Origin of the sequence: Algoriphagus hitonicola (assembly GCF_900113375.1) — a bacterium.
In the GTDB taxonomy this organism is placed as follows: Bacteria; Bacteroidota; Bacteroidia; order Cytophagales; family Cyclobacteriaceae; genus Algoriphagus; species Algoriphagus hitonicola.
On record NZ_FOPC01000004.1, the window covers coordinates 57,672 to 115,342 of the forward strand.

The following is a 57,671-nucleotide window of genomic DNA, read 5'->3' on the forward strand; positions in this document are numbered from 1 at the left end:
CTTGCTGAATAAGTTCATCATACACCGAAATTCGGTTTCCCGCTAGGGAGGAAAATGGACTCGTGGAGCGGAAATAACTGTTTTTGGAATTCAGAAAATATTTGGCGTAAAGAATAGGGATCAGCTTATTTTTTTCTTGATCCAACCATTTATTTACCGTTCCCAGCAGTTTGGGAGAATTGTCCCGCAGTGCCCAAGAAACATCCTCCGACTCGGTGACCTTCCAAGAGATATTCAACCCATCATAATAGGTGGCATTAGCCTGAGCAATATTTTGATCGGCGATCGTCCATTTGATTTCACCATCCACCACTTGATCGATCAGAGTTTCTTCATGCAAAGGGGATTCAATCACAGTAAAATTAACCTGCAAAGAATCTTTGATTTTGCAAAGTTGGGACTTATAAATCGCTCCCTTTCGGACATAAACCGTATCTGACTCAAGGTCCTGCCAAGATTGGATTTTTGGACTTTGGAGTGAGCCGACTAAAACGGTGCTAATATCTCCTAAAGGCCGAGAAAAGGTGGCCATTTCATCCCGTTCAGGGCTATATTCCAAATTCATGGCGATTAGATCGACCGTCCCATCATTCAAAAAATCAAAGGCCTTGTCAATATCAGAAACCAACACCAAATTAAGCTGAACGCCCAGCTCCTTGGTGAGATCTTGTAAAAGTTCATATTCGTAGCCCATTCTCCGGCCGCGATAGATATAATATCCGGTCGAATTATTGTCCACGGCGGCTCTTAGAATACCGCGCTTTTTAATCCCCTCCAGATCCAAAATGTAGGGATCTTCTTTTCTGACCTTATTCAGTTGCTGCTCCAGAAAGGTGCATTGTACCCCGAACAAAATCAAAATCAAGGTAGAAAATAAAATAACGACTGACTTTCGCATGCACTTGGACAAAGTCCGATGGTTCGAAAGCCTTGATAGTCAAATGGTATGCCAAAGACTAAAATAGCCTCACCTTAAAAAATGCTAAAGAAAAAGGGTTCCCGAAAGAACCCCTTTTTCCTTATTGATTACCGGGGAGATTCAGCTCCTCAAAAGAACTATCGAAGTATAATTTGCCGGAAAGCCGCATCAATTCAATTTCTTGTTCTTTGATGTTGTAAATAGAGGTAATCAGTCTGTTTTCAGCAGTTAGAAGATTCACCTGAGCATCTCTGAATTCGAGGTAGGAAGCAATACCCAATCTAAAACGTTCCAAGGCGATTTCACTACTCTCTTTGGCAACTGCATAATTATCTTTTTCGATTTCTAGCAGCTTTTGATTGTTTTGATAGGTGTTGTAGGCACGGTGAATATCGGATTTTAGCTGGATTTCATACTGATCCACAGCATAGCCTTGGATTCGCTGCTGAACCCGAGCGTTCTGGATTCGACGGTTTAGCGTGAAACCGGAAAACAAATTGATCGAAATATTCCCTCCATAATTCAATCCTTGGCGTTGATTTTGGATCAGGAAACCAGCATCAGAATTGGAGGTATTTTCCACATAATTGGCATTCAGACTTAAGCCCGGAAGTCGTTGTGCCTGCAATTCTTTCAGCTGAAGAAAGGCGACATTTTCCTGACGCTGAGTGACCAGCCACTGCTTGTTTTCGAGGAAAGCATTTTCCTCTAAATCCAATAAGCGAAGCTCCTGTCCCACCGTGATCGTATCATTGACTTCAAAATCCGCCGATGGCTCCAAAGCCATCAATTCATTTAAATTGATCCGTGCAGCCTGAATGATCTGCTCTTGATTTTGAAGCTGACTTAAATCCGTATTGTAATCTACCTCAGCAGTCAAAAAATCACGTTTCCCTGCTCCACCGAGTTCATATTGAGCTTGGGCGATGTCCAACCTGGCTTGACTTAGTTCCAAGGTGTTTTGAAGTACCCGATAGCGCTGAAGCTCCAGTACCAAGCGATAATAGGCTGTCGAAATTGCGGCGACGGTGTTCTCCACCGTAACTTTTGCCTCCAATTGCGAAATTTCCGTCAATTGTCCGAGTCGCTTTAATACTACGACGGCCTCTGGCCGAAAGCCATATATTGCAGCCACTGTAAAGTTTTCCGAGCGGGATCTCGCATCGTCAATCTGTCTGGGCTCAGGGTCATTGACAAATCGCTGCGTAACATCTTCCCTCGAAAAATTTCTAGTATAGGTCGCGTCCAAAATGGGCATCACTGCACCAAGCCCAACTTCTTTTTCTCCTTCACGAAGTTTGACGTTTTCTACTGCGATTTTTACATCAAAATTATTTTCCAAGCCAACCTGAATCGCTCTTTCCAAATTAAGCGACTCGGTTTCTTGGGCAAATAAATTTATACTCAAGCAGCTCAAAAAGAGCAAAATAGCTATTTTCTTCATTATATTCTGGCTAATCTACCTTCTTTGGAAGTGAGATACGTATAAATGGCAGGGATAATAAATAAAGTCAACACCGTTGCGAAAGTCAATCCGCCAATTACCGCAGCCCCCATCGGAACGCGGCTTTCGGCTCCTGCTCCTAGTCCAAGTGCAATCGGCAAAATACCCAAAATCGTAGAAAGGGAAGTCATCAAAATCGGTCGGAAACGAGCCACTGCCGCACCAAAGATCGCCTCATCAATGGACATGCCCTGGGCTTTTCGCTGATTGGCAAATTCGACAATCAGAATCCCGTTTTTAGTCACCAAACCTATCAGCATGATAATACCAATCTGGGAGAAAATATTTAAGGTAAAGTCAAAGATCCATAGTGTAAACAAAGATCCAAACAAGGCCAAAGGTACAGTAAACATAATCGTCAACGGATCCAAGAAGCTCTCAAACTGAGCAGATAGAACCAAATAGATTAAAACCAAAGCAAAGATGAAGGCGAAAATCAAACTGTTGGAAGATTCTCTGAATTCTTTGGAAGGTCCTGACACGTCTGTGGTAAATGACTCATCCAATACTTCGGATGAAATTCGGTCCATTTCTTCCAAGCCATCACCAATAGTGTATCCATCTGCAAGGTTTGCCGAGACGGTAGCCGAGACAAAACGATTAAACCGATACAACTGGGGAGGAGTGGATTTTTCTACCACGGTGACCAAATTATCCAATTGGACAAGTTCACCATTTTCCGCCCGCACGTAAAGCATTCTCAAATTAATCGGCTCATTTCGATCTTCGATCTGCATTTCTCCTACTACCTGATATTGCTTACCATTCATAATGAAATAGGCAAATCGCTGACCGGAATAGGAAAGCTGCAAGGTCCGTGCGATTTCCTGGACAGATACTCCAATATTTCTGGCTTTGTCCCGGTCGATTTCAATCTCCAACTCAGGCTTGGTAAACTTCAAGTTGATATCAGCAAAAATGAATTTATCGCTGGAATTGACCGCTTCCATAAATTCAGGAATCTTCTCTTTGAGCTTTTCCAGAGTTGGCGCCTGAAGGACATATTGGACGGGAAGTCCCCCTCTTCGATCTCCAATAGATTGGGCTTGGGAAGCAAATGCCCGGACAGAGGTGTAGTTTTTTAGTTTTTCATTGACCAAGGAGAAAATTTCCTGCTGGGAGCGAGAACGCTGATCGGCATCCGTCAGGATAAGTCGGTTAAACCCAGAGTTGGTGCTGGCGGTGCCAAAACCTGGGGAAGTCACAGAAATCTGTCCCTCCAATTCTTCCTCGGGAAGTGTTTCCTGAAAATCTTTCACCATTTCGTCAATCACTCGATCCATGTAGCCAAAAGTAGCCCCTTCGGGTCCGGATAGATTAATTCGGATTTCACCGCGATCTTCTACCGGAGCGAGTTCGGTCGGGATCTGATTGAAAAGGAAATAAATTCCAAATCCCATCAAAACCACCAGACCAAAGGCTGTCCATCTTATTTTCATAAAACGACTCAACACCTCGTCGTACTTATCGTTTAGCCAAACAAATACGGGTTCTGACTTTTCGTAAAACCAGTTATGCTTTTCTCTTCGTTTCAAGAATTTTGCGCTGAGCATCGGTGTCATCGTCAAGGCGACGAATGAGGAAATAATCACAGATCCTGCCACCACGATTCCAAACTCTCTAAATAGTCTACCCGTCGTGCCGGTCAAAAATATGACTGGCAAGAATACCGCTGCCAATGCCACCGTAGTAGCAATTACAGCAAAGAAAATCTCTTCAGATCCTTTTTGAGCAGCTTCGAGAGGTTTTTCCCCTTTTTCTATTCGGGCATAAATATTCTCCAAGACGACAATGGCATCATCTACCACCAGTCCGATGGACAGTACGATTCCGAGCAGGGTCAGTACATTGATCGAAAAGTCCATCAAGTACATAATGAAAAACACCCCGATCAGAGAAATCGGAATAGTCAAAACTGGAATAAAGGTCGTTCGCCAGTCTCTCAAAAACAGGAAGATAATCGCTACCACCAGGATGAAGGCCGTTATGATCGTTTCCTGCACTTCAGAAATCGAGCTCCTGATGTATTTGGTAGAGTCAAAACCGATCTCAGTTTCTACATCCGCGGGGAGATCTTTTTTGATGAACTCCAATCGCCGATAAAACTCATCGACAATTTCAATACTATTCGAACCTGGAAGTGGAACCAAAACCACACCAACCATCGGCACACCATCCCGTTTGAGTACGGTGCGCTCGTTTAGCGCAGCGAGTTCGGCCTGTCCAATATCCTGAAATTTGACAATGTTGTTTTGATCCTCTTTAATAATCAGATCATTAAATTCCTGAGGGGAACTCAAGCGGCTTTTAGTTCGCACAGAAAGCTCAATGGTAGCTCCTTCGATTCTTCCCGAAGGCAACTCTACATTTTCAGATTGTACCCGGGATAAGACATCCAAAGGTGTCACTCCATAGGACGCCATTTTGAGCGGGTCCATTCGAAGCCGAATGGCATATTCTTTTTCTCCCCAGATCTGAACTCGGCTGACACCGGGAATTGTCTGCAAACGCTCCTTGAATATATTATTGGCCAAATCAGAGAGGTCTAGCAGGCTTCGCTCATCACTCTTGACATTGAGAAAAACAATAGGCTGAGAATCCGCATCGGCTTTGGATACTTCAGGAGGATCCGCATCGGGAGGAAGATTATTCTGAGCACCGGAAACTTTGTCCCGCACATCATTGGCCGCTGTCTCCAGATTAGCTCCTACGTCAAATTCCACCGTGATACTACTAGCGCCATCATTACTGGTAGAGGTTAATGATTTGATCCCTTGGATCCCATTAATCGCCTCTTCAAGCGGTTCGGTAATTTGCGCTTCGATGACATCGGCATTGGCGCCGACATAGTTTGTCCTTACGTTAATCACTGGAGGATCTACACTTGGAAACTCCCGAACTCCCAAAAGTGAAATCCCAATGGCCCCAAACAGGACGATAACTAGGGACATCACGATGGCCAATACTGGCCTATTAATACTTAAACTTGATAAACTCGCCATCTTAATTGATTTGCGTGTATGATACGGCCATTCCCGGCCTAGCTTGTAAAACCCCTGTGGTCAATACCAAATCCCCCTCCTTTAATCCATCAACGATTTGAACTTGGGTATCTGTACGAGTGCCTATTTCTACTTTTCGCTCCTGCACTTTGTCATCTTCTCCTACGATGTACACTTTATAGCCTTCCAATTCTGGAATAATTGATTCAGAAGGAACCAATAACGCATCTTCTTTTTCTTCCAATACAAAACGGATTCTCACGAACATTCCCGGAAGAAATTTTCCGTCTTTATTAGGACTCAAGGCCCGTAATTTTAGCGTCCGGGTAGCCGCGTCGATTTGCGGTTCGAAAGCATATACCTCTCCCTCCACCTCTTCAGGAGTAGCGTCATTGGAGAAGTAAATTTTTGATCCCACTTCGGCAACGGTTGCGTATCGTTCTGGGATAGAAAACTCGATTTTTATCGGGTCAAGATTTACGATGCTCGCGATAATATCCGTTGGTGCGATAACGCTCCCCTCCGACACTTGTCGCAGACCGAGCACTCCATTAAACGGTGCTCTGATGATTCGCTTGGAAAGCTGCGCCTCGACTAATTTAATATCTGCAAGTGTAGTATTGAATTCATTGAGCACAATGTCATATTCCTCCTGACTGATCGCCTCCCGCTCCAACAATTGTTTTTGACGATTTTCTTGAGATTCAAAAAGCTTTTGGGTGTATTCCAGCCGCTGGAATTGCGCCTGAAGCTCATCGTCGTCAAGGTATAAAATTGGAGTTCCTTTGGTCACATACTGACCTTCTCTGAATGCTATTCTTCGGATCAGGCCTGAAACTTCCGTACGGATATTCACTGACTCATTGGGAATTATGGTTCCGGTCACCGAAAGTTGGTTTCGGAGTGTTTCCTTTTGAAGTTTGACCACATTTACGGGCAAATCTTCTGTTGTCCCTTCGCCTTGACTGCTTTCAGCCTGGCTTGAAGCTTCATTGGATTTTCGCGTATCCAGTCTTGGGTAAAAGAATGCGCCTGCCACCAAGATGGCAATGATGACCAATAGAATGATTTTAGTTTGTTTTTTCATAAAAGAAAAGTGCTGAGACTCAGGATTTACTATGGATAAAAGCCACAGAAAGCTGATTAAACTCCTGGGGCTTTTCGACATTGACTACATGACCACAGCGATCCAGGATTTCAAGGATAGCGTGTCTATGATTCTTTACTATATTTCTTACGGGTTCCAAAAACATCACATCCTGATCACCCATCACATAAAGGGTAGGGATCCCAAGATCTGACTCCTTGAAATACCGCAATAGCGGATTGATATCTTTTGTGAGCTTAAACCAGCGGATAAATTCCTTTTGGCAAAGCTTTTTCGCCTCTCGTACAAAGACGTTTCTGGACTCTGCATGTTGTTTTCTTGGCATGATTACAAAAGCAAACAGCCGATATAACCACATGTAGGGAATCACCTTTTTGAAAGAATTTCCCAAAAATACCAAGACTCTGGACTTGACATTGAGTCGAGTCACAGCTCCGGCCATGACGAGAGATTTGACGCGCTGCGGCTCGAGTTCTGCCAACTGTCTGGCAAGAATAGTCCCTAAGGACACACCCATAAAGTGGGCTGGAGGCATCTTCAAATGATCCAGTACCTCTATGATATCCTGGGTCACGGATTTGAAAGTATATTCCTTTTTATAAATAGCCTGCGGCAAATCCGCTGACTTGCCATGCCCTCTCAAATCAATCAACAGGAGGTTGAAATGCTGCATGAAATCCTTCAGCTGCTTGAACCAAACAGCCGAACTCCCTCCTGCACCATGAATAAACACCACCCACTCTGTGCTTTGCGGATGTTTCAATTCTTTGTAATACAACATGAAGGCTTAACTCCAAGATTGATTTAAAGGTTCTTCGGTACAAACATAAAAAGGTAAAGCCTAAGATTGTCCTAGAAAAGATACTGGAGGCAAATGTAATCGATCAATGGAAAATTAGCGGGATTGTTAATGTATCTTTTTGACAAAATAGAGTGGGCTGACCCCTATAAAAAAAGCTGCCCCGGAAATTCCGGGGCAGTTTTGAAGTTGATTTTTTTGATTGATCTAAGATGGATTAATCAAAGATGTATCGAATACCGATTTGGCCTCTCCATCTAGAAAGGAAGTCAGATACGAAGTAAGGATTTCCGTCATTCAGACCTCTTCCAGTGTATTCATAAACTGGTGTGCGAGTAGATCCATTTACTTGTACTTCGTCCAAGTCTATGACTTGGAAAGCGTTGTTGCTAATACCGTATTGTCTTCCCCACTCTGGGCTGATCAAGTTTCCGATGTTGAACATATCGAAAGTCAATTGCAATCTGTGCTGAACATCATCATTGGTAGTATTCAACAAAAACTCATGCATCAATCTCAAATCTAGCTGGTTGGTCCAAGGAAGTCTAGCTCCGTTTCTTTCAGCGTAATTTCCACGATTTTTGCTCAAATAATCATCGTTTTCGATGTATTCGTTCAAGGCATTCCACTGAGCTTCCTGCTCCGCTGGAGTACCGACAAATTCGATCTCGTTTCTTGAAGCAGGAATGTAGAATAAGTCGTTACCGAATGTTCTATCATTGTTCAAGTCACCATTAACTACATAAGAGAAAGGAATACCAGACTGACCGTTGTAGAAACCGGAGATGCTGGTGGATGATCCATTTTCGTAGTTGAATGTGTAACCGAAGCTGGCGATCAATCGAGATCTCACATCAAAGTCAGCAAATCCAAGTTCGGTGTTATTTGCTCCGTTTACGTTTTCCACAAATCTCCAGTTAGAGAATGCCTGGCTGGAAGTTCCACCGTTTACATCTTTTGACTGACCATAAGTATAAGCTACTGAGACATTAAGTCCACTCTCAAAATTCTTTCTTAACTGAGCAGTCAAGTTGTAGGAACTACCTTTGTTTGTGTTTGTCAAGAAGATGACGTCATTGTAATTCTCGTTAGCAAAATTTCTATTGAAGAATACACGATCATCAGCACCTGATAAGTTTCCGTCCTCTAGTTTGTTTAGGTTACGGTAGTCAATATTATTGAGGTTTTTGGTATAGATAGCCTCAAAAGTACCGATTACACCACCTGGTAAAACTTTATCAATTGCCGCATTGGCTCTAAATACCTGTGGGAAGTTGAAATCAGGATCAGTTACGTTGATTTCAGAAATACCCAAAGGCTTGTTTACATCAGCTGCATCAGGCTGACCTGCTGGATCTGGAGTAAACGTAAATCCATCAGGGTAGTCACCTGCTGATTCAGGATTGCTTCTGAAAAGTGATACTCGACCAAACTCATTACCAGTGTTTGTGTATTGATTAGAAATCCAAACGAAAGGAACTCGGCCGGTAAATACACCAACTCCACCTCTAAGCTGCATAGTCTGGTCACCTTTGGCATCCCAGTTAAATCCAACTCTTGGAGAAATCAATGGTCTTGCACCAGGAACTCGGTCAGTAGCTACACCAAATTCTGCAAAGTCATTGTTGAATTCAGTATTTGCCGTTGGCTGATCATTGAAAGAAGGAATATCCAATCTCAAACCACCGGTTATTTTCAAGTTTTGATTCGCCTGATATTCATCCTGAATATAGAATCCAAGCTGGAAAGCATTGAATTCAGCACCTTGCTGTGGATTTGAAGTTCTAGAATAGGAGTAATCATAGCTTCTTGGAAGTACCTCAGCGTCAGTTCCGACAGATTCAAAATCCTCTAAGCTATAGTAAGAATAGGCTCCGAAGTTTTGACGGATAAAAAGGTTGTACGTAGAGTAAAACTCATTGTGCGTACCAAAAGTATAGGTATGCTTTCCTTTGAAGATAGTCAAGTTGTTGGTAATAGTCAACACATCCTGATCAAGCTGATTCGCTACCGAGAAAGGCTCAGATCCCAAATTGATAGATCGTCCACCAGAAAGTCTAACAGTGACAGCAGGGAAAGGACTTCCCAAAGGATCTCTGTCATCTCTTACAGAAGTATATCCAATTCGAAGTTCATTGGACATATTGTTGTTTAGTCTTGATGTCCACTCCAATACACTGGAATTGGTTTCTGAAGGGAAGAAGATTCCTCTATTGAAGAAGTTCACACTGTTTGGACTTCTAGAAATACTGATTTGCTCAGCATTTACATAAGAATGACGAAGAGTTACTTTGTTCTTATCGTTCACATTCCAGTCCAATCTTGCAAAAATCTTTTCTGAACTTAAGCTTCTGCTGAAAGCTCCAAACTCCCCAGGATCGTATCCAAGACGATTTGCTACGCTTTCTACTCTCTCCAATTCATCTACAGTGATATTTGATCCACCTGCAGGGCTGGTTGGGTCAAACAATACGGGCTGGGAGTTTCTAGTCACTTCGCCATTGGCAAAGAAGAACAATTTGTTCTTAATGATTGGACCACCCAATCTAAAACCTGTCTGATAATCCAAGTAGTCGTCCAACTTGGTTCGAGATTCATTCGGGCTTTTACCTACTAGATCTTGATCATTTCTGAAGTAAAAAACAGATCCTTCAAAGCTGTTTGTACCTGAGCGAGTTACAGCATTGATACCCCCTCCTGTAAAACCTCCAAGTCGGACGTCATAAGGAGCAAGTACGACTTGTACTTCTTCAATCGCATCGAGTGAAATAGGGTTTACACCCGTTTGACCACCGTTTGTTCCGCTGGAAGCAAGACCAAACACGTCATTGTTTACTGTTCCGTCGATAGCAAATTGATTGTATCGGTTATTTTGTCCTGCGAAGGAAATCCCGCTACCGGCAGTAGATGCCTGAGGAGTCAATCGCGTAAAGTCATTCAAACTTCTAGAAATAGAAGGAAGGTTAGAAAGCTCCTTATCTCCGATGTTCGTAGCTGCGCCAGTACGATCAGGATTAAAGGTTGCATTCTCAGCAGCAGTAACGACGATTTCTTCCAAAGTTGAATCAGAATCTCTCATCGCAAAATTGACTGTAGAAGTATTTCCTAAGCTCAACACGATGCCTTCAGAGGTCTGAGATTCATATCCAATAAATGAAGCCACTACTGTGTAAGGACCACCGATTCTCATTCCAGGAATAGAATATCTTCCATCCAAGTTTGTCACCGCGCCATAGCGAGTACCTGACGGCGTATGCGTCGCAACTACGTTTGCTCCCGGAAGGGCAGCACCAGTTTCATCCACTACCGTCCCGTTCATACTGGACGTAGTTACACCCTGTGACATGGCCCAGCCCGTGCTAAGCACGACGAGCATCATTGTCAACAAGTTTCTGAGTAAATTTTGCCTCATAATTTTTGTTTTTGTAAAGTTGGTTTTGAAATAAATTCGATGGCAAAGGTAAGCCACAACAAAGGTTTTTTGGGGTACTCTAGGTTAATTTTCAAGCCGCTAATTTCACAATTTTTAACAGAAACTTAACATTAACCACCCAATAAAATTTCATTCCCCAGCAAAAATCATCTTTCAGGAATAGTTTTAATTTGGTTAAATTTCACTTTTCATAGATTTAATTCCAAAATCATTGAAAAATAGAATTGTGTAAATCTCCGAAAAACAAAATTGTTTTTTGTCGTTTTACATTTAAAAAATCATTGTCTATATAATTATCCCTCCACCCAAATAATCTACGTTTTGAAAAAAAAGAATATTCTCTGGCTTTATTTGTTTCTGTTGGTGACTATGTTGGACATGACTTTTTTAATCGAAGGCTTAAATTCCTATCGATTTTTCTCTAAACCGCTGATCTTATTGAGTTTGATTGGGTATTTTTATCAGATCACTCGGCCGATTTCTTGGACTCTGCTTTCCAAGTCTGTCATGGGGGCTTTGATTTTTTCCTTGATCGGAGATATTCTATTACTTTGGGATCATCTTTTCATTTATGGATTAGGAGCCTTTTTCCTTGCCCATGCCTGCTATATCATCGCTTTTAAAATCGCACAAAAAACTCCCGGTAGAGTTTTGGGAGTCAATTTTGTAAGACTTTTCTTTTTCAATATGCCGATTTATATCTCTGCCGCCTTCGTTTTTTATCTGATCAACCCCAATTTAGGTGTCATGAAATTTCCGGTGATTGCCTATATTATTGTAATCGTAAGTATGGTCACTACCGCAAGAGAGCGCTTCAAAAGATGCAATTCAGAATCCTTTTGGCAGGTATTTATCGGAGCATTGCTCTTTTTTATTTCCGATGGAATCATAGCGATTAGCCGATTTTATCAGGATTTCCCTGAGTCCGGAGTGTTGATCATGGGAACCTATGCTACAGCTCAGCTTTTGATTGTGATGGGAATCCGATCTCATTTAATTAGGCCCCAATAAAAAAGGGGTTGTCTCATAAATCGCTCTAATGTCAGCCTGAGACTGAAATATTCATCCAACATACAAAAAGGAAATGACGGTAATTTTCATTTGAAGTATGATCGTGGTCACACTGAGCGAAGTCGAAGTGCAATGTTTCAAAATACAAGAAGATAGGGCTTCGACTACGCTCAGCCTGACTGCAACCAAAATCCGACATTGGTAGCAGAGTCGAAACTTATTTCTATCGTTTTGGACCACATTTCGATGTCGATACTCTCGTCTCAAGTGCTGAATGCGACAAACTTCACTTTTGAGATAGCCTCTTCTTTTGATTTACTTTTTCAATTGCACTCGAATGGAGAGTTCCTCCAACTGATCATCGGCGATGCTGCTGGGAGAATCAATCATCACATCGCGACCCGAATTATTTTTTGGGAAGGCGATGTAATCCCGAATGGAATCGGAACCGCCAAAAATGGCACATAGACGGTCAAAACCAAAGGCAATCCCTCCGTGCGGTGGCGCTCCGTATTCGAAGGCTTCCATCAAAAACCCGAATTGCTTCTGCGCTTCCTCTTCCGTAAATCCAAGATGCTTAAACATCAACTGCTGCGTAGGCCGATCATGAATTCGAATAGAACCACCACCAATCTCCACTCCGTTGATGACCAAATCGTAAGCATTGGCCCGAACAGCTCCTGGTTTGGTTTCCAAAAGTGGAATATCCTCCCGCTTTGGAGAAGTAAAAGGATGGTGCATGGCATGGAATCGCTCGGTCTCCTCATCCCATTCCAACAATGGGAAATCTACCACCCAAAGTGGCTTAAATACATTCCGATCCCGCAATCCGAGCTCCTCGCCCATCTTCAGGCGGAGTTCAGATAGCTGCTTGCGTACTTTATTTTCTTCTCCACTTAATACCAACATCAAATCTCCCGGGGCTGCGTGAAATGCCTCTGCCCATTGGCTGAGATCTTCCGAAGAATAAAATTTGTCTACGGTAGATTTCAAACTGCCATCGGAATTGTATTTGACATACACGAGTCCTTTGGCACCGATTTGTGGTCGCTTCACCCACTCGGTCAAGGCATCCAGTTGCTTACGGGTATATTCAGCTGCACCTTTGGCGCAGATGCCCACGACCAACTCTGCCGAATCAAAAATTCCAAATCCTTTTCCTTTTGCCAAATCATTCAGCTCGACAAATTTCATATCAAACCGAAGGTCCGGCTTATCATTGCCATAAAACTTCATGGCATCGGCATAGGTCATTCGCTTGACCTCCTCAAGTTCCACTCCTTTGACGGTTTTAAATAGGTGCTTAGTTAGCCCTTCGAAGGTGGATAAAATATCTTCCTGATCCACAAATGACATTTCGCAGTCTATCTGAGTAAATTCCGGCTGACGATCCGCTCGGAGATCTTCATCTCTGAAGCATTTGACAATCTGAAAATACCGGTCAAACCCAGACACCATCAGCAATTGCTTAAAGGTCTGTGGGGATTGAGGAAGGGCATAAAACTCTCCGGGATTTACTCGACTTGGAACGACAAAATCCCGCGCTCCTTCAGGGGTAGATTTGATCAAAACCGGAGTTTCCACTTCGATAAATTGCTCTGCATCCATATATCGGCGCGTCTCCTGCATCATGCGGTGACGGAGTTGGAGCTTTTCGCGAACGACATTTCTCCTCAAGTCCAAGTATCGATATTTCATGCGGAGTTCATCTCCACCGTCCGTTTCATCTTCGATGATAAAAGGAGGAACTTTGGCTGCATTCAAAACTTCAATGGATTCGGCCTTGATTTCAATATGACCAGTCGGGATTTTATCATTTTTCGAGGTTCGTTCGATGACTTTTCCCGAGGCTTGCACGACAAATTCACGACCCAGTTGAGAAGCCTTTTCCAAAAGCTCCTTGTCGGTCGATCCTTCTTCAAAAATCAATTGAGTCACGCCATACCGATCACGCAAATCGACCCAGATCAGGCCTCCTTTATTTCTGACTCGCTGTACCCAGCCGGCCAAGGTTACGTGTTGATTGATATGGTCTAGGCGCAATTCGCCACAAGTATGCGTTCTCAGCATGATTTAATTTGATTTTTTGGGAGGTCAAAGATAAATAAATGGGAGGGAGTTCTCCATGATTCTTTGAAAGATTCATGGAAAATGTCCAGAATCAATGCAAGATTTTGGATCTATTGGCGTTTATTTTACTAAGTCAATAAAAAATTATACAACTCGACCCTATTTTCATTAATCCTGTTAAATCGGTATAAAAATTGAAACAAAGTGGAGTCAATCCGTCTGAAAACTTGCATAAAAGTGAGTTTTTGACTTGATTTAAGGCTTAACAGTAATCACCCTACAAAAACTTAACCCAAGAATGAAAAAGAAATGGATTGGCATGCTTGCTTTAGTTGGAGTAGCTGCCGCAATTTTTCTGTTTCAAAACCGCCCATTTTCTTCAGATAATTCCAAGTTAGAAGCGCTTTCCGAATCGGATAGTATCCCGGAAACCGCCTCCACCGACGCCTTTTTATACGGAATAAATGTCACCGGACTCAATATCGTAGAGGGAACTGTCAATAAAAACCAAACGCTAGCCTCCATTTTAAGCCCCTTCAATGTTCCTTATCAGATTATTGATGCCATTGCCAAAAAATCAAAGGAGGTGTTTGATGTACGGGGGATTGCCACCAATAAAAAATTTACGGTTTTGACCTCAGGTGACAGTGTGCCTGCACGATTTTTTATCTACGAGCCCAATCCTGCCGAATACGTGGTATTTGATTTGGACAGTCTGGAAATCTACAAAGCAGAAAAGCCCGCGGAATACCGAACTCGGGAAGCTGGAGGAGTTATCGAAACATCACTTTATGTAGATATGGTTAAGCAGGGAATCGGCCCGGACTTGATTGACTTGTTTGCGGACCTTTACGGGTGGTCGGTTGACTTTCAGCGCTTGCAAAAAGGAGATAAATTCAAAGTTCAGTTTGAAGAAAAATTGATTGATGGAGAGGTCGTAGGAATCACCGACATCAAATTAGCTTACTTTGAGCACATGGGTGAGCCTTATCATGCGATTCCATTTGAGCAAAATGGAGAGTTAAACTTTTTTGATCAGCATGGCGAAAGTTTGAAAAAAGCTTTTTTGAGAGACCCTTTAAAATATTCCCGTATCAGCTCGCGATATAGTCTTCGCCGCTTTCATCCCGTCCAAAAACGATACAAAGCCCACTTGGGAACTGATTATGCCGCGCCAACTGGCACAGATATTCGATCCGTGGGAGATGGTACGGTGGTCGAGGCTAGATATACCTCTGCCAATGGCAATTATGTTAAAATCAAACATAACGGTACCTACACTACTCAGTACCTTCACATGTCAAAAATCGGAAAAGGAATCAGACCAGGTACTCGCGTTAGACAAGGACAAGTGATCGGTTACGTGGGAAGCACCGGATTGGCAACTGGTCCTCACTTATGCTTCCGCTTTTGGAAAAATGGCAGACAAGAGGACTGGTTAAAAGAAAAAATTCCACCATCCGAACCGATTCTTCCTCAAAACAGAATGGCTTTTGAAGACAAAAAAGCAGAATCACTCAAACTTTTAGCTGCGATTATGATACCGGGAGAAACTCCTGAGCTGGTAGCCCAAAAAGAAGCTATGATTTCGGTCGAATCCAGTGAATAGCGCACAATCCCTATAATATCCTCATTATAAAGAAGCTGAACGTCTTATCAATATTCAGCTTCTTTTTTTATCTTTCCTATTCAACCACCAAATCTTTCAACTATGAGAATAAAATCCATGGGACTTTGGATGATGATGCTTTTGCTAAGCTTTTCCATTCATGCCCAAAAAAGAACAAGCCCTGCCGAGGGTTCTAATTTAGCAAAACAGGATTTTTCGGCTTTTAAGTTTAGAAATATTGGTCCAGCTTTTACCTCAGGTAGGATAGCGGACATTGCTATTCATCCGGACAATCGAAATATCTGGTACGTGGCTACCGCATCAAGTGGAGTTTGGAAGACAATCAATGCAGGAACCACCTGGACTCCCATTTTTGATGATCAGCCGGTCTTTGCCACAGGCTGTGTCACTATTGACCCAAGTAACCCAAATAGAGTCTGGGTAGGAACTGGTGAAAATAATGGAGGTAGGCACATTTCTTTTGGAGATGGAGTGTACCTGAGTGAGGATGGCGGAGCCACTTGGCAAAATATGGGACTGAAGGATTCCCAGCATATCGGCAAAATCATCGTTCACCCGACTGATTCAAACATTATCTATGTGGCTTCGCAGGGTCCGCTTTGGAATAAGGGAGGAGACCGGGGATTTTATCGATCAGAAGACGGCGGAAAAACCTGGGAAAAAACCTTGGGAGATGAGGAATGGACCGGAGTGGCCGATATTGTAATTGATCCGAGAAATCCAGAAGTGATTTATGCCGCAACCTGGCAAAGACATCGGACCGTTGCTGCCTACATGGGCGGAGGAGAAAAAGGGGGAGTTCATAAATCCACTGATGGTGGAAAAACCTGGACCCAGCTTAAAAATGGACTTCCTGGTGGAGTCACTGGCAAAATCGGTTTGGCAATCAGTCCACAAAATCCTGATTATATCTATGCAACTATTGAGTTGATCAGAAGAACAGGAGGAGTTTTCTTGACCAAAGACCAAGGAGCCTCTTGGGAAAAAATGTCAGATGCGGTTGCAGGCGCCACAGGCCCGCATTATTATCAAGAAGTGTATGCTTCTCCCCATGACTTTGGGACGATTTACCTGATCGATGTACGAATGCAAGTTTCTTATGATCATGGAAAAACCTTCGGACTACTCAATACCACTTCTACTCACTCGGATAGCCATTCCCTGAATTTCATCGAAGATGAGCCGGATTTTTTGCTTTTGGGGACAGATGGTGGAATTTATCAAACGATGGATGGAACTAAAACTTGGAAGTACTTCGATAATTTACCCATCACCCAATATTATAAGCTGGCCGTAGATGATACCGAACCATTTTACAATATCTACGGAGGAACTCAGGATAATGGCTCACACGGCGGCCCTTCCCGAACCGATGATCAGATTGGAATCTCTAATGGACACTGGTCCCGTGTACTCGGGGGCGATGGCCATCAGTCTGCCATCGAGCCTGGAAATCCGGAAATAGGTTACGCCGAATCTCAGCAGGGATACCTCAATCGATTGGATAGAATCTCCGGTGAATCGGTATTCATTCAACCTCAGCCTGCAGCCGGTGAGGGAGAAGAGCGGTTTAACTGGGATGCTCCCATTTTACCCAGTCAACATGTCCCAAGTACGATTTATTTTGCCTCCCATCGGGTTTGGAAATCCACTGACCGAGGTGATTCCTGGGAAGCCATTTCTGAGGATTTGACCAAGAAAAAAGAACGGTTGGAGCAACCGATTATGGGGAAAAACCAAAGTTGGGATAATGCCTGGGATGTTTATGCCATGTCAAATTTCAGTACCATCACTTCTTTGGGAGAGTCCCCGATCAATCCTGAGATTTTATACGCCGGAACGGATGATGGATTGATTCAGTCCACCACAGACGGAGGAGAAAACTGGACGGCAGTAGAAGTAGGAAGTATTCCGGGAGTTCCGGCCAATGCTTTTGTCAATGATATCCGAGCTGATCTTTTTGATGAGCAAACAGTCTATGTGGTATTGGACAATCACAAAGAAGGGGACTTTAAACCCTATGTGGCCAAAAGCTTAGACGCGGGAAAAACCTGGACCTTGATCAACGGAAATCTTCCTTCGACCTTATTGACTTGGCGGATAGTTCAAGATCACGTCAAAAAGGAGCTCTTGTTTTTGGCTACTGAATTTGGAATTTATTTCACTCCAAACTCCGGTAAGGAATGGATCAAACTGCCGGGTGGAGTTCCGACTATATCATTCCGGGACATTACGATCCAACGAAGAGAAAACGATTTGGTGGGGGCATCATTTGGTAGAGGATTTTTCATCTTGGATGATATGAGTCCTTTGAGAGAAATTACCGAAGCGACCTTAGATGAATCGGCCAAGCTCTTCAAACCAAGAGATGGCTACTGGTATGTCCAAAGAAACACTCAAGGCAGCATGGGAAATGCTTTTTGGACGGCTCCGAATCCTGACTTTGGAGTTACGTTCTCCTATTTTATCAAAGAGGGATTGACCACGGCAAAATCTGAACGGCAGAAAAATGAAGCTGAAATGAAAGATGAGTCCATCCCCTTCCCGGGATTTGAAGCTTTGGAGGAAGAGATGCGGGAGAAAAGTCCAGAAATACAATTGGTGATCTCTGATGATCAGGGAAATATTATGCAGCGGGTTAAAGCCAATACCTCATCCGGTTTTCACAGGACTACTTGGGATTTGAGCCTCGCAGCCCAAGGTTTAATTAATCCTGAATCCATAGGACAAGGAAACAGAGGAGGAATGATGGCACTACCTGGTACTTATTCGGCCACACTGGAACTACGGCGAGACGGTGAAATTATCCCTCTTGGTGAACCCGTGAGCTTTGAAGTGAAACCGCTGAGAGAGGGCGCACTGGCGGGTAAGTCTTTGGAAGAAATCAAATCCTTTAGAGCCGAACTTCAAGGATTCCTCAACCAAGTCACGGAAACTAATCTATCATTGGAAGAAGCCCTGAGAATGATCAAAGCGATGCAGGCGGCACTTTCCCGATCTGGAAAAGTCGATGCAGCGCTTCTAAAAGACCTGGATAGTGCTGAAATGGCTTTATTGAATCTCGACTCCCAGCTCAATGGAAACTTGGCACAACGAGAAATTTTTGACCCCATGCCACCTACCATTTCCGATAGAATGTCGGCTGCTTACAGTGGCGCCTACGGAACTTATGGCCCCACCGGCATGCAAAAATCCGCCTTAGAAGCTGGAAAAACAGAACATGAACCTATTGCTGCTAAGCTCAAAACGATGATAGAGGAAACTATTCCATCCCTGGCACAGCGACTGAAAACAATCGGTGCTCCACCCATTAAGGGTCTGACAAATTAATAATAAAGCTCCGGTAGATAGCCGGAGCTTTTTCATTTGAATTTGTTGAGATCAATCATCGAGGAAAACTTAACTTGCGGGATCAAATCTGTAGCCTTGGAAAAAGACCAACTGATCAGAATCAATAAATACCTCAGTGAGGTGGGCTTTTGCTCGAGAAGGGAAGCCGACAAGCTGTTGGAACAGGGAAGAATTACCCTCAATGGTAAAGTTCCTGAATTAGGAACCAAAGTAGCCCCTGGAGATCAGGTCGCCGTAGATGGAATAGCTGTCGGTAAGCCTATCCAAAAGCACACGTACATTGCTTTCAACAAGCCTGTTGGGATCGTATCGACGACCGACACAAAGGGAGAAAAGGATAATATCATTGATTTTATCGGGCATCCGGAGCGGATTTTTCCCATTGGAAGATTGGATAAGGATAGTGAAGGCTTGATTTTTCTCACTTCCGAAGGAGATATTGTCAATAAAATCTTACGCGCCGGCAATCGCCACGAAAAGGAATACATCGTCACGGTGGACAAACCCATCGATGATCGATTCATTCAGCGCATGTCAAGTGGGGTTCCCATCTTAGGAAAAATCACCAAAAAATGTACTGTCGAGAAAATCAGTAAGTTCAAATTCCGCATCATTTTGATCGAAGGAATGAACCGCCAAATCCGCCGGATGACGCAGTATTTTGGCTACTCCGTGAAGCAACTTAAGCGCGTCCGGATTATGAATATTCAATTGGATATTCCTACGGGAAAGTGGAGAGATTTAACTCCAGCGGAATTAAAAGAGCTTAATGAGCTCATTTCCGGTAGTTCAAAAACAGCATAAAAAAAAGGACTTCGATTGAAGCCCTTTTTCAGATACTAATACTCTATAAACTTATCACATCGTATCTACTTTTTTCTGTCGACCGGTGTAGGTGAATGATCCTTTTTCCAGACGAAGCTCTGTTCTTCTGTTTAATTGGTGCATCGCTTCAGTACAGGTTCCAGTGCTGCAGTCATGGATAGGCTTTGTTTCTCCAAACCACTTGTGCTCCATCCGGTTTTCTTCGATACCACGATTGATCAAATATTCTTTCACTACATCGGCTCTTCGCTCGGAAAGTGACTCGTTGTAGGCATCGTCTCCTCTTTGATCAGTATGTCCTTCGATGAAGAGCATCAGATTCGGCAAGCGCTTTAGCATAATGGCTGTCCGCTCCAAATCCTGCTTGTGTACCGATCTCAACATGGACTTGTCAAAGTCAAAGTAGATCGTCGGGATATCGTTGATGTCTTTCTGAACCATATCGAAGATATCTTCAGGCTTACAGAAATCCATATCTTTCAACTCCTCAGGAATATCATACTGCTTGGTCGGATCAGGAAATGCCTCCAATACCAATTCAGACCGTCTGTTCAGCTGATGATCCACATCAGGACAAGGGACTCCATTTCCACAATCATTCACCAGATTCTGCTCGCCAAACCATTCCAATCTGATCCGATCAGCGGGAATGTTGTATTGGGCCATGTATTCGGTTACCGCTTGTGCACGGTTGTTAGACAGGGTAATGTTGTATTCATCCGAAGCTCTGGAATCTGTGTGTGAAGCCACCAAGAGATCAAGGAACGTGTACTTCTTCATCACTTCAGCGATTTTATCGAGTGCTTCTTTGGCATCTTCACGGATGACGTACTTATCCAAGTCATAATAAACAATATCCACAAAGACCGGAAGCTGATAAGGAATCGGAGAAAGTTTGTATTCTTTCTTAAGCGTATCCCCTTCAAATCCTTTGGTCGAGATATCATCAGCTGTGATGGTAAAATAACCAGGTTTAGAAATACTGATCGAGAAGTCGCTGTCCGGCTCAAGTTCTGCTGTCAATTCTCCTTTCGGGTTTCGTTGAGTGACTACATTTCCGTTTTGGGTTTCATCTCTCAAGGTAGCCATGTAGCTATCGTTGATAATCACTCCTTCACAATCGATCACGCGAGCAAGAAACTGCTTATAAACTTCCTCCATCAAATAGATGTCGTCCAAACCCATTCCCCCGTTTCTGTTGGAAGAAAGGTAAACCTCTCCATCTTCCATTTCACGGTAGCCGAAATCATCCGCACTGGAGTTGATTGGCATTCCCATGTTTTGGACATTGGAAACTCCAGATGGAGTATAGTCAGCCATATAAACGTCCATACCGCCTACCCGGGGATGTCCTGTAGATGAGAAATAGAATTTATCTCCTTTTCGGAAAGGATGAGATTCGTTTCCGTCGGTATTCACAGAACTTCCAAGATTGACAGGAGCCGAAAAATTCATCTCCTCGTCATATTCGGAGTAAAAAATGTCGTATCCACCCATAGAACCCTCCATGTCTGAAGCAAAATACAATCGCTTTGCCTCTTCATCCACGAAAGGATTCATAACCGAATGCTTTAGGGAATCATTGTATGGAAATGCAGTAAATCCTTCCAACTCTCCATTTTCATTAACATTACTGTAATAAATTTCAGGTTGCACCGTAATGTCTCTGGTCTTTCTGACCTTTTTAATATCCCGAGTTACAGAATAGAAAAGCACTCCTGCTTCTTTTGCATAGCTCGGATCGGAAAAATTAAAGGTCCCCGGTACATTTGACATCACTTCAGTGACTTCACCGGCTTCATTTTTCTTATATATACTGAAATACTCTCGGTCAGTATAGTCACTTTTCTCCTCACTAAAAATCTTGTTTCTTCCATCGATCCGGATCCCCGGCATTTCACTGGAATAGGAACCGCCTCGATCCGAAACAAAGAACTGATTTCCATTAGCATCTTCTTCAATGATAAAATCAGAAGCCTCCGAATTCAGATCAGCAACGTTTTCAAGTTTGACCTTTTTTCTGGAGGAAACGGTAATCAAGTCCTCCACATCCAGTGAATCGGCAGATACACCTCTTGCCTGAATCAGACTGAGGGCTTCATCTCTTTTATCCGTTAATTGTGCCGCGGAGAGCAGATTTGCAAAATCACTTTGCTCTGCCTCATCTTCATAAGCGACCACATTGGACCACCATTCATAGGATTGATCATAATCCCTAACCATATCGTAAGCCTCAGCAACTTTCTTAGCCACATCATAGCTTGGCTTTTTGGCGTAGGCTTCTTTATACTGCTCGATGGCGTGTTGATAATTCATCAACTCCATCTGCTGATCAGCGTAGCGAACTTTGGACTTCTGCGCTGAGGCTCCCCCAACTATCCCTAAAAATAAGCTGGCTGAAATACTTATTATCGTCAATGTCTTTTTCATAATCAGAACCATCTTTGGTTTTTCATAACTGCTTTTCTTGGGGTCATATAGAAGCCTACAGAAAGCTCGTGAGAGTTGTTTCTGTAATCACTTAGTACGTTGGTATTATGATCGTAAGCATATCCCAAACGCAACCTATCCGTGGCGAATATTTCAATAATAGCCGCCACAGCATTTCTATTGGAAAGATTTGACTCTAGGTTATCATTCCAAATTTTCATATTTGATCGATAAGAGCCACCGACCCAGATTCGCTCACCAAACAGGAACATCGCATTGATGTCGTAATTGGTTGGTGCCCCTTTTACCTCTTTGATCAAGAAGCTAGGCTTAAACTTCACCATCGTGCTCAAATCAAACAGCGCTCCCATGGTCAGGTAGTAGTGGAAATCATGATAGGCCAAAGCAATGTCCTCTCTTTCAAGGGCGTTTCTACCAACCATATTGTATACACTAAATCCTGCGTAGAATTTGCTGTTGTGATAGAACAAGCCCGTGTTCAAATTCGGGGTAAATAAATTAACTCTACCCATTGGGATTTCCGAATCGGGAAAATCATTGGGATCTAGCATGGAGCCATCAATGGAGTATTCGGTTACCCCTGCGCTGACACCAAGTCCCAAGAACCCGGTAGCACTTGTTTGAATTCTATAAGCATAGGTCAATGATCCTCCAGAGGTCTTAGCCGGACCCAACTGATCCGAAAGAATGGAGAATCCGAAGCCCATGGTTCCCTCATTGGCGCTGAGGTCAGCGGTCAATGTGAAAGTTTCAGGTGCTCCTGGGAAGTTTACCCATTGACTCCTATAGGTCGATTGGATATACGGCTCTCCCTTGTATCCAGCATATCCCGGATTGACGTGCAATCCGTTGAATATGTACTGGCTAAACTGGGGGAGCTGCTGTCCAAAAGTCCCTCCGGTGGCCATAAAGGCCACCAGTAGGGTCATTCCGATGATTTTAAAAGTATTTTTCATAACGCTTCTTGATTAGTCTTTAATTACCTGGATCCAGCCCTTGAATTCATGTTCTCTGCCTGACTCATCTACCGCCACTAAGACGTAGAAGTAAGTACCTGCTACCTGACCTGGGGCATCCCAGTCGTTGTTGTAGTTATCTTGCTCGAGCACATGATCACCGAATCTGTTAAAGATGGTAATGGTATTGCTCACAAACTTGCCGAGTCCCTGAACCTCAAAGGTGTCATTGTCACCGTCATTGTTTGGTGTGATCACATTTGGTATTCTAAATGGTCTGATCTCACTCACGTCAGAGTCCTCATTGTCAGATTCATCTGTGTCCTCTTCTTCGGCTCCTACCACGACCGTGTTGGTTACGGATCCTGCAGCGCCTGCTTTGACACGTACTCTGAATGTGATCGTAGCATCCGCTGGGAAGAATCCGATCGTCCAGGTGATGGTACTTCCCGTCACCGTAGTGGATACTTCTGCATTACTTGGATTATCTACCACCTCATTACTGATGTATTCTACTCCAGAAGGCAATTGATCTGTGATCTCAACATTTCTAGCATCAAATCCACCGATGTTGCTGACTACGATTTCGTATTCAAACTCATCGCCTTCGAAGATGATGTCCTGAGTTGCTTCCTTGGTGATGTTCAAGTTGACATTGTCATTTTGCAACCTAAAGACCACTAGGGCGTCATCACTATTTTCTGGGAAGACAGTCTCTCTTAGGATATATTCCAAAGTGTATTCTCTTGCTTCATTTACTCCTGGTACCAAGCTCAGTTCACCGTCATCATCAATCAAAAGACCGATGATTCCATCCAATTCTGTGAATTCGAAATCCACGTCATCTGGATCAGGTCGCTGTCCGTCCAAGAGATCATTCTCTAGGATGTTGCCCAATCGACCTCCGTAGCTCACGAAGTAGGTTCCGAAGTCATCATCATTTGCGATGATTTCTCTTGGACCGATTCCGATCGTCACACTGTCCTCATCACCGATTTCGGTTTCGTCTGGAGTAGTGGCTGTAACATTGGCAATGTTGACGATTCCATCACTTTCCATGTCTTCCGCAGTAACAGAGTATTCCGTTTCAAGTACTTCTACCTGACCTGGAGCAAGGTCTCCGATGTTCACCTCAAGTTCGGTCAACGGATCAAGAACTGTGACATCAGTCAAGGTTACATTACCGGTGTTGGTTATGGTCAAGGTGTAGATTACCACATCTCCAACTCCTTGGATTTCGGTTTTGTCAGTTGTCTTGACGATCTGAATTTCTGGCAATTGAAGGGATTCGACTTCTTCAGATGCTTCATCCGAAACAGGAGTCTCATCAGGAGCTTCACCTTCCGCTATAGCCACGTTCAGAATTCCACCTTCATTCAAGTCCTCTACCGTCACCACATATTCGGTGGTCAACTCTACCGTTTCACCTGGAGAGAGCGTTCCGATAACCTCCTCAAGTTCAGTCAATGGATCCATGACAGTGACATTTGTCAAGGTCACATTTCCTGAGTTGGTTACAGTAAGTGTGTAAGTTACGATTTCACCAGCCTCAGAGACAGACTCTTTGTCTGCGTCTTTAGTGATCAAAATACTAGGATTAGGTGTAATTGGTGTCTCAACCTCATCTTCATCGGTTGGTGTTTCATCAGTTGGACTATCACCAGTCGCAAAGACGGTATTCAAGACAAATCCAGCATCCACATCCTCTTGGGTCACTTCATAATCTGTCGCAAGAACTTCTGATTCATTTGGAATCAAGGTTCCGATAGTTATATCTAATCCTGTCAATGGATCCTCAACTGTTACATTGTTCAAGGTCACATTTCCATCGTTGGTTACAGTCAAGGTGTAGGTAATTACCTCACCTGCTTCGGTTACTTCGGAGCCATTATCTGATTTCACAACACTGATTGATGGATTTTGAATCGCATTAACCAATTCGGTATCCTCAGAAGTCAGTTCGTTTCCGTCAACTTGGCCCGTTACCGTGGCGGTGTTGGTAATCAATCCCGCATCAATATCAGCTTGAGTTACTTCATAAGAAGTTTCAAGATTTACTGACTCACCCGCACCAAGAACTGGAATGGTTTGAGTAAACTGAGTCAACGGATCAATTACCTCAACATCTGTCAAATCAGCTGAACCAGGATTGGTTACCACTAGCGTGTAGTTAATAATCTGTCCAGCAGATTCAACCACAGACACATCAGCAGTTTTCTCAATGGCAATTTCACAAGAATTGAAGGTCAACGTCACCGCAGTTCTGCTTAAGCTTGAACAGTTGGTTTCAGGATTCACAGCCTCAGCATAGTAGGTTGCAGTACCTAATCCAGTCAAGACTGGGTTAACTACTTCTCCACCAACCGGTGCATTGTACCAAACGATTTCTAAACCATCGTCAACAAGGGCTGTTGCGGTCAAGGTCTGTCCTTCTTCGAAGAAACAGGCTACTTCGTCTCCTCCTGTAATTGGAGCATCGGGAGCCTCGTTGATTACTAGCTCTACTGGAGTTCTGGTTAAGCTTTCGCAACCCGTTGCCTCATTTACAGCTGCCGCGTAGTAAGTCACATTCCCTACTGAGCTTAGACTTGGATTATCCGTAGTCTGATCTCCATCAGCAGTCGTGTACCACACGATGCTAAATCCATCAGGCACTGTGGCGCTGGCAGTAATAACTTCTGCATCACCTTCGCAGATGACATTTCCAACTGGGTTGGTAGGAGCATCTGGCGCCTCGTTGATCACAAGCTCAACCGGAGTTCTGGTTAAGCTCTCGCAACCTGTCAAATCATTGACAGCCGCTGCATAGTAAGTCACATCACCTACTGAACTTAAGCTTGGGTTAGCTGTGGTCTGATCTCCGTCAGCAGTAGTGTACCACACGATGCTAAATCCATCAGGAACTGTGGCAGTTGCCGTAATACTTTCTGCATCTCCTTCACAGATGGTTACATCAACCGGGTTAGTTGGAGCATCAGGAGCTTCCTGTATTTCTAGGGTTACTGGAGTTCTGCTTAAGCTTTCGCAACCCGTCTCATTATTAACAGCTGCTGCATAGTAAGTGATATCACCTACCGTGCTTAAGCTTGGGTTAGCTGTAGTCTCATCACCTTCAGCTGATGTGTACCATACGATGCTAAATCCATCAGGAACTGTGGCAGTTGCCGTGATGCTTTCTTCATCTCCTTCACAGATCGTCACATCAATCGGATTGGTTGGTACTTCTGGAGCAGCATTGATAGTCAAGCTAACTGCAGCTCTTTCAGCACTTACACATCCTGTAGTCTCATTGACTGCTTCTGCGTAGAAGATCTCAGTACCTACTTGATTCCAAGTAGGATCGACGACATTACCTCCCACCGGAGCATCGTACCAAACAATATCGTAATCGCCATCCACAGTTGCAGTGGCGGTCAAAGTTTGGATAGGATCTTCTTCACATTCCACTTGTGGCGCTCCTGCTATTGGAGTTGGTACGGAATCGACGGTTACTGTAGCTATATCACTGCTGACCACCCCACATTCTCCGGTTACTTCTACAAAGTAGTAGAGCGTACCTGCTGAAGTGGTAGACGGTACAAAAGTTGACCCCTCTGCTCCATCAATAGCTTCTGCATTTTCTTTCGTATTCTCATCATTCACAAACCACTGGTAAGTCAAGATTCCTTCTCCTGAAGCGATGACTGCAAGAGCAGTAGCTTCGTCGCCGATACAGTAAATATCACCTTCTGGCTGCGTGGAGATTTCGGTAGTCTCATCGACATCTACAATCACCTCATTGGAATCTTCAGAAAGGTTAAACTGACCAAATCCTCCCGTAACGGTTGCGATATTGGCAACTTCACCATTATCGATGTCATCACTAGTGACCGTGTAGGTTATTTCATAAATCCAAGTTTCTTCAAGACCTAGGATTCCATCTTCACCCGAATCACCACTAAGTGGTCCTGTGATTGCGGCATCAGACACTTTATTGTCAGTCACTTCTACATTAGAAAGGCTGACATTACCTTCATTGGTTACAGTGAATCGATAGGTAATCTCATCACCTTCAGTGATACAATCTGCAGGCTCTACTGCTTCTTTTAGGATAGCAATGGCTGGGTTTTGATTAAAGCAAGCCGTAGCTGTGTCAGAAATTTCATCAATAATAAATGCTGGTGGGACCTGATCGCTAGTAACCGTGACTGCAGTAGCGGTATTTTGAAAACATTCTGCTTCAATCATTTGAGAAGTGATCGTCATGGTCAATTCCTCAAATTCGCTTGAATCGAAGATGACTTCTTCTCCTGGTGCGATAGATGGAATCAAGAACTCAAAATCAAGCTGCTCATCTTCCACCAAAATATTGGTCAAGGTGACGTTTCCATCATTGGTTACTGTGATGATATAGGATAGCGTTCCATTCAATTCTTTATCATTCACGTCAATTCTTTTATCAATAGCTAAAGATGGATCTTGACAAATTTCGATTTGAGTGACTTCATCATCTTCTATGGTCTCACCTGAAAGGTCAGATACATTTCCATAATCACCGACTGTGCCGGTCACCTCAGCCTGATTGCTAATCAATCCTGCTTGGGTATCCTCAGCAGTAATAGTATAAGTGGCGGTGTAAGTGGCAGTTTCACCTTCAAGCAAGGTGCCTTCTGGGCTATCTTCTGAACTGGATACAAAGGCAATTGCACTTAGGGTACCCGTTCCAGAGAAGGTTTCTTCATCGATCGATACATTATCGATCGTTACATTTCCAGTATTGGTTACCGTAAAGGTGTAAATCAGATTATCATCTGTATCCAAGCAATTGTCTTCATTGGATGGGTCAGCGACAACAGTCTTAACCATAGCGATTGAACAATCATTGATGGTCAAAGTCACTGGAGTTCGCTCCTGACTTTCGCATTGGGTTGTATTATTTACCGCTGCTGCATAATAAGTTACCGTTCCGACCTCACTTAGGGTAGGAGAATCGGTGGTTTCATCTCCATTTTCGGTGATGTACCACACCAGTGTTTCATTGTCTCCAACTTCTGCAGTGGCAGTCAAAGTCTGAATATCTTCTTCAGCACATTCGATTTGATCGCCACCTGAGATAGGGGCGTCCACTTCATCTACCAAAATCGTGGCAACTCCTGAAGCTACAGGATCACCACAATCCCCGGTTACAACCGCATAGTAATAGAAGGTTCCAGCTACATCCGTTGCAGGAGTGTAAGTAGATTCATCAGCTCCTTCGATTTCTTCTCCTCCGGTATTGCTATCAGTATCATTGCTAAACCACTGGTAAGTCAGACTTCCAGTTCCAGTTGCGCTCACACTCAAATCGGTTGCAGGGTCATCGATACAGTAAGTTGCATCCTCAGGGCTTTCCGTGATTGCAGTCGCTGGGTTAACAGTGATAGTTGATACACCTGAAGCTACATCCTCTCCACAATCACTTCCTACCACCACATAGTAATAAAAGGTTCCGGCTACATCCGTTGCAGGAGTATAAGTAGACTCATCAGCTCCTTCGATTTCTTCTCCTCCGGTGTTGCTGTCTGTATCATTGCTAAACCACTGATAGGTCAATGTTCCAGTTCCAGTTGCAGAAACACTTAAATCTATTGCCGCATCATCGATACAGTAAGTTGCATCCTCAGGGCTTTCCGTGATAGCTGTCGCTGGGTTAACAGTGATAGTCGATACATCCGAAGCTACATCCTCTCCACAGTCACTTCCTACCACCACATAGTAATAGAAGGTTCCAGCTACATCCGTTGCAGGAGTATATTCAGACTCATCTGCTCCTTGGATAGCTTCTCCTCCGGTGTTGCTGTCTGAATCATTGCTAAACCACTGGTAAGTCAATGTTCCAGTTCCAGTTGCAGAAACACTCAAATCATCGGCACTATCACCAATGCAATAAGTCGCATCGACTGGATCTGTGCTAATTTCAGTAATAGGATTAAACGTTACCGTAACTGTAGCAGTAGCATCAGCACAAACCTCTTCACCTGATACTGTATAAGTATAGGTGTCGTCTCCATTATTGGTCCAGGATCCTCCTTCATCAGGCGTTCCTTCCAAGGCATTAAAAAGTTGTTGGTTTGATGGAGTTTCTCCCTCACATATTGTAAGTGTTCCATCGGTACCAGCTACAGGGGCTCTTTCTACCGTAATACTCACCTGCACTCTAGCACTCTCACAACCAAACTCATTGCTCTGACTTACCCAAACAGAGTAAACACCAGGTACGCTAGTATCTACTGTAGGAGCAGGAGTAATTTCTGTATCTGAAATCTCTGTGCTAAAATATGCTAATTCAAAGCCTTCAAGAGCTGTGACGTCATAAGCCAAACTTCCCTCTGCCTGACAAACGGTATCATCTTCCACTGTAGGTACTGGCGCTTGACCTTGTTGAGTAATATTATATTCTTGACTATTGGTACAGCCCCTTTCGTCGGTTACGGTAACCGTGTATGTTCCAACAGGAAGATTTGACTGAATTAATGCATCTGGATCATCAAACACAAAGTTTTCATCATCCGAGGTCCATTCAATCGTATACTCACCAAATCCTCCACTAAGCTCTGTAATTTCAATTTTACCCCCTGTACCCTCGGAACAATCAATATCCTCTCTTGAGGAAGAAAAGGTGATTGGATAATAAACAGTAACATCTTGAGTTTGAGAAATTGAAACACCATCATTGGTTACCGTTAAGGTAACTGGATAGGTTCCTGCTTCTTCAAATTCAAAGGAAGGATTCTCAAGTGAAGAATCTTCATCATTATCATTATTAAAATCCCAAGAATAGGTATAAGGCAATTCAGGATCACCACCAGTAGTTTCATTGATAAAATCAACCTCTAATGAACAATCTGTAGTAAAATCAAATTGGGTAACTAGAGGAGTATTAACAGTAAATCCATCAGCCTCGAAAAAACATTGGGAATTACCAGATCCATCTGGACATGAAACATCAGAAGATGAAGCATTGCCAGTATTCCAAATCATGTAGAAATTTTTAATTTCAAAAAGTTTTCCATACTCCCAACTAAAATTTGCCACTTTATAAAAAGTGTCATCCTCAAGATTTATCGTATTTGGGTTAGGACCATCTGAATCTACTGTTCTTACGCAAGTAGCAATAGTTTCAGTCTCTTCTCCATCTAAAAAAACATCATATTGAACATGAGGATTGTAGGCGTTAGCTCCACCAGATCGCTGAACTCGTATCCAAATCGTACCAGGTACAAGGTCACCTAATTCGTAATTATCTGCCAAAAATTGTGCATCAAACTCTCCGCCTTCCTCATTTCTAAATTGAACAAAATCTACAGATACGTTATTCTGCGGACAGTTAGGGCTATTTATCACAAAAGGCGTAGCAGTGGTTATTACCGTAAAGCCATCAATACCATCAACTGTGGTACCGACATCGCTATTATTCCCTCCATTTCCACTATTTCCCTGAGCCATTAAATCTCCCGAGAATAGAAATACTCCTAGGAATAAAAACAGGAATACTTTTTGAAAAATCCCTTGGCACTCTGAAAAGCCTTTGCTTTTCGTGGGAGGGATGAACCGACAATTGGATAAGTTGTCCATATTGATAGAATTTAAAATTTTTTCGAGTTCGTTAATTCTTCGTTACTTTTCTCATTTTCAGCTCTTTGGGCCTTTTTCCTTTTGGCCTTTTGATCTGAGCTCCAATACCTGCCCTGTGTTTTTTAAGGTTTTTGATTCCCTTTACTCATCTCACAAGCATATATTTGCCATAAAAATACACTTTTATGTTTTTCATATCCAAACTTTATTTGAAAAATATTTTTACGTAATGCAATTTTTTTGGTATGAAATTATTTTTTATGCCTATAAAAGTACTTATTGTTTAATGAAAACCCCAATAATGATAAACAAAACGGCCCTTTTAAGCTCTTTTACTGTCTAAAGTCAGGTCATTTGATATAGATCAAAAAAATCAAATTTTCTGTAGCACTCCATACTTTAAATTTACATTTCGTCGTTTCTCTTTCCTTTCACCCATTATGGACATCTTTGAATCTCGAATAAACTCATCTGATTTCTCCCAAATTTTTGATTATCAATACCAAACAGCCTTGGCCTGGAGAAACTCCTCCCTCGAGGAAAGAAAAAATCGAATCGTCAAAATCCGCGACTGGGTAAAAACAAATCAAGACGCTATTCGCAAAGCGCTCACCGACGATTTTAACAAACCATCTATCGAAACTGATCTCAGTGAGATTTTTCCTGTGACCTCGGAAATCAATCATGCCCTCAAAAATCTCAAGGCATGGATGAAATCAAAAAAAATCAAAACTCCCCTCTCCATGACTGGGACCAGTGCCTGGATTCAGTACGAACCCAAAGGTAGGGCTTTAATCATTGCTCCCTGGAATTATCCATTCAGCTTAGCCATTGGTCCCTTAATTTCTGCCCTGGCAGCAGGATGTCCTGTCATGCTAAAACCCTCGGAAATGACTCCAGCCACCTCCTTATTAATAGAGGAGATGATTAATACTTGTTTTGACTCAGAAGAGGTCTCCGTAATTTTAGGCGATGCCAAAGTGGCCGAGGGCTTGCTCGCTTTACCTTTTGATCATGTATTCTTTACCGGGAGTCCGCAGATTGGCAAACTCGTGATGAAGCAGGCCGCTAAACACCTCAGTTCAGTTACTCTCGAATTGGGAGGAAAATCCCCAGCCATCATCACTTCCTCAGCAGATATCCAAGACGCTGCGCAAAAAATCATATGGGGAAAATTAATCAACTGCGGGCAAACCTGCGTAGCTCCTGACTATATCCTAATTCATCAATCACAGCATAAGCTCTTGCTCTCTGAATTAAGGCTAGCCATCCAACAATACTATGACCCGCAGTACAAAGGAATAGAACAGTCCCCTGATTATGGACGAATCATCAATGACAGGCATTTTCAGCGCCTGGCCGGATACTTGGATGACGCGATCGAGAAAGGAGCTCAGTTGGAGTTTGGTGGTACCGTTAATCAGCATCACCGCTACATAGAGCCTACCCTACTTTCCAATATAAATGAGTCCATGTCGATCAGTCAGGAGGAGATTTTTGGTCCGCTACTGCCGATTTTGACTTTTGATGATATTCAAGAGGCAATCGACTATGTGAATGGAAAACCCAAACCTCTGTCACTTTATATATTTGATCAGGAAAAAAGCGAGCGGGAGAAAATACTCCTGAGCTGTAGCTCTGGAAATGCCGTCATCAACGACTGTGTCCTGCAATTTCTTCATCATGAATTCCCGTTTGGAGGAGTAAACAACAGTGGTATCGGAAAATCCCACGGATATCACGGTTTTTTGGCTTTTAGTAATGAAAAAGGAGTGCTCAAACAACGCGTAGGCCTTAATAACGTAACGCTATTGAGGCCACCCTATGGGATCAAAACAAAACAAATCATCAACTCCTTAATCAAATGGTTCTGATATGAAGTCAACAAATAGATTTTTCTACCTTTTGCCTGTTTACGTTTTTACCCTTCTTTTTCTTTTTTCCTGTAATAGAGGAGAGGAAATAGATCCCAATGCACCCCTTCCCGCATTGGAACTTTTCGATCAAACCTATGGGCAAGACCCGCGACAATCCTTTGATGTTTATTTGCCTGAAGGGAGAACGAGGGAAAACACCCCACTCCTTATATACATTCATGGGGGAGCTTGGATCGACGGCAGCAAAGATGAATTTCTTCAATTTAAACCCTGGATGGAACAGTCTTTTCCAGACTATGCATTCGTCGCTATCAATTATCGGCTGTATGACTTCAATACGGAAGCCAACTCATTTCCCACTCAGGAGAATGATGTGATACTCGCCATAGAGCAGATCCTAAGCGAATTGGATGAGTGGAATATCTCCGATCAGGTTATCCTCGCAGGAGGTAGTGCGGGTGGACACCTGGCCTTGCTCCATGGCTACAAGCATCAGCCGATCGGAAATATTCAAGGGATCATCGCCTTTTTTCCACCGACTAACTTGTCCACACTTTACGATTTCAACTTTCTGACCGAGTCCGGATTACGAGAGATCCTTGAGGGAACTCCCGAAACCAACCCCGAGCTGTATCAAAGCTCCAGTCCGGTTTCTTATGTGGATGAAAACACCATCCCTACCATCTTCTTCCATGGAACTGTCGATAACGTCGTACCGATTTCTCAAAGTGAAGAACTGGAAGAAAAGCTGATCCAATTCGATGTTGCCCATCGATTTATCACGGTCCCGGGCCAAGGACATGGTTTCGACCCGGATACTTATGTGAATCTGATAGAAGAAGCGGCTCAGTTTATTCGGGAAAACCCATAAAAAAACCCCGCTTTTGCGGGGTACCGAATTTATCAGACTTTTTGTAGTCCCGTAGATTTGGCTTTATACTTTATCGCCTTTACTACTTTTTCCGAGGGTTGAAGCTGGATTTGATCCAGTGACTCTATCGCGCTCAGCATATCCAAATATTCTTGCATCAGATTTTGATCACTATGCAAGGCCTGCATTAAGAGTTCTTGTTCTACCTCCGGCATTTCCTGATAAATATATCTTACCAGGTCATTTGGGGTAAATGGTTTTATCATAGGCAAAGTTTAATTGTTTCATTTTCTTTCTTAAATGTATCAGCGCGTATCGCATCCTGCCTAGGGCGGTATTGATACTCACGCCGGTCTGATCGGCGATTTCCTGAAAACTCATATCCATATAGTGCCTCATAATGAGCACCTGCTTTTGAGCTTCGGGAAGCTCCTCGATCAATCTTTTTACCAGTTCGATACCCTCTTCTCTCACCTGCTTGTCCTCGACATTTTCATCGGCAAACTGGAGGGAATTGAAGATACTCGATCCATCTTCCATCATGATGGTGGGATACCTTCTTGCTTTTCTGAAATGATCGATCGCCAAATTGTGCGCGATCCGCATCAGCCAAGGTTTGAATTTCCCCTCCTCATTGTATTTGTCTGAGTTCAGCGTATGAACTACCTTGACAAATACATCCTGCAAAAGGTCTTCTGCAAGACTTTGCTCTTTCACAATCAGAAAGATGGTGGTATATACTTTAGACTTATACCGATCTACCAAAAGATCGAAGGCAGCTTCACTGCCGTTCCTATACTGAGCTATCAACTCGCCGTCCTCGGGACCTATTCGCTTACTCATTTAGATTTGGTTTATGAACAACGTAAAAGTCTAAGCCATAGTATTTTTTTAGTGTGAGAGATATGAAACAATTTTAAAATTATCATTTTGAATGAATTGAAGCAAAGAAACTCAGCGCATTTTTTCATAGAAAAATTAATATGACCCAGAATTAAAATAAAATTTGGAAAATCATGGCAAGACCAACGAAAAATCGCTGAAGCCTAAATTTCTTGCTTTGAATTTGCAAAAACATTTATAATTATTCCCCCAGTATGGAAGCATTTGGGATTTCCATTCGGGGATTTAGCTCTTCATTGCTTACCTTCGTTATTCAAATTAATCAGTGAAATAAAAATGGAATTGAGCGGAAAAGTAATTCAAAAACTGCCCGAAGTAGGTGGAAATTCAAAAAACGGAAATGCTTGGAGAAAGCAGGAGTTTATCCTAGAAACTCCCGGACAATATCCCAAAAAAGTCTGTGTAGCTCTATGGGGTGACAAGATCGACCAGTTTGGACTACAGGTCGGTGAGCAGGTCAATCTCAGCGTGGATGTAGAGAGCCGAGAATACAATGGACGATGGTACACCGAGGTCAAAGCCTATCGGGCGGACCGAAGCAACGGTGGATCAACTGGAACCGCATCAGCACCTGAAGTAGATACCTTTCATGCAGACAGCGAAGAAGATCAATTACCTTTTTAACTAGACCAAAAACCTTTTTGAGATGTGGGATGATTTTGATGATGAAGACCCCGACTTTGATGAGGAGGGAGATTTTAATTTTGAGAAGGAGCAGGACAAGATCTACAAGCATCCCCTGATGAAAAAGGCCAAAGATATCGTCGGGCTTACCAAGGCGCTCGTGGGCAGCCTGGATGAAGCCCGACGAGAACTTTACGGCTCCATGATGCTGGAGGATGCCGTCTCCTTAAGTTCCAAATTCGTCGCCGCGGAGAGTATTCCTGATTATGTCATCAAAATGGAAAAGGCTGTGCTGATAAAGATTCATGCCAAAAGCCTCTTTTCCATGAGCTATCAACTTGCCCTGGAGGAAACACATGCCGAAGAGCATCTGCAACTCCTCAGAGTATCCATAGAAGATTATCGATTACTTTTTGTAGAATGGGTCAAAGGCTTTGACTCCGCCGAAAAAAACAATGATGGCTGGGGAATTTTTACGGATTAGGCGGACTGCCAAATTGAAAACCCAAATACGCCCCGGCGGACATCAGGAGAATCGTCAAAAAAATTAAGAGCAGGAGCACGTTCAAGGGAATTTCCCAGGGAACACCACTGATTTTGAATCGGATGGGCTTTTTCCAGTTCATGGGTTTCTTATTTTTTAGTAAGTGCCGCTTTCCAGCCTACCTTTGAAAGTTCATCGGCAGAACTCTCCACCTTCTTGCGAAGTGACTCCTTATATTGATCCAGCTTTTTTCCAACCTCCAAGTCAAATGCTCCAACCATAGAAGCGGCCAAAATTCCTGCATTTTTCGCTCCGTTCAGAGCTACTGTTGCCACCGGAATTCCGCCTGGCATCTGAAGGATAGATAAGATACTATCCCAACCGTCAATCGAATTCGAACTCTTGACCGGCACACCAATGACCGGCAAACTGGTCATCGAAGCAACCATTCCAGGAAGGTGGGCAGCACCGCCTGCTCCGGCTATAATTACCCTGAGTCCCCGCTCTCGGGCTGACCGAGCGTAGTCCACCATGCGATCGGGAGTCCGATGGGCCGAAACTACCGTCAATTCAAACCCTACACCCAACTCCTCCAAGATTTCGGCAGCCTCTGCCATAACCGGAAGATCTGACTGGCTTCCCATGATGATTCCTACCTGTGCTATCTGACTCATGATTTGATTTTTATAAGGTCTTTGATTCGATTCGCTCGGCGCTTTAAATTTTCTATTTCTTCATCCAAAATGGTCACATGCCCCATTTTACGAAAGGGTTTGGTGATTTTTTTGCCATAGAGATGAATGTAGACACCATTTTCGGTCATGGCTTCTTCTCTGCCTTCGACTATCGCCTCCCCGGTATAGCCTTCTTCTCCCAGTAAATTGATCATGGCTGCAGGACAGCGCAAGGCTGTATCTCCCAAAGGCCAGTTCATCACAGCCCGCAAATGCTGTTCAAACTGGGAAGTGAAATTAGCTTCGATCGTATGATGCCCGCTGTTGTGAGGTCTTGGAGCGATTTCATTGACGAGGACTTTTCCCTCTTTGGTCACAAACATCTCCACAGCCAAAATACCCACCATATCAAGTTTGAGAATTACCGATTTTGCGATTTCTTGTGCTTCCTTTTCGATTTCAGAACTGATTTCTGCCGGGGCAAAAAGAAACTCCACCAAATTGGCCGTGGGATGAAAGGCACATTCCACGGATGGATATACGCTCAGGTCACCATTTGAATTTCTGGCCACGATAACGGCGATTTCCCGATCAAAATCAATCAGCTTTTCCAATAATCCCGGCGCATCAAATGCATATTCTAAATCTGCTTCCGTACGAATGACCTGAACTCCCCGTCCATCGTATCCGTCTTTGCCCAATTTGTTTACCGCAGGTAAAAAATCCTTTTTGGCAATGACATCGGCTTTATTTTCGGTCAACACAAAATCCGCATTCGGAATGCCAGACTCCTGGTAAAACTTTTTCTGTTCGCGTTTATCTTGGATCAATCGAAGAATATGTGGCTGGGGAAAAACAGACTTTCCTTCAGCTTGTAGCTTTTCAAGAGCCTCTGTATTGACGCTTTCGATCTCCACAGTGATGACATCGCAGCCTTTCCCAAAATTATATACGGTATCAAAATCTTTCAAAGACCCACACACAAAACGCTGTGAAATATCCCGGCAAGGTGCCTGTGGATCCGGATCTAAGATGTGAATATCCTGATTGTAATTAATCGCTGACTGAATCAGCATTCGGCCTAGTTGGCCTCCACCTAATACTCCTAAAATTTTTGATTTCGACTCTTCCATTGCCCCAAAAATAAAACAATCTGCAGGATAATCCCGCAGATTGTTTTGTTTAGCTAGCTCAAACTATAAGCTATGCCCTCCTTATGAATTTTAGCAAAAGCGCAACAACTGCAATTACTAATAAGATATGGATCAAACCCCCAGCACTATACACAAAAAACCCCAAGATCCATCCGATAACTAAGATGACCGCAATTAAATACAATAGTGAGTTCATAATAAAATATGGTTTTAGTGAAACAAAATTCTATATAATATAACAATAATCAGGCGAAACTTAAATTTCATCTGTTTATAATTTGGTTTTCAGTGGTCAGATGGAATCTTCGCATTGATTCCCCGACCCATCGGGGCATCCCTCTGTGTGTCGCTCGCGTCATGCTCGATTTCATGTGTTTATTATTGATTTTCAAAGGTCACCCCGAAAAGCCGGGGCAGGCTATGGAATCACTGCCTATGGCAGGCAGGTCGCATGGTTGCCCCGATAGATCGGGACGTACCAGTGTGTGATGGCCACATCATGCTCGATTTCATCTAAATTTAATCCCCATGAGCTCCATTAACTTGTGCGCATTAAAGCTGGGACAAGCACCTTCTTTGATTTTATAATCAAAGTCAATTTTATCATCAAAAACTGCCGAATGAAAACTGAAGTTTTGTATTCCTTCTATTCGGTTTTCCAAATTAGCCAGCTCAATATCGTGAGTACTGATGATTCCCAGGCCATGCGTTTTTAAAAGCTGTGCAATCAAGGCCTCACTGCCCGCAATCCTGTCTTCGGTATTGGTTCCTTTTAAGATTTCATCCAATAAGAAAAAAATCGGGTTTCCGCTTTCAAGCCGTTCGATCAAGGTTTTAATCCGGCTGAGTTCGGCATAAAAGGAACTGACACTTTCCCCCAAATTATCAGCATTTCGCATACTGGTGTAGAGATCAAATTTTCCTACCCTCACATATTCCCCGAATGGACGCAACCCCAAGTTTACCAAAACCAAGTTGATCCCCAACGTCCTCATAAAAGTCGTTTTTCCACTCATATTTGCCCCGGTCAGCAAGACAACCTTGGCAGGATTTCCCAATTCAAACGAATTGGAAACTGCCTGACTGGGTATTAGCAATGGGTGAGTCAATTCTTTGGCCTCAAAAATATGCTGATCAGAATGGTCCACCTTTCCATTCGCTCCCAATTCATGTTGGAAAAGTCCAAGGGAAATCAATACTTCCCAATAAGCCAATTTCTCCGGATAGGCAGCAAGAAATTTTCCATACCCATTTTTCCACTTTACCCAGCGAACATAGAGCAAAAGATCCGTCCAAAAGATCAAATTTACCGGTAGATAAAGCAAGTTCAGCCGGTTTTGGATCCATAATCCCAATCGATCCAATCCGACCAAATGCTCCGAGGCCATGCTGGATTCCTGCTTAAATACGGATTGCTCTTTTTGCAAGAAGGGAGATTGAAAAGTCTCTCTTTCTATTAATTGTACCCATTGCACAAAAGTCTTCAGCGTTTGTCGATTGGGGATTTTTTCCGCCGCTGTTTTGAGAGATTTGAATACCATCCCCAGAAAGAATAAACCAACCAAAACCCATAGGCCGAGAATGGCAGTTGGAATTAAGCCCAAATAGACCAAGACCAAAATGGATACTCCCCCGATCAATCCGATCCAGCCCAAAATCTGCAAATAGGGTTTGGGGTTTTCTTTCTCTTTGAGCCATTCAGTCCATGCTGTTTTCTCCTGCTCTGGGTCAAAAAATGCCTTCCCAACCGCCTCCATGCTTTTTAAGAATAAGGGCTTATTTGCCAACTCATCAACAGCATCTCTGAGTTCAGCTTTTTCAGGGATATTTAAGGATGCCTTCATGGCTTCTGCCAGAATCTCCTTCCCCTTTTTGGAGCTGCAGTGATTCAGCAATTGAAAAAGGGAATGCTCTCCAAACAGATCCAGATCATTGGCAAATGGATGGTTTTTTCCCCGGAAATCTTTTCCTTCATCCAGCTGATCAAGTTGGCGGTCTTTTCGCCAGATAGATTCAACTTTCATCTGCTGAAGCGCAAGATTGATGGATTCTTGATCCTTGATAAAGTTAAATTGACGAACGGACCAAACGAAGCCAGCTCCAAAACCTATAAGGAGAAAAATCCACCATCCGGAATGCGAAAAAAACAAAACCAGAGTGGCGATCAACCCTAAAAAAAGCACTAAACGAATCAAAGAAAATAACCCTGCTTGACGTTTAAGCGTAGAAATCTGATTTTGAAGGTCTTCCTCCGAAAAATTGAATTTATTCATCCTCAAATATACAGATTGAAAAGATGAATGGGAATTTCGGGTAATTCCCTTAAATTTACTCAACGAACAAGCTCCTTTAAATCATAGATTTACAGAGAGATGGCAAAAGAAAAAAAGAATTTTAAAGTAAAATCCGAAGATTTTTGGGAGAAAACTCCACAGTCAACGGGAATGGGTATATTTCCTGAGGGTAGTAATTTGACCCAGAATATCGGTTGTGCATCCGATTCAAAAACAAAGAAAGCCAAGTCAAAAAATCAATAATCTACTTTTAATTCAAAAATCATGAAAAAGTCTTTCAATTTATTCTTCGTATTGGGTCTTTTTACCTTAATTATTTCAAGCTGTGGTTCAGACCCTACTGATGAGCTCCCCGAGCCCGATCTTTCAGTAATTGACGATGATGTTCAGATCAACCGGACCTTTGAGGATTTGGATAATTACACCCTTACCGTTTTGGAAGAAAATGGCCTGGGCGCCAGAATCTTCAAATCACAGTTGGATGAAATCTGTGAGGGAGTGGACATCACCATAGACCAAGAAAATCGCCGGATTGTTATTGACTTTGGAGAAAGCTGCATCAATTCCGAAGGAATCGAACGAAAAGGTGTCGTAACCTTGGAATACAGCGGAAACTTCCTGTTTCCCGGTGCTACTGTCCTGACCACCTTTGAGGGCTATGAAGTAGATGGACTCCAAATCGAAGGTACTCGATCCATCGTCAATAGCGGAGTCGATCTGGCTAATAATCAGATTAACTTAGCCGTCACGGTCGAGAACGGTGTGATCACTTGGCCTGATGGAAGCTCTGCCACTTATGAATCCGATCAGATCCGAGAAGTACGACTAGGAAGTGAAGGATATGAAATCAACATCACAGGTACTGCTTCTGGCACTTCACGGACAGGGATTTCTTATACTTCGCTGGTAGAAACGGCCTTGGAAGTGAATCAACCTTGTGTAGAGTCAGGAGTTTGGATCCCAAGTGCTGGAGTTTTGGTTTTCAATTATGAAAATAGTACGGTTTCCGCAGATTTTGGTACTGGGGACTGTGACCGTACCCTCATACTAACCTATCCTGGAGGCAGCCAGGAAATCACGGTGGATTAAATACTCCCAAATAACGGTTAATCAAACGATTAGCCGTTTTTTGTTAATAGAAGAATCGAAGAGGTTTTTTCTATTAGCAATACGAATCGAATTTTAATTGGTTGCTAGTTTGTAAAGCTTCGAGATAACACATGTAGAAGATTCCCAAAGGAGTATTAATACTGCGACTTAAATGTTTACTTCTTTAGTAAACTTATTTTCATGTCTTAGAGTTTAGAATGGAGGTAGCCTTTAAGACATAAGAATTGGAACGGTTATATGTTACTTCCTTGAGCGAACTCAGAGGAAAACAGAAATTCTCAAGGGAGGTGATCAAGCAGTACCAAGCGAAGGTTAGGATTTTGACTTTGATCGAAAAACTAAAAGACCTCTATCAAATCAGGTCTCTGAACTTCGAGGCTCTATCTGGAAATAGAAAAGGCCAGTTTTCCATACGGTTAAACAAACAGTTTCGGCTTATCATCATTGAAGTGGAGGACGAATTGATAGAAATAGAAATTATCGAAATATCGAAGCATTATGAGTAACAAAAGAATAGTAGCAAGTGACTTGGTTCCAGGATCAGTAATGCATCCGGGAGAGCTTCTGAAAGAGGAGCTGCATGCAAGGAATATGAAACAAATCGATTTGGCTAAGATTTTGGGCATTGCCAAAAATGTGATGTCTGAGATTATCAATGGCAGGCGCAATCTGACTCCTGAACTGGCAGTTAGATTGGAACAAGCACTAGAGATTAAGGCAGAGTTCTGGATGAAATATCAAATGGCCTATGAGATTGACAAAATCAGAATCAAGAACAAAAAAGCAATACAAAAGGCCAATATTTCCCAGAAAGCAAAAGAGCTACTGGCCTCGACCTGAGAGTTATGCCTTTTTTCGAATGGTTAAATGATGACACTACATTCTCTGGCTCTTTCTTTTTAAAAATGCCCGAAAAGCAGCAATTCTCAGAAAGGAACAGGGAAGGTATACGATCTGGAAATTAATCCTGATCCTAAATCAAATATGGCCAGAATTAACTTCAAAAGTGTGCTTCTTTTGTACCCTTACATTTATAACTTAATGATAATCAATAAACTTTACTTTCTGTATCGAAAAATGAACCATGAAGCGTAAGTTAATCCAAGGGTATCCTTATATAAGCTATTCAAGGCCACAGATCAGCGGCGATGAATCAATCGAAAAGTCTAATGACTTTTACCATGACCTTAGCCATAGAAGGACGGTTAGAGAATTTAGTACCCGTCCCATTCCAGAAGAAGTCATTACCAATCTGATCAAAACTGCCGGTTCTGCGCCTTCTGGCGCAAATAAACAACCGTGGACATTCTGTGTAGTTACCAATCCGCTTATCAAAAAGCAAATCAGAATTGCAGCTGAGGCAGAGGAAAAAGTGAATTATGCTTCTCGCATGTCATCCACTTGGATTCAGGATTTGAAGCATTTGGGTACGGATTGGGAAAAGCCCTTTTTAGAAGAAGCTCCAGCCTTGCTTGTCGTTTTCAAACAATCCTATGGAATCAAGGATGGGCAAAAAATCCAGCATTATTACGTGTCAGAGTCCGTCGGGATAGCCTGTGGATTTTTGATCGCTGCTATTCATCAAGCAGGTTTAGTCACTGTGACCCATACCCCAAGTCCCATGAATTTTTTGGCCAGTATATTGGACCGTCCAGACTTTGAGAAACCATTTCTTCTACTTCCAATAGGATTTGCAAAAGAAGAAACGCTAGTACCAGATATTGTAAAAAAGCCCTTAGAGGATATTTTGGTCCATTATTGAACAAAAAAAGAGGCTGTCTCAAATGTGAAGTTTGGCACGCTGAGCACTTGAGAGACGAGAGTCTCGAAATCGAAGGGTCAGGCTGACATTTTAGCGATTTATGGGACAGCCACTTTTATTTCTTAAGCAAAACATCGTTTAGCTAACCTGATGAACCACTCGCTGAGGAAATGGCATTTCGATGTCATTTTTCTCAAACTCTTCATTGATTTTTTCCATTCCGTCAAAATACAAAGGCCAGAGATCAGCCGCATTAGCCCATACTCTCACGACGAGGTCTAGCGAACTTTCACCAAAATTATTAAGAAAAACTACAGGTTCAGGATCTTTAAGTGCTCGATCATCATTTTCGAACACTCCCAAAATAATCTCCCGGGCCTTTTTAATATCGGTCCCATAAGCCACCCCAACATTGAAATCGGCTCTTCGAGTGGATTGGGTACTCATATTGACCACGTCAGAATTTGCCAAACTCCCATTGGGAATAATGATTTCCTTATTGTCAAAGGTGTTGAGGTGAGTATAGAGGATATCTATTTTTTTTACCACTCCAGTATGATTTTGAGCTTCGATGACATCATTGACTTGAAAGGGCTTGAACAGAAGGATCAAAACCCCACCCGCAAAATTGGATAGGGATCCCTGTAAAGCCAAACCAATCGCCAAACCTGCGGCCCCCAAAATGGCCAAGAAGGAAGACACCGGAACGCCCAATATCGTAGCAACTCCAATAACCAGTGATACGAATAGCAATACATTCACTAATCCGATCAGAAAATTATTCAGCGAGGGATTATCCTCTCTTTTGTTTAGTACCTTGGAGAATCCGGATACTAATTTTTTGACAATAAACTTACCAACAATGTAAAATAGTATAGCATAAATCAAACTGGGCACAATTTCTCCTGCCAGTTCAACTGCTTTTCTAATTAACGCATCCGCCATTTCTGGTGAAATTTCCATAGTTATATATTTTTTGTGATAGATTAAGGTGTCTCTCAGAACGTGATGACTAGCTGCCATCGAAAAGCCCAAAACCAACGAATCGAATATGAATCGATACTAGCCTGAGTAAGGATTCTCTCCCAATCTTGCTTCGAAAAGCTTCTCAATACTGAAACCGGCGCATCATGCTGGACCATCTTCGAATGGCTAAATAGCCGTGTCAGCCATTTGATGCTTTGATAGGCCAAAGGATGTCGATGCAAATCGTTAATAACGATTCCTAAACGGGCTTTTTGTCGAAATGCAGTCAAAAGATCAACTAATTCACCATCCGTAAAATGATGGGTAAAAAGCGTACAGGTCAAAACATCAACTTTTTCAGTAAGAAACTCCTCCGAAAATACATTCTGCACTAGCCAACGAACGGGAGTTTTTTCATTTAACCTAACCGATGCCATCTCAATAATGTTCCGATTGGCGTCGATTCCGCTAAAATCAATGTTGATCTGATTTTTTTTTGCCCAGTCATGCATGACCTGGATCATATCTCCTCCACCGCAGCCAATATCCGCTACCTGATAAGCTGACTGCGGGTATTGTTTAAAAAGTTTCGCCAGTCCATCGGTGGTAACTTTATTCCCGCCTAGCCATCTGTTGATTGTTTTGAGTTCCCGCAAAGTTTGCGCTAATTCGATGCCTGAGCAGTTCAGGTCATCCATCAGTTCCTTTTGCCGGCTGCGCCGGGAAAAATCATTCATGACTTCTCAAGCAGTAAGGTTTCTAAGGTCAAGCCGGGCCCAAAACCCATGGCTAAAATATCTCCGTCAATCTTCGGATCCTCCATCATCCGAGCTAGGACAAACAAGATTGTTGCCGAAGACATATTTCCAAAATTACGCAACACCTCTAAAGCGTGGCCATTGACGGATGGATCCAAGCCAAACGCTTCCTGGACTTTATGCAAAATTTGCTTTCCCCCTGGATGAATCGCAAAATTTTTGACTTTGGATAAACTAAACCGCTGCTCAAATATTCCTTTCAGCTGATGAATTCCGCCTTCGAGCAAAGCAGGAATGTACTTGGTCAGCCGCATTTCAAATCCAAAATCTCCAATAGACCAAGCCATATCGTTTACGCCTTGTCTGAGAACCTGACTGAGATAAGATTTAATTTTGAATCCTTCTGTAGCCCCAGTGATCAATGCGGCTGCGGCTCCGTCTCCAAACAGGGAATTGGCCAAAATATGATCTTCAAGATATTCTTTTTGGAAATGCAGTGTGCACAGCTCCACGCAGACGAGTAAGACCTTTGCTTCCGGCTCAGAACGTACAATTTTATCTGCCAATTTGATGCCGGTGAAGGCGGCATAGCATCCCATAAAATGAAGACAATATCGCTCCACCGAGTCAGATAATTGAAGCGAATCCATCAACTCCAGTTCCACTCCCGGAGCGGTCATGCCAGTACAGGATACTAAGATGAGATGGGTGATTTCACTTGGATCTGTTCCTGATTTTTGGAGGCATTCCAAAGCCGCTTCCACGCCTAGTTTCGATGCATTATCCTCAAATACCCGCATCCGGGCTTTGGTACTGGGAAATGGCTCCAAGGCTTCATTGCTTGGAAAAAATAGAAAATCCCTGGTGTCCACCTTGTCAAAATCCGTCAGGACACTGTAGCGGGTATCGATCCCGGATTTCCGATAGAGAAAATTCAACTTGCGCCCCTCAACTTCATCCAGCCCATGAGCCTGCTTCATAAATCCAGCGATAGCGTGTTGAGGAATCGGTTTTCCTGGATTTGCCAGGCCAATACTGATTATGCTGGAATTCATCTGATCAAGTTAAGAGATTATTTCTAAATTAGAAGGATAGGAGATAAACCACCCCAAAGCAAGAAGGTTATTAATTCAATTTAATTAAAACTATGATCACCCGCTCCAGCCTAAAGCACCTTCGGATTCCTTTTTCCATATTTCTTCTTCCGGTATTTCTCTTTGCTTTGGCTTTTACGGCCAATTTTGATGAAATTCGGATTTTGCTCGTTTTCATCATTTTGCATTTATTTTTATACCCCTCGAGCAATGGCTATAACAGCTACTTTGATAAGGATGAAAAAAGTATCGGTGGGATAAAAAATCCTCCCAAGGTCACGCCCGACCTTTACTGGTTATCCCTGGTGTTTTTTGCAATTTCCCTGGGAATGGCCTTAAAAATAAGTCTTGAATTTTCTACGATGATTTTGGTTTATGGTCTAGTCAGTATGGCCTATAGTCATCCTAAAATTCGATTAAAAAAATATCCATGGCTGAGTTGGATCGTGGCGGGATTATTTCAAGGTTATTTCACCTTTGCCATGGCATATGCCGGCTTGAGCGACTTTGGATGGGAGGTCTTTTTTAAAGCCCATGTCCTCATTCCTGGAATGCTGACTTCCCTGATGCTTTGGGCTAATTATCCGCTGACTCAAGTCTATCAGCATGAAGAAGATGCTAAAAGAAATGATCTGACCCTAAGCCGAAAATTGGGGATTCAAGGCACTTTTGCATTTTCTGCTTTCTTTTTTCTGCTTACTGCCGCTGGATTTGCCTGGTTTTTTCTGAGCAGAGATCAAGAATATATTCTTTGGGTTTATTTAGCAGCCATGCTTCCCATCGTACTGTATTTTATGATTTGGTTTTATTTCGTCCGAAAAAACCCCGAAAAATACGCCAATTACTCCTGGACGATGGGGATGAATACCATATCAGCTTTGCTGCTAAACGGATTTTTTATCTATTATTTCCTGGAAAATACCCAGATCATGCAAGCCATAGGGGTAAATTAAAAAGGAATCCCATGCGTATTTTTTATGATTTTGTAGGCTAAAAAGGGACTTTTGTCCAATATATGAAAGGCCAGCCGGGAGGAAAAAGGAGAGCCAAAGAGCTTTTGGGTCCAGCGTCCGACCCAAAGTCTTCGCCTAAACTCCCGATCCCAATTGACTCGATAAATCCGCTCCACTTCAGCACGGCTTCTTCCTTTCTGAATGGCTTCGGCAGCTAGCTTACCTGCATGAATAGCCATCGCCATCCCGTTGCCGCACAGGGGAGTGATCAATCCAGCCGAATCTCCTGCCATCAGCAGATGGTCTTCAACCGGATTTTTCGGTTCAAAATTTATTTCATTGATGACCTCAGGCCTTTCTAAAAGAAAATAACTTTCGTTGAAAATAGCCTTTAAGAGCGGGTTTTTCCACAGGATTTCCTGCTCCATTTTTTCGATAGACCCAAAGTGTCTGAGCTGTTCCCGGCTTCCCAAGTAACACAAATTAAACTTTTGATCTTCGATCGCATTTACCCCGCAGTAGCCTCCTTCAAAATTATGTAAGGCCACGACTTTGTGGTCCAAATTTGCCTTGATATGATATTTTACGCCGATATAGGGACTTCGTTTTTGGATAAAAGACCGATTGAGCACCTTGTCTATTTTGGAGCGCTTTCCATGCGCTGCGACGACAAAATCGCCTTGAACTCGATGTCCACTCGCTAACTCCAGTTCAAAAAGATCTTCTTTGGGGTCAAATTTCACCTCGATTACGTTGGCTCGCTCGATGATCTCGACTCCAAATGCCCGGGCTCTATCTACCAACCACTGATCCAGTACGAACCTGCTGATACCAAATCCACCAAGATCAAGTTTCAACTGGGTACGATTTCCCAGTGTATCCGAAAACTCAAAATTCTCGATGCCAGGGGAATCAACATGCTTGGGAAATAGTCCTTCCCGCTTGAGAAAACCAATTACCTCATTGGAAATATATTCTCCACAGACCCGATGAAAAGGATAGTGTTTTTTTTCGAACAAGGAGACCTCATGTCCGGATTTGGCCAGTAAGCTCGCACTAATCAGGCCCGAAAGTCCTCCGCCTATCACTAATACCCTTGTCTTTGCTTGCACAATTTTGCCTTTAATTTGACTACATAACCGCCCATCAAAAATTAAGTTTGAGAAGTGTCTCATCCCAGTTTTTGAAGGTTATTTTAATTCTAAAATAAAACGATTACAAATGAAAAACACACTACCCAAATTTCTTAGGAGATTTACTTTGTTGGTGGGTATTTTTGGAGTCATGTTCTATTCTGAGGACAGTTTTGCCCAACGGAAAAAGAAAAAAGACGCTAAAAATGCCGCTACTACCACCGCTCCTGCCAAACCAGCAAATGGAAAAGGCCCAAAACCCTATAAAGAGGTAATCACGAAGGAAGCAGAATCAAAAGATGGATTATTCAAAGTTCATCAAATTGATGAGAAATACTTCTATGAGATCCCGGATTCTCTCTTTGGACGGGATATGCTTATGGTGACCACCATTGCCAAAACTGCCGATGGAATCGGATATGGTGGTGAACGGACCAATACGCTTATGCTTCGATGGGAAAAGGATGAAGATAATGTTCTTTTGAGAGTCGTATCTGTGGACAACTATGCCCCGGATTCTCTTCCGATCGCCATGGCAGTAAAAAATTCCAATTTAGAGCCTATCCTTCAGCGTTTTGAAGTGAAATCAAAAGCTACGGATTCTACAGGCACTGTCATTGAAGCAACTGATCTTTTTGCTAAAGATGTTCCTGCATTGGGACTTCAGCGAAACAGAAGAACTCAATATAGAGTACAGCGATTGGATGCCGAAAGATCCTATATCGAGCATATCCATACTTACCCCATCAATATCGAAGCTCGATATGTGATGACTTACGCGGCTCAAAACCCACCTTCCAACAGCACAACGGGTTTGATTACCTTGGAGATGAATTCTTCAATGGTTCTTTTGCCAGCAGAGCCTATGATGCAGCGATTATCTGACCGACGTGTAGGTTGGTTTAGCAGATCTTATGTAGACTATGGTGCGGATGCACAAAAAGCCGAGTCCAGAAGATATCTTGATCGATGGAGATTGGAAGTGAAACCTGAGGATATGGAGAAATTCAAGCGCGGCGAATTGGTAGAACCTAAGAAGCAGATTGTCTACTACATCGATCCCGCCACTCCTAAAAAGTGGGTGCCATACCTTAAGCAAGGCGTAGAAGACTGGCAAAAAGCTTTCGAAGCCGCTGGATTTAAAAATGCCATCATTGCCAAAGAAGCTCCAACACCTGAAGAAGATCCAACTTGGAGCCCTGAAGATGCGCGCTACTCTGTCATTCGCTACTTTGCTTCGGATATCCAAAATGCCTATGGGCCACATGTATCTGATCCCCGATCTGGAGAGATCATCGAATCCGATATCGGATGGTATCACAATGTGATGAACTTGCTAAGAAATTGGTATTTCATTCAGACTGCAGCTGTCAATCCAGATGCAAGAAGCGTACAGTTCAAAGATGAAGTAATGGGCCGATTGATCCGTTTTGTATCTGCTCACGAAGTAGGACATACCTTGGGACTGCCACATAACTTCGCTTCCTCTAATGCTTATCCGGTGGAGAAACTACGCGATGCAGAATTCACCAAAGAAATGGGTACAGCCCCATCTATTATGGACTATGCCCGATTCAACTACGTCGCTCAGCCTGAAGACGAAGGTGTCAGCTTAATGCCGGATGTCGGACCGTATGACAAGTACGCCATATCATGGGGCTACCGACCTATTCCAGAAGCCAGCACTCCTGAAGAAGAGCAGGCGATCTTGGATCAGTGGATTATGGAAAAGCAAGGTGATCCAGTCTTCCGATATGGCCGTCAAGGAAACTCTTATGACCCAACTACTCAAAGTGAAGATTTGGGAGACAACTCAATGGAAGCTTCTGAATACGGCATCGCCAACTTGAAGCGAATCATGCCAAACTTGATGGAATGGACTGCTGAAGAAGACAAACCTTTTAAAGATTTCAGTGATTTGGAAGAGATGTACGGACAAGTTCTGGGTCAGTTTAACCGATACATGGGACATGTCAGAACTCACGTAGGTGGAGTAATGGAAGTGTACCGAGCATCCGGACAGGATGAGCCAGTTTACACGCACAATTCCAAAGAAATGCAAAAATCAGCCGTCAGTTTCTTAAACGAAAATCTATTCGCAACTCCAGATTGGTTGATGGATGATCAAATCATCGCAAGAACCGGTGATTTTGGAGCCTTGGAAAGAATCAGAGGACTGCAAGTAGGGGCGCTGAATGGCATTTTAGAATGGGGTAGACTCGGTCGAGTGATCGAAAACGAAGCGATCAACGGCGATGAAGCGTATAACATCAGCGAACTATTCGATGATTTGAGAAGTGGAATCTGGGGTGAGCTTGCCGGAGGACGTGCTATTGATGTTCACCGCAGATCACTTCAAAGAGCCCACATCGAGCGACTAGAATTGATGCTAACCGGAGACGAGCCTAATCTTCCTGCAGCGTTTAGAAGATTTGCTGGTCCTCAGATCAATGCTTCTCAGTCAGATATCAGACCGATCGCAAGAGGAGAATTGAAAACCCTACAGCGACAAATCAACGCCGCTATCGGCCGGACATCAGATCGTATGTCAAAATTGCACTTGGAAGATCTTTCTGAGCGGATTGACATGATTCTAGATCCGCAATAAGTTTAAAAACCAACCTTAAGTATAAAGGCGTCCGAAAGGGCGCCTTTTTTTGTGAGTTCTGAATTGCGTAAATTTACAGGAACAATAAGCCATGAATACACCACATATCATTTTAAAAAGCCACAAACTAAGAGTGACAGACTGTCGCTTGGAGATCATTGAAGAATTTCTCCGAAAACAAGTCGCTTTGGCCCATAGTGACTTGGAGGAAAGTCTAAACAAACAATTTGACCGGGTGACGATTTATCGGACCTTAAATACTTTTTTGGAGCAAGATATTATCCATAAAGTCCTAGACGATAGCGGGTCGACTAAATATGCCCTTTGCTCGCACGAAGATGCCCATGATCATGACCACGAACACGTGCATTTCAAATGTGAAATCTGTGGAGAAACGACTTGTCTGGAAAATATCAGCTTACCGGTGGTAAAACTTCCTGAAGGATTCAGCAAAAGAGAAATGAACCTATTGGTGCAGGGGATTTGTGATAAGTGCCGTTAGACTTCCAGCGGTTCCCGTGTCGGCTTTTGAGTAGGTCCTTGGGTAGGCCAAACGACCCCGGGCGGCAAATCAATATGAGGCGGTTTTTGATTTTCAACCCCACCATCTCCATCATCTCCATTCGGTTTATCCTTTTTTAGGGCGTTCTTGGTCATCATCGCCACAAAGTAGATGACGATCACGTAGGCAAACCCCGCCAGAAAAAGGTTAATCAATAAACTACTCATATTCAAAAATTTTATAAAATATAAGATAATACACTTTTTAAATCAATGAATGTCCTAATTGTTTTCCCGTTAATCCATAATCAATGATTTTTCCCGGCTTGTTTTATCCCAAGGATAGATGGATATTTGCGCTCTGAAAAAGTAAAGTGATGATTGTAAAAACCAAAAAATATCAATTACCGACAGGTACATACATTAAAATGGGACTTGCTACTGTCCTAAAAGAACAGTGGTGGGTTATCCTAATCGCCTTGGCTATTTGCTGCGGTTATTTCTGGATTGCTTCCATTTGGTGGATCATCGGAGCCTTGATCGCCTATGCACTCTATGTGTTGTTTTGGGCGATTCAGTTTACCGGAGTGACTCAAATGGAGCAGAATAAAGTCATCTTCGAAAAATTAGCCTATGAGATTGATTCCCGACAGATATTGATGAAAATCAACACCAAACAAGGGATGCCGGTGCAGTGGAATATGATCAAAAGAGCAGAGGTAAAAAAAGATGCTTTTGTACTCTACATGTCCAAAGCTCAATTTATTCACCTTCCTTTTCGAATCTTTAATTCGGACAATGATCGAAAATTTTTGGAGACGATTCTCAAGCGCAAGGAACTGATGAAATAAGTGTCATTAGGAACAAAAAAAGCCTTCGAAAATTATTTTCGAAGGCTTTTTTAATTTTTTTACTTGGCCAAATTACATCGCTGGAAGAATTACCGTGTCAATTACGTGAACTACACCGTTGTCAGCTTCGATATCCGCAGCTGTTACTGTAGCATCATTGATCATGGCTTTTCCATCCTTCAAAGTCACTGTGATTTCGCCACCTTGTACCGTTTTAGCTTTCTGACCATTTTTCAAATCAGAAGACATGATTTTACCCGGTACTACATGATATGTCAATACTTTCACCAATTGATCTTTGTTCTCAGGCTTCAACAAATTTTCAACAGTTCCTGCTGGCAACTTTGCAAAAGCATCATTGGTAGGTGCAAAAACAGTAAAAGGTCCGTCACCTTTCAAAACGTCCACCAAATCACCTGCTTTAACTGCAGCTACTAGAGTGGAAAGGAATTCGGTGCTTACCGCCAAATCGACGATATCAGCTTCTACTTCGTGTATTTTTTCTGCTCTTGGAGCAAAGGCAGACGCAACAAAAAACATTGCGACCAATAAAAGACTTGTTAATTTTTTCATGACAGTTAAGAGTTTTTTGGTTTATACTATGAGAAACAGCCTCTTAAGCACTTTGTTTAAATATTGGGAAAAATAATTCAACAAAATTTAATAAACTGCCCTCAAACACTGCAAAGGGGGGATTAATTCTCAAAATAAATTTTCCAATTCTTTTTCGAAAGTCCCAAAACGCTCTAGTCTCTAATCAAAAAGTATTCGAGCAGATGCTTGGCTTTTACAGAATTCCTACCTTTGGACATGACAATCAAACTGATCGCAATCGGCAAAACAGACCACCAAGCCATCCAAAGTCTGATCGATGAGTATTCCAAGCGGCTTAATTTTTACATCAGGTTCGACTTGGAACTCATTCCCGATCTCAAAAGCACCAAATCACTCTCTGAAGCCCAACAAAAAGAGAAAGAAGGCGAATTGATTTTAAAAAAGTTACTTCCGGCCGATGAATTAATTCTTTTGGACGAACGAGGCAAAACCTTAAGCTCGATGGAGTTTTCCCAATATCTCCAAAAGAAAATGAATAGCGGGCTGAAGCAGCTCATTTTTGTAATCGGAGGACCCTATGGTTTTTCCGATTCCGTCTACAGCCGTGCCCATGGAAAGCTTTCACTTTCCCAAATGACGTTTTCCCACCAAATGATCCGTCCATTTTTTATTGAACAGCTTTATCGGGCGATGACCATTTTGAAAGGTGAACCCTATCACCATCAGTAGATTAACCAGTATCAGTGAGTAAAAATTTAAAGGAAATGTTTTGCTAATGTTAACAAATTGTTAATTTTATGGTATTCTTATTAACATTCCCTTTACTTAACCATGCGATTTTGTCTTCTACTCACCGTTCTTCTTTGGAGTTTTTGCCTTTCGGCAAAGGCACAGGTAGAAACTGTGGAGTTGAAATTTGAGACAGAAAAGGAAAAAGTCCTTTGGGAAGCCGGAATCGAGCTAAAAGACCCCTATCACTTATTCATGGCTGTCCACGCCGATGAAAATACATCAACTGATTCTTGGGAGAAAGTCCTAAATGCCACCAATAAGAAATTTGAAAAATCCGGAGCAAGTTTGAAACTACTTCGGGCAATATTCGAAAAAAGTCACAAATACCTCTTCAAAACGTATGAGCAGCATTCCAGCTTTAATCAAATGCTGCAAGACGGATATTTTGACTGCGTGAGTGGTTCAGCTACTCTTGCTATGCTACTGGACCAGTATGGTTTTGACTTTGAAGTCATCGAAACCGATTATCATGTGTTTATCATTGCCGAGTTAGGTGGTTCAAAAGTAATTTTGGAAAGCACCCTACCAATCGGAGGCTTGATCACCTCTCCCACAGAAGTGAAAAAATATTTAGCGAATTATCAAGGAGATTCAGGTGATCAAATTCTTTCACTTAATCAGCGATTGGGAGCTCCAGCTATTAATTACTCCGACAATACCATTTTTAGAAAAGTGGATCTTCAGCAGCTCGCCGGTTTGCAATACTATAATGACGCCATCGCTCATTTCAACGAGCAGTCTTATGATATGGCCATTGATCAGTTGGCAAAAGCATACAAGCTATATCCTGCCGATCGGATAGCAGGGCTGAAGGATTTAGCTATTGCCCAAAAGAAGTAATTATTTTTGCCATACAAAAATGGTCTCCATCAATCGACAGAGACCCAAATCTGAAACCCTCACCCCTAAGAGTTCAGATTAAATCAAAAAAATAATCATTTCTCAATTACCCCTAAATCATAAAGGCAATAAAGAACCCGATCAAAGCCAATCGTTGGATTAAAAGCGAAATTTTCATGGCATTAAGTTATTTCCAAAAGCTCCCAAAGTAAACGCATTTGAAGATCTACCCCAATACGACAAATGCCCTATCTGTGCGACAGGGCATTTGAATTTTTTTCAACTGATCAATGGGCATGACCACCGGGACCATGCACATGTCCGTGTTCTATTTCCTCGGGTTCGGCAGCTCGGATAGATTCGATTTTCCCTTCAAAATACAGGTCCATTCCCGCCAAGGGATGATTAAAATCCATATGGACACCGCGGTAATCGACCTTTGTGATTTCTCCCCGCATCTGATTTCCTTTATCATCTTGCATAGGAATCACTTTGCCCACTTTTAGCAGCTCTTTATTCTTTTTCCCTTCTTCTTTAAAATTCGCTTTGGGGATAATCGCCGTTTTGTACTCATCGTAATCTCCGTAGGCATTTTCGAAATCAATAAACACTTCAAAACTTTCCCCTTCTGCTTTCCCCGCAATAACTTCTTCAAGCTTAAGAAGGATATTCTGATGTCCCATCAAGAAATGATAAGGCATCTCAGCGCTGACTGACTCATAATCTACCGGGCCGGATTCTCCATCATCCACACGTAGTTTATAGGAGATGGCAACCACTTTATCTTTTTCTGCTTTCATATTTTTTTCTGATTATTAGAAACTATTTTGCAAGCCAAATCTACTTTGCTAATCAGGCTTGATGCTTCTACCTCTCTCAGCAAAGGCGACCGAAACCCGCCTGCATTGAACTTCCATGCTGCTTTAGGAGGCTCAATTTTTCTTATTGGTAAAAAACGGAGCTACAAATTTATTTAAACAAATAGCTCACGCTTAACTGGGCGACAAAATTCTTCCGGTCAAATCCCGGAACAAAATACTGATCGGGGTCATTTTCCAGATACCATTTGTAATTCAGCGTATTGACATACTGAAATCTTCCGCTCACCAAAATATTGTCAAATCGCCAATCCCCCACCAAAGAAGGCACCAAGTCCACATACTTGTTTCTAAAGTCCTTTGAAGCTTCGTACCGATAATAATAAAAATCATTGTTGTACACAATCCGCTCAAACTGAAAACCGATTCGGTTCATCTTGTCCACCCAGGCAAACTCCACAAAAATCTGATTACTTGCAGGTCCATTTCCGATACCCAAAACCTGTCCTTGATGGGTGTATCCATGTCGGATATGATCATGAATATACCAGGTTCGCATTTGACGGATTTCCTCGCGAATAGTCTGTCCACTTTGTGTCATTTCAGAGCTGATCTGAAAATATCGCCCCTGTTTTTTCAGCGGCATCAGATGTGAAAATCCAAAAGTAAACGCTCTCCCTTTCTCAGGGGTAATCATAAAATCCTCCAGCACTCGGCTGTTGCCGCGGGTACCGTATTCCCCGTAAAACTCAAAATGCCCTTCTTGGCTCAGCCAGCGGAAATAGCCAGAGCTAAATTGCTGTCTTTTATTCCGAATCGGGTCAAAAACATTTTCTGGCCCTTTTCTCCCATTGAAGATCGGGAGTAAATCCGCAAAATCAGTAATCTCATTTCGATAGACCTGATTGGTGGAAGCATAGCCCAGAAATAAGCCCGGAACCCATTTTGGTTGGTAGGTCAATACCAACCCGGATAAGTATCGCTTCCCATTTTCCCGCTTGGGGATCAATACCGGATTTTGCTGAATAGTATAATCGGGATGAGGGGGAAGAAAATTCGTAGACTTAAGAAAACCTGATATCAGTTGTCCTTCAAATGAACCAATTGTAGTTTTAACAGGCTTTCGGGTATTGACCGTAAAATGCAAAAACCCCGGCGCATTGTTTCCCATCAAGAGCGAATTGCGCCGACCGGGACCCCACCAGAGATTTTCGGTAGACAAACCGACAGAATACTCCTTATAATTAAACCGAAAACTCGACTGACCAGCATAGAGTCTATTATAGGCCTTTCGGCCAAAGCGCTCCGGCATATCGATCCGGTTCATGTATTCGTAGTAGAAAAGAATCGTGGCCTGATGCTCGATAGGAAAGCCAATGTAGTCCTTGTTTTGAGCCATCAAGAGTTCCGGCTGAAGCTGAAGCGAAAAATTACCCAACTCCGCATAAGCGCCAATACTAAATACCTGCTGCAATCCCCGATTGGGAATCATCGCTCCATCATTGACCCCGAAGGCATATTCTGAATTGTACTGCATCCGATATGTCCCCGGAAGCAACAAAAACTTCAATTGACGAGCAGAGTCGAGTTGGATTTTGTGATGAACGCCGCTTCGGTCAAAGTCCACCACCGAACTGTCCAAATCAAATCCATCTTTTACCCCAAAGGCCTCCGTAGGATAAAGTGGCCGAATCATCCAAGAAGAAGCAGAATCCACATTTCCGATTAGCTGAGCCCTCCGTAAATAATCGTCCAAAAATGGCATCCCCACCGGGATCGTCTGTCCTAAAACCGGAATAGTCAGCCCAAAAAAGAGCAAAATGGCAAGTAGCTTGGTTTGTATCGCTTCCTTTCTCATGATCAGTTTACTACGAGTGCCTCCACTGTTACTTTTGCTATCGACCAGGATTCATCACAGACCGGGTCGGGAATTCCCTCATTTCTCAAATCACTATTCCAAAATATGCGCACATTTGGATTCTGATGGGGAATCAACTTTGAAATACTGTATCGAGTGGTATAATTAGGAAAAGCTCCAAAAAGACATAATCCCGGCATATTGGTTTGGGTCGCTCCCTGCTTGGGACGATTCTGTCTGAAATAATCATTGGGATAGGATTGGTAAAGGCAATACGTCGATTCACAGGGCGAATTCGAAAAAGTCGTCCGAAACACCTCTTGATTATCATAACCAAAGTACCAATAATCCGGCCCGCCAACCCCATCATCCGCATTGCCATCCCAGGTGTCGTGAATGAGAATTTCGGTCGTGATCTTTAATACATTATGCGTGGGTAAATCTGTCAGCCGTAAAGCGACCGTGTCATTATGATAAAATCCCGCAATCGTATCTTCCTGAAAAATAAAAAGTTTCCCATTCTCAAATCCTGCCAAATCCAGATCTGAAAAATCATTTTCATAGACCATGACCGTGGATTCCAGCGTATCTGTACACGATATCAAACTGATCATCAACCCGAAAAATAAGAATAGAGTGGCTATTCTTTTTCTACCTCCAAAATTCATGTACGCTTAATAGTTTTTTTAACAGTCTACAAATAAACGAAAATCGCTCTAAATCAGATGAAGCATTTTTCTGCAATTTATCCTTAGCACTATAATTGAATCCTTATTTTTGCAACAAATTCTACCAGTATCATGCCGACTTTTACCATTGTCGCTGGAGCACGACCAAATTTTATGAAAATCGCTCCGATTATTCATGCTATTCAAAAGCAACAACAAAACCATCCCGATCTCCATTTCCGTCTGATCCACACAGGTCAGCACTATGACAAAAAGATGTCGGGAGACTTTTTTGAGCAGCTTAATATCCCCGAGCCCCACGCCAACCTCGGCGGAGGAGGAGGAACCCAAGCCGAACAAACAGCCGCTATCATGGTGGCTTTTGAAAAGGAACTGATGGAAAATCCCTGCGATTTGGTCTTGGTGGTTGGCGATGTGACGAGTACGCTCGCTTGCTCAATCACCGCCAAAAAACTGTGCATTGACGTAGCCCATGTGGAGGGAGGAATTCGTTCGGGTGATTTGACCATGCCGGAGGAAATCAATCGCATGGTGACCGACTCGATTACGGATCACTTTTTTACTACTTCTGAGATTGCCAATGAGAACCTCCGGAAAAGTGGTTTTGCCGAAGAAAAAATTCACTTCGTGGGTAATACCATGATCGATACGCTTTTGGCCAATTTGCCTCGATTCCAGCAGCCCGAAGGCGAATTGTTTGAGCAGCTGCAGTCTGGGAATTATTTCATAATGACCATGCACCGTCCCGCCAATGTGGATCAGGAGCATAAATTAAAAGCCATGATTCAGGCGATTTTGGATGGAACGGGCAATTTACCCATCGTCTTTCCCGTACATCCCCGAACCGCCA

General features: G+C 42.9%; 45 protein-coding genes (2 of these 45 cut by a window edge). 19 read left to right on the top strand and 26 right to left on the bottom strand.

What is annotated here, in order from left to right; genetic code table 11:
- From BM043_RS06610 to BM043_RS06635, 6 genes are all read right to left on the bottom strand, one after another.
- Positions 1 to 898, bottom strand: the 5' portion of a protein-coding gene (locus tag BM043_RS06610; protein ID WP_092790037.1) for an MltF family protein. It extends 497 nt beyond the left edge of the window; only the first 898 of its 1,395 coding nucleotides appear in the window; the start codon lies at positions 896 to 898; its stop codon lies off the left edge, out of view.
- Between the two features lie 121 nt (positions 899 to 1,019).
- Positions 1,020 to 2,363, bottom strand: a complete 1,344-nt coding sequence (locus tag BM043_RS06615) for a TolC family protein (protein ID WP_092790039.1) — start codon at positions 2,361 to 2,363, stop codon at positions 1,020 to 1,022.
- Positions 2,363 to 5,425 (bottom strand): efflux RND transporter permease subunit, encoded by a 3,063-nt coding sequence (locus tag BM043_RS06620; RefSeq protein WP_092790041.1) that lies wholly within the window; start codon positions 5,423 to 5,425, stop codon positions 2,363 to 2,365. The genes BM043_RS06615 and BM043_RS06620 overlap by 1 nt, the downstream gene beginning before the upstream one ends.
- Position 5,426: 1 nt before the next feature.
- Complete coding sequence (locus BM043_RS06625) at positions 5,427 to 6,512, bottom strand: efflux RND transporter periplasmic adaptor subunit (RefSeq protein ID WP_092790043.1); 1,086 nt, start codon at positions 6,510 to 6,512, stop codon at positions 5,427 to 5,429.
- A gap of 19 nt (positions 6,513 to 6,531) precedes the next feature.
- Positions 6,532 to 7,314, bottom strand: a complete 783-nt coding sequence (locus BM043_RS06630) for an alpha/beta fold hydrolase (RefSeq protein WP_092790045.1) — start codon at positions 7,312 to 7,314, stop codon at positions 6,532 to 6,534.
- 235 nt (positions 7,315 to 7,549) lie between these two features.
- Positions 7,550 to 10,744, bottom strand: coding sequence for a TonB-dependent receptor (locus tag BM043_RS06635; RefSeq protein WP_092790046.1), 3,195 nt, complete (start codon positions 10,742 to 10,744; stop codon positions 7,550 to 7,552).
- 342 nt (positions 10,745 to 11,086) lie between these two features.
- Here BM043_RS06635 and BM043_RS06640 point away from each other — a divergent pair, with 342 nt between their 5' ends.
- Positions 11,087 to 11,776, top strand: a complete 690-nt coding sequence (locus BM043_RS06640) for a lysoplasmalogenase (protein WP_092790048.1) — start codon at positions 11,087 to 11,089, stop codon at positions 11,774 to 11,776.
- Positions 11,777 to 12,091: 315 nt separating this feature from the next.
- Here BM043_RS06640 and aspS read toward each other — a convergent pair whose 3' ends face one another.
- A complete protein-coding gene (aspS, locus tag BM043_RS06645; protein WP_092790050.1) occupies positions 12,092 to 13,846 on the bottom strand; it encodes an aspartate--tRNA ligase in 1,755 nt (584 codons plus the stop codon).
- Between the two features lie 298 nt (positions 13,847 to 14,144).
- Here aspS and BM043_RS06650 point away from each other — a divergent pair, with 298 nt between their 5' ends.
- The 3 genes from BM043_RS06650 to rluF all read left to right on the top strand — a co-directional run bounded on the left by BM043_RS06650 (position 14,145) and on the right by rluF (position 19,631).
- Positions 14,145 to 15,455, top strand: a complete 1,311-nt coding sequence (locus tag BM043_RS06650; RefSeq protein WP_092790052.1) for a peptidoglycan DD-metalloendopeptidase family protein — start codon at positions 14,145 to 14,147, stop codon at positions 15,453 to 15,455.
- Between the two features lie 102 nt (positions 15,456 to 15,557).
- Entirely contained in the window at positions 15,558 to 18,806 is a 3,249-nt protein-coding gene (locus tag BM043_RS06655; RefSeq protein WP_092790054.1) for a WD40/YVTN/BNR-like repeat-containing protein, read from the top strand.
- Between the two features lie 96 nt (positions 18,807 to 18,902).
- Positions 18,903 to 19,631, top strand: a complete 729-nt coding sequence (rluF, locus tag BM043_RS06660; protein WP_092790484.1) for a 23S rRNA pseudouridine(2604) synthase RluF — start codon at positions 18,903 to 18,905, stop codon at positions 19,629 to 19,631.
- Positions 19,632 to 19,685: 54 nt separating this feature from the next.
- Here the strand turns inward: rluF and BM043_RS06665 are convergent, their stop codons facing one another.
- The 3 genes from BM043_RS06665 to BM043_RS06675 are packed head-to-tail and all read right to left on the bottom strand — an operon-like array spanning position 19,686 to position 30,652.
- On the bottom strand, positions 19,686 to 22,082 hold the full coding sequence (locus BM043_RS06665) for an OmpA family protein (protein ID WP_245752974.1): 2,397 nt from the start codon (positions 22,080 to 22,082) through the stop codon (positions 19,686 to 19,688).
- Between the two features lie 2 nt (positions 22,083 to 22,084).
- Positions 22,085 to 23,059: a PorP/SprF family type IX secretion system membrane protein gene (locus BM043_RS06670; RefSeq protein WP_092790058.1), complete on the bottom strand. Its 975-nt coding sequence runs from the start codon at positions 23,057 to 23,059 to the stop codon at positions 22,085 to 22,087.
- Positions 23,060 to 23,071: 12 nt separating this feature from the next.
- Positions 23,072 to 30,652, bottom strand: a complete 7,581-nt coding sequence (locus tag BM043_RS06675) for a DUF7507 domain-containing protein (RefSeq protein WP_092790060.1) — start codon at positions 30,650 to 30,652, stop codon at positions 23,072 to 23,074.
- A gap of 440 nt (positions 30,653 to 31,092) precedes the next feature.
- Here BM043_RS06675 and BM043_RS06685 point away from each other — a divergent pair, with 440 nt between their 5' ends.
- Together BM043_RS06685 and BM043_RS06690 are read left to right on the top strand one after the other, a co-directional pair.
- Positions 31,093 to 32,526 (top strand): aldehyde dehydrogenase family protein, encoded by a 1,434-nt coding sequence (locus tag BM043_RS06685; protein ID WP_092790064.1) that lies wholly within the window; start codon positions 31,093 to 31,095, stop codon positions 32,524 to 32,526.
- A 1-nt stretch (position 32,527) separates the two neighbouring features.
- Positions 32,528 to 33,400, top strand: a complete 873-nt coding sequence (locus BM043_RS06690) for an alpha/beta hydrolase (protein ID WP_092790066.1) — start codon at positions 32,528 to 32,530, stop codon at positions 33,398 to 33,400.
- A 32-nt stretch (positions 33,401 to 33,432) separates the two neighbouring features.
- Here BM043_RS06690 and BM043_RS06695 read toward each other — a convergent pair whose 3' ends face one another.
- Together BM043_RS06695 and BM043_RS06700 are read right to left on the bottom strand one after the other, a co-directional pair.
- Entirely contained in the window at positions 33,433 to 33,666 is a 234-nt protein-coding gene (locus BM043_RS06695) for a hypothetical protein (RefSeq protein ID WP_092790068.1), read from the bottom strand.
- Complete coding sequence (locus tag BM043_RS06700) at positions 33,641 to 34,243, bottom strand: RNA polymerase sigma factor (RefSeq protein ID WP_092790070.1); 603 nt, start codon at positions 34,241 to 34,243, stop codon at positions 33,641 to 33,643. The genes BM043_RS06695 and BM043_RS06700 overlap by 26 nt, the downstream gene beginning before the upstream one ends.
- Before the next feature lie 336 nt (positions 34,244 to 34,579).
- On the opposite strand from BM043_RS06700, the gene BM043_RS06705 reads away from it, so the two are divergent.
- Both BM043_RS06705 and BM043_RS06710 read left to right on the top strand, forming a co-directional pair.
- The gene (locus BM043_RS06705; protein ID WP_092790072.1) at positions 34,580 to 34,927 is read left to right on the top strand and encodes a DUF3127 domain-containing protein; all 348 of its coding nucleotides are present in this window, start codon (positions 34,580 to 34,582) and stop codon (positions 34,925 to 34,927) included.
- A 22-nt stretch (positions 34,928 to 34,949) separates the two neighbouring features.
- Entirely contained in the window at positions 34,950 to 35,411 is a 462-nt protein-coding gene (locus BM043_RS06710; RefSeq protein WP_092790074.1) for a hypothetical protein, read from the top strand.
- Here the strand turns inward: BM043_RS06710 and BM043_RS19475 are convergent.
- From BM043_RS19475 to BM043_RS06725, 5 genes are all read right to left on the bottom strand, one after another.
- On the bottom strand, positions 35,401 to 35,553 hold the full coding sequence (locus BM043_RS19475) for a hypothetical protein (RefSeq protein ID WP_177188430.1): 153 nt from the start codon (positions 35,551 to 35,553) through the stop codon (positions 35,401 to 35,403). The two genes, BM043_RS06710 and BM043_RS19475, sit on opposite strands and share 11 nt — an antisense overlap.
- A 7-nt stretch (positions 35,554 to 35,560) precedes the next feature.
- Positions 35,561 to 36,085 carry a 5-(carboxyamino)imidazole ribonucleotide mutase gene (gene purE / locus BM043_RS06715; protein WP_092790076.1) on the bottom strand — a complete coding sequence of 175 codons (525 nt, stop codon included), beginning with the start codon at positions 36,083 to 36,085 and terminating at the stop codon, positions 35,561 to 35,563.
- A complete protein-coding gene (locus tag BM043_RS06720; RefSeq protein ID WP_092790078.1) occupies positions 36,082 to 37,218 on the bottom strand; it encodes a 5-(carboxyamino)imidazole ribonucleotide synthase in 1,137 nt (378 codons plus the stop codon). Before BM043_RS06720 ends, purE begins: the two co-directional genes overlap by 4 nt.
- A gap of 70 nt (positions 37,219 to 37,288) precedes the next feature.
- Complete coding sequence (locus BM043_RS19330) at positions 37,289 to 37,435, bottom strand: lmo0937 family membrane protein (RefSeq protein WP_143189487.1); 147 nt, start codon at positions 37,433 to 37,435, stop codon at positions 37,289 to 37,291.
- Positions 37,436 to 37,748: 313 nt separating this feature from the next.
- Positions 37,749 to 39,512 (bottom strand): MutS-related protein, encoded by a 1,764-nt coding sequence (locus tag BM043_RS06725; RefSeq protein ID WP_092790080.1) that lies wholly within the window; start codon positions 39,510 to 39,512, stop codon positions 37,749 to 37,751.
- A 285-nt stretch (positions 39,513 to 39,797) separates the two neighbouring features.
- Between BM043_RS06725 and BM043_RS06730 the strand changes: the two genes are divergently transcribed.
- The 4 genes from BM043_RS06730 to BM043_RS06745 all read left to right on the top strand — a co-directional run bounded on the left by BM043_RS06730 (position 39,798) and on the right by BM043_RS06745 (position 42,405).
- Positions 39,798 to 40,622, top strand: a complete 825-nt coding sequence (locus tag BM043_RS06730) for a hypothetical protein (RefSeq protein ID WP_092790082.1) — start codon at positions 39,798 to 39,800, stop codon at positions 40,620 to 40,622.
- A gap of 269 nt (positions 40,623 to 40,891) precedes the next feature.
- Complete coding sequence (locus BM043_RS06735) at positions 40,892 to 41,149, top strand: type II toxin-antitoxin system RelE/ParE family toxin (RefSeq protein ID WP_177188431.1); 258 nt, start codon at positions 40,892 to 40,894, stop codon at positions 41,147 to 41,149.
- A complete protein-coding gene (locus BM043_RS06740; RefSeq protein ID WP_092790086.1) occupies positions 41,142 to 41,483 on the top strand; it encodes a HigA family addiction module antitoxin in 342 nt (113 codons plus the stop codon). The genes BM043_RS06735 and BM043_RS06740 overlap by 8 nt, the downstream gene beginning before the upstream one ends.
- Positions 41,484 to 41,727: 244 nt before the next feature.
- On the top strand, positions 41,728 to 42,405 hold the full coding sequence (locus BM043_RS06745; protein WP_092790088.1) for a nitroreductase family protein: 678 nt from the start codon (positions 41,728 to 41,730) through the stop codon (positions 42,403 to 42,405).
- Between the two features lie 138 nt (positions 42,406 to 42,543).
- Here BM043_RS06745 and BM043_RS06750 read toward each other — a convergent pair whose 3' ends face one another.
- From BM043_RS06750 to BM043_RS06760, 3 genes are read right to left on the bottom strand one after another with little or no spacing between them, the layout of a single operon-like run.
- On the bottom strand, positions 42,544 to 43,368 hold the full coding sequence (locus tag BM043_RS06750; RefSeq protein ID WP_092790485.1) for a mechanosensitive ion channel family protein: 825 nt from the start codon (positions 43,366 to 43,368) through the stop codon (positions 42,544 to 42,546).
- A 35-nt stretch (positions 43,369 to 43,403) separates the two neighbouring features.
- Positions 43,404 to 44,108 (bottom strand): methyltransferase domain-containing protein, encoded by a 705-nt coding sequence (locus BM043_RS06755; protein ID WP_092790090.1) that lies wholly within the window; start codon positions 44,106 to 44,108, stop codon positions 43,404 to 43,406.
- A complete protein-coding gene (locus BM043_RS06760) occupies positions 44,105 to 45,184 on the bottom strand; it encodes a type III polyketide synthase (protein ID WP_092790091.1) in 1,080 nt (359 codons plus the stop codon). Before BM043_RS06760 ends, BM043_RS06755 begins: the two co-directional genes overlap by 4 nt.
- Positions 45,185 to 45,276: 92 nt before the next feature.
- Between BM043_RS06760 and BM043_RS06765 the strand changes: the two genes are divergently transcribed.
- Positions 45,277 to 46,176 carry a UbiA family prenyltransferase gene (locus BM043_RS06765; RefSeq protein ID WP_092790093.1) on the top strand — a complete coding sequence of 300 codons (900 nt, stop codon included), beginning with the start codon at positions 45,277 to 45,279 and terminating at the stop codon, positions 46,174 to 46,176.
- Here BM043_RS06765 and BM043_RS06770 read toward each other — a convergent pair.
- Positions 46,173 to 47,288, bottom strand: coding sequence for an NAD(P)/FAD-dependent oxidoreductase (locus BM043_RS06770; protein WP_245752976.1), 1,116 nt, complete (start codon positions 47,286 to 47,288; stop codon positions 46,173 to 46,175). The two genes, BM043_RS06765 and BM043_RS06770, sit on opposite strands and share 4 nt — an antisense overlap.
- 109 nt (positions 47,289 to 47,397) lie before the next feature.
- On the opposite strand from BM043_RS06770, the gene BM043_RS06775 reads away from it, so the two are divergent.
- Positions 47,398 to 49,917: a zinc-dependent metalloprotease gene (locus tag BM043_RS06775; RefSeq protein WP_092790096.1), complete on the top strand. Its 2,520-nt coding sequence runs from the start codon at positions 47,398 to 47,400 to the stop codon at positions 49,915 to 49,917.
- A gap of 91 nt (positions 49,918 to 50,008) precedes the next feature.
- Positions 50,009 to 50,419, top strand: coding sequence for a Fur family transcriptional regulator (locus tag BM043_RS06780; protein ID WP_092790098.1), 411 nt, complete (start codon positions 50,009 to 50,011; stop codon positions 50,417 to 50,419).
- Here BM043_RS06780 and BM043_RS06785 read toward each other — a convergent pair.
- On the bottom strand, positions 50,416 to 50,646 hold the full coding sequence (locus BM043_RS06785) for a hypothetical protein (protein WP_092790100.1): 231 nt from the start codon (positions 50,644 to 50,646) through the stop codon (positions 50,416 to 50,418). The genes BM043_RS06780 and BM043_RS06785 overlap by 4 nt on opposite strands.
- Positions 50,647 to 50,795: 149 nt before the next feature.
- Here BM043_RS06785 and BM043_RS06790 point away from each other — a divergent pair, with 149 nt between their 5' ends.
- Positions 50,796 to 51,269, top strand: a complete 474-nt coding sequence (locus tag BM043_RS06790; RefSeq protein ID WP_092790102.1) for a YcxB family protein — start codon at positions 50,796 to 50,798, stop codon at positions 51,267 to 51,269.
- 72 nt (positions 51,270 to 51,341) lie between these two features.
- Here the strand turns inward: BM043_RS06790 and BM043_RS06795 are convergent, their stop codons facing one another.
- On the bottom strand, positions 51,342 to 51,842 hold the full coding sequence (locus BM043_RS06795) for a fasciclin domain-containing protein (protein ID WP_092790104.1): 501 nt from the start codon (positions 51,840 to 51,842) through the stop codon (positions 51,342 to 51,344).
- Between the two features lie 237 nt (positions 51,843 to 52,079).
- On the opposite strand from BM043_RS06795, the gene rlmH reads away from it, so the two are divergent.
- Together rlmH and BM043_RS06805 are read left to right on the top strand one after the other, a co-directional pair.
- Entirely contained in the window at positions 52,080 to 52,553 is a 474-nt protein-coding gene (gene rlmH, locus BM043_RS06800) for a 23S rRNA (pseudouridine(1915)-N(3))-methyltransferase RlmH (RefSeq protein WP_092790106.1), read from the top strand.
- A gap of 102 nt (positions 52,554 to 52,655) precedes the next feature.
- Positions 52,656 to 53,456, top strand: a complete 801-nt coding sequence (locus BM043_RS06805; protein WP_092790108.1) for a hypothetical protein — start codon at positions 52,656 to 52,658, stop codon at positions 53,454 to 53,456.
- A 287-nt stretch (positions 53,457 to 53,743) separates the two neighbouring features.
- Here the strand turns inward: BM043_RS06805 and BM043_RS06810 are convergent, their stop codons facing one another.
- The 3 genes from BM043_RS06810 to BM043_RS06820 form a co-directional block, all read right to left on the bottom strand.
- Positions 53,744 to 54,256 carry an FKBP-type peptidyl-prolyl cis-trans isomerase gene (locus tag BM043_RS06810; RefSeq protein ID WP_092790109.1) on the bottom strand — a complete coding sequence of 171 codons (513 nt, stop codon included), beginning with the start codon at positions 54,254 to 54,256 and terminating at the stop codon, positions 53,744 to 53,746.
- Positions 54,257 to 54,425: 169 nt separating this feature from the next.
- Complete coding sequence (locus BM043_RS06815) at positions 54,426 to 56,132, bottom strand: capsule assembly Wzi family protein (protein WP_092790111.1); 1,707 nt, start codon at positions 56,130 to 56,132, stop codon at positions 54,426 to 54,428.
- 2 nt (positions 56,133 to 56,134) lie between these two features.
- The gene (locus BM043_RS06820; RefSeq protein WP_245752978.1) at positions 56,135 to 56,800 is read right to left on the bottom strand and encodes a hypothetical protein; all 666 of its coding nucleotides are present in this window, start codon (positions 56,798 to 56,800) and stop codon (positions 56,135 to 56,137) included.
- A gap of 132 nt (positions 56,801 to 56,932) precedes the next feature.
- Between BM043_RS06820 and wecB the strand changes: the two genes are divergently transcribed.
- Positions 56,933 to 57,671, top strand: the 5' portion of a protein-coding gene (wecB, locus tag BM043_RS06825; RefSeq protein WP_092790113.1) for a non-hydrolyzing UDP-N-acetylglucosamine 2-epimerase. It continues 359 nt past the right edge of the window; the window shows 739 of its 1,098 coding nt (coding positions 1-739); the start codon lies at positions 56,933 to 56,935; its stop codon lies beyond the right edge, outside the window.

Excerpts from the sequence above, each read along its gene's own strand:
- BM043_RS06615 (WP_092790039.1), bottom strand. The coding sequence starts at position 2,363 with ATGAAGAAAATAGCTATTTTGCTCTTTTTGAGCTGCTTGAGTATAAAT.
- BM043_RS06620 (WP_092790041.1), bottom strand. The coding sequence starts at position 5,425 with ATGGCGAGTTTATCAAGTTTAAGTATTAATAGGCCAGTATTGGCCATC.
- BM043_RS06625 (WP_092790043.1), bottom strand. The coding sequence starts at position 6,512 with ATGAAAAAACAAACTAAAATCATTCTATTGGTCATCATTGCCATCTTG.
- BM043_RS06630 (WP_092790045.1), bottom strand. The coding sequence starts at position 7,314 with ATGTTGTATTACAAAGAATTGAAACATCCGCAAAGCACAGAGTGGGTG.
- BM043_RS06635 (WP_092790046.1), bottom strand. The coding sequence starts at position 10,744 with ATGAGGCAAAATTTACTCAGAAACTTGTTGACAATGATGCTCGTCGTG.
- aspS (WP_092790050.1), bottom strand. The coding sequence starts at position 13,846 with ATGCTGAGAACGCATACTTGTGGCGAATTGCGCCTAGACCATATCAAT.
- BM043_RS06650 (WP_092790052.1), top strand. The coding sequence starts at position 14,145 with ATGAAAAAGAAATGGATTGGCATGCTTGCTTTAGTTGGAGTAGCTGCC.
- BM043_RS06655 (WP_092790054.1), top strand. The coding sequence starts at position 15,558 with ATGAGAATAAAATCCATGGGACTTTGGATGATGATGCTTTTGCTAAGC.
- BM043_RS06665 (WP_245752974.1), bottom strand. The coding sequence starts at position 22,082 with ATGAAAAAGACATTGACGATAATAAGTATTTCAGCCAGCTTATTTTTA.
- BM043_RS06670 (WP_092790058.1), bottom strand. The coding sequence starts at position 23,059 with ATGAAAAATACTTTTAAAATCATCGGAATGACCCTACTGGTGGCCTTT.
- BM043_RS06675 (WP_092790060.1), bottom strand. The coding sequence starts at position 30,652 with ATGGACAACTTATCCAATTGTCGGTTCATCCCTCCCACGAAAAGCAAA.
- BM043_RS06685 (WP_092790064.1), top strand. The coding sequence starts at position 31,093 with ATGGACATCTTTGAATCTCGAATAAACTCATCTGATTTCTCCCAAATT.
- BM043_RS06690 (WP_092790066.1), top strand. The coding sequence starts at position 32,528 with ATGAAGTCAACAAATAGATTTTTCTACCTTTTGCCTGTTTACGTTTTT.
- BM043_RS06695 (WP_092790068.1), bottom strand. The coding sequence starts at position 33,666 with ATGATAAAACCATTTACCCCAAATGACCTGGTAAGATATATTTATCAG.
- BM043_RS06700 (WP_092790070.1), bottom strand. The coding sequence starts at position 34,243 with ATGAGTAAGCGAATAGGTCCCGAGGACGGCGAGTTGATAGCTCAGTAT.
- BM043_RS06705 (WP_092790072.1), top strand. The coding sequence starts at position 34,580 with ATGGAATTGAGCGGAAAAGTAATTCAAAAACTGCCCGAAGTAGGTGGA.
- BM043_RS06710 (WP_092790074.1), top strand. The coding sequence starts at position 34,950 with ATGTGGGATGATTTTGATGATGAAGACCCCGACTTTGATGAGGAGGGA.
- BM043_RS19475 (WP_177188430.1), bottom strand. The coding sequence starts at position 35,553 with ATGAACTGGAAAAAGCCCATCCGATTCAAAATCAGTGGTGTTCCCTGG.
- purE (WP_092790076.1), bottom strand. The coding sequence starts at position 36,085 with ATGAGTCAGATAGCACAGGTAGGAATCATCATGGGAAGCCAGTCAGAT.
- BM043_RS06720 (WP_092790078.1), bottom strand. The coding sequence starts at position 37,218 with ATGGAAGAGTCGAAATCAAAAATTTTAGGAGTATTAGGTGGAGGCCAA.
- BM043_RS19330 (WP_143189487.1), bottom strand. The coding sequence starts at position 37,435 with ATGAACTCACTATTGTATTTAATTGCGGTCATCTTAGTTATCGGATGG.
- BM043_RS06725 (WP_092790080.1), bottom strand. The coding sequence starts at position 39,512 with ATGAATAAATTCAATTTTTCGGAGGAAGACCTTCAAAATCAGATTTCT.
- BM043_RS06730 (WP_092790082.1), top strand. The coding sequence starts at position 39,798 with ATGAAAAAGTCTTTCAATTTATTCTTCGTATTGGGTCTTTTTACCTTA.
- BM043_RS06740 (WP_092790086.1), top strand. The coding sequence starts at position 41,142 with ATGAGTAACAAAAGAATAGTAGCAAGTGACTTGGTTCCAGGATCAGTA.
- BM043_RS06745 (WP_092790088.1), top strand. The coding sequence starts at position 41,728 with ATGAAGCGTAAGTTAATCCAAGGGTATCCTTATATAAGCTATTCAAGG.
- BM043_RS06750 (WP_092790485.1), bottom strand. The coding sequence starts at position 43,368 with ATGGAAATTTCACCAGAAATGGCGGATGCGTTAATTAGAAAAGCAGTT.
- BM043_RS06755 (WP_092790090.1), bottom strand. The coding sequence starts at position 44,108 with ATGAATGATTTTTCCCGGCGCAGCCGGCAAAAGGAACTGATGGATGAC.
- BM043_RS06760 (WP_092790091.1), bottom strand. The coding sequence starts at position 45,184 with ATGAATTCCAGCATAATCAGTATTGGCCTGGCAAATCCAGGAAAACCG.
- BM043_RS06765 (WP_092790093.1), top strand. The coding sequence starts at position 45,277 with ATGATCACCCGCTCCAGCCTAAAGCACCTTCGGATTCCTTTTTCCATA.
- BM043_RS06775 (WP_092790096.1), top strand. The coding sequence starts at position 47,398 with ATGAAAAACACACTACCCAAATTTCTTAGGAGATTTACTTTGTTGGTG.
- BM043_RS06780 (WP_092790098.1), top strand. The coding sequence starts at position 50,009 with ATGAATACACCACATATCATTTTAAAAAGCCACAAACTAAGAGTGACA.
- BM043_RS06785 (WP_092790100.1), bottom strand. The coding sequence starts at position 50,646 with ATGAGTAGTTTATTGATTAACCTTTTTCTGGCGGGGTTTGCCTACGTG.
- BM043_RS06790 (WP_092790102.1), top strand. The coding sequence starts at position 50,796 with ATGATTGTAAAAACCAAAAAATATCAATTACCGACAGGTACATACATT.
- BM043_RS06795 (WP_092790104.1), bottom strand. The coding sequence starts at position 51,842 with ATGAAAAAATTAACAAGTCTTTTATTGGTCGCAATGTTTTTTGTTGCG.
- rlmH (WP_092790106.1), top strand. The coding sequence starts at position 52,080 with ATGACAATCAAACTGATCGCAATCGGCAAAACAGACCACCAAGCCATC.
- BM043_RS06805 (WP_092790108.1), top strand. The coding sequence starts at position 52,656 with ATGCGATTTTGTCTTCTACTCACCGTTCTTCTTTGGAGTTTTTGCCTT.
- BM043_RS06810 (WP_092790109.1), bottom strand. The coding sequence starts at position 54,256 with ATGAAAGCAGAAAAAGATAAAGTGGTTGCCATCTCCTATAAACTACGT.
- BM043_RS06815 (WP_092790111.1), bottom strand. The coding sequence starts at position 56,132 with ATGAGAAAGGAAGCGATACAAACCAAGCTACTTGCCATTTTGCTCTTT.
- BM043_RS06820 (WP_245752978.1), bottom strand. The coding sequence starts at position 56,800 with ATGAATTTTGGAGGTAGAAAAAGAATAGCCACTCTATTCTTATTTTTC.